The 53,963-nt window shown below is 55.8% G+C and carries 70 protein-coding genes (1 of these 70 running past the window's edge); 49 read left to right on the forward strand and 21 right to left on the reverse strand.

The features are described 5' to 3' along the window. From DU506_RS22925 to DU506_RS00020, 4 genes are all read right to left on the reverse strand, one after another. Positions 1-262 (reverse strand): transposase (locus tag DU506_RS22925; protein ID WP_479715036.1); only part of this gene is annotated, 262 nt, incomplete at its 3' end. 36 nt (positions 263-298) lie between these two features. Continuing rightward, positions 299-610 carry a hypothetical protein gene (locus DU506_RS00010; RefSeq protein ID WP_114484902.1) on the reverse strand — a complete coding sequence of 104 codons (312 nt, stop codon included), beginning with the start codon at positions 608-610 and terminating at the stop codon, positions 299-301. Positions 611-731: 121 nt separating this feature from the next. After that, the gene (locus DU506_RS00015; protein WP_235825394.1) at positions 732-1,694 is read right to left on the reverse strand and encodes a metallophosphoesterase; all 963 of its coding nucleotides are present in this window, start codon (positions 1,692-1,694) and stop codon (positions 732-734) included. 43 nt (positions 1,695-1,737) lie between these two features. Beyond that, positions 1,738-1,953, reverse strand: a complete 216-nt coding sequence (locus DU506_RS00020; RefSeq protein ID WP_114484903.1) for a hypothetical protein — start codon at positions 1,951-1,953, stop codon at positions 1,738-1,740. A gap of 217 nt (positions 1,954-2,170) precedes the next feature. Here DU506_RS00020 and parS point away from each other — a divergent pair, with 217 nt between their 5' ends. From parS to DU506_RS00070, 10 genes are all read left to right on the forward strand, one after another. Next, positions 2,171-2,641, forward strand: coding sequence for a type II RES/Xre toxin-antitoxin system antitoxin (parS, locus tag DU506_RS00025; RefSeq protein WP_114484904.1), 471 nt, complete (start codon positions 2,171-2,173; stop codon positions 2,639-2,641). Next, entirely contained in the window at positions 2,641-3,135 is a 495-nt protein-coding gene (locus DU506_RS00030) for an RES family NAD+ phosphorylase (protein WP_114484905.1), read from the forward strand. The genes parS and DU506_RS00030 overlap by 1 nt, the downstream gene beginning before the upstream one ends. Before the next feature lie 479 nt (positions 3,136-3,614). Continuing rightward, the gene (locus DU506_RS00035; RefSeq protein ID WP_114484906.1) at positions 3,615-4,070 is read left to right on the forward strand and encodes a DUF2170 family protein; all 456 of its coding nucleotides are present in this window, start codon (positions 3,615-3,617) and stop codon (positions 4,068-4,070) included. Between the two features lie 42 nt (positions 4,071-4,112). Further along, positions 4,113-4,820, forward strand: a complete 708-nt coding sequence (locus DU506_RS00040; protein WP_114484907.1) for a PspA/IM30 family protein — start codon at positions 4,113-4,115, stop codon at positions 4,818-4,820. Positions 4,821-4,884: 64 nt separating this feature from the next. After that, entirely contained in the window at positions 4,885-5,964 is a 1,080-nt protein-coding gene (locus tag DU506_RS00045; RefSeq protein ID WP_114484908.1) for an ion channel, read from the forward strand. Between the two features lie 55 nt (positions 5,965-6,019). Further along, positions 6,020-6,751 carry a DUF2491 family protein gene (locus DU506_RS00050; RefSeq protein WP_114484909.1) on the forward strand — a complete coding sequence of 244 codons (732 nt, stop codon included), beginning with the start codon at positions 6,020-6,022 and terminating at the stop codon, positions 6,749-6,751. A 101-nt stretch (positions 6,752-6,852) separates the two neighbouring features. Continuing rightward, a complete protein-coding gene (locus DU506_RS00055) occupies positions 6,853-7,275 on the forward strand; it encodes a DUF350 domain-containing protein (protein ID WP_114484910.1) in 423 nt (140 codons plus the stop codon). 12 nt (positions 7,276-7,287) lie between these two features. Further along, on the forward strand, positions 7,288-7,968 hold the full coding sequence (locus DU506_RS00060) for a DUF1190 domain-containing protein (protein ID WP_114484911.1): 681 nt from the start codon (positions 7,288-7,290) through the stop codon (positions 7,966-7,968). A 98-nt stretch (positions 7,969-8,066) separates the two neighbouring features. Further along, positions 8,067-9,239: a glutathionylspermidine synthase family protein gene (locus DU506_RS00065; protein WP_114484912.1), complete on the forward strand. Its 1,173-nt coding sequence runs from the start codon at positions 8,067-8,069 to the stop codon at positions 9,237-9,239. A gap of 25 nt (positions 9,240-9,264) precedes the next feature. After that, entirely contained in the window at positions 9,265-9,612 is a 348-nt protein-coding gene (locus DU506_RS00070) for a hypothetical protein (RefSeq protein WP_114484913.1), read from the forward strand. A gap of 153 nt (positions 9,613-9,765) precedes the next feature. Here DU506_RS00070 and DU506_RS21395 read toward each other — a convergent pair whose 3' ends face one another. Then, a complete protein-coding gene (locus DU506_RS21395; protein WP_147273691.1) occupies positions 9,766-9,954 on the reverse strand; it encodes a hypothetical protein in 189 nt (62 codons plus the stop codon). 104 nt (positions 9,955-10,058) lie between these two features. Between DU506_RS21395 and DU506_RS00075 the strand changes: the two genes are divergently transcribed. Next, entirely contained in the window at positions 10,059-11,339 is a 1,281-nt protein-coding gene (locus DU506_RS00075; protein WP_114484914.1) for a hypothetical protein, read from the forward strand. Positions 11,340-11,378: 39 nt separating this feature from the next. On the opposite strand, the gene DU506_RS00080 is transcribed toward DU506_RS00075, so the two are convergent. Both DU506_RS00080 and DU506_RS00085 read right to left on the reverse strand, forming a co-directional pair. Then, entirely contained in the window at positions 11,379-11,810 is a 432-nt protein-coding gene (locus tag DU506_RS00080; protein WP_114484915.1) for a hypothetical protein, read from the reverse strand. An 84-nt stretch (positions 11,811-11,894) separates the two neighbouring features. Further along, complete coding sequence (locus DU506_RS00085) at positions 11,895-12,149, reverse strand: hypothetical protein (protein WP_114484916.1); 255 nt, start codon at positions 12,147-12,149, stop codon at positions 11,895-11,897. A 177-nt stretch (positions 12,150-12,326) separates the two neighbouring features. Between DU506_RS00085 and DU506_RS21515 the strand changes: the two genes are divergently transcribed. From DU506_RS21515 to DU506_RS00110, 5 genes are all read left to right on the forward strand, one after another. After that, complete coding sequence (locus DU506_RS21515) at positions 12,327-12,842, forward strand: hypothetical protein (protein WP_181870642.1); 516 nt, start codon at positions 12,327-12,329, stop codon at positions 12,840-12,842. Positions 12,843-12,934: 92 nt separating this feature from the next. Then, positions 12,935-14,053, forward strand: coding sequence for a phosphoribosyltransferase (locus DU506_RS00095; protein WP_147273692.1), 1,119 nt, complete (start codon positions 12,935-12,937; stop codon positions 14,051-14,053). 8 nt (positions 14,054-14,061) lie between these two features. Beyond that, a complete protein-coding gene (locus DU506_RS00100; protein WP_114484918.1) occupies positions 14,062-14,250 on the forward strand; it encodes a hypothetical protein in 189 nt (62 codons plus the stop codon). Beyond that, the gene (locus DU506_RS00105; protein WP_114484919.1) at positions 14,250-14,543 is read left to right on the forward strand and encodes a hypothetical protein; all 294 of its coding nucleotides are present in this window, start codon (positions 14,250-14,252) and stop codon (positions 14,541-14,543) included. The genes DU506_RS00100 and DU506_RS00105 overlap by 1 nt, the downstream gene beginning before the upstream one ends. A gap of 14 nt (positions 14,544-14,557) precedes the next feature. Beyond that, positions 14,558-15,268, forward strand: a complete 711-nt coding sequence (locus tag DU506_RS00110) for a nucleoside/nucleotide kinase family protein (protein WP_114484920.1) — start codon at positions 14,558-14,560, stop codon at positions 15,266-15,268. A 361-nt stretch (positions 15,269-15,629) separates the two neighbouring features. On the opposite strand, the gene DU506_RS21520 is transcribed toward DU506_RS00110, so the two are convergent. After that, complete coding sequence (locus tag DU506_RS21520; protein ID WP_181870643.1) at positions 15,630-17,195, reverse strand: hypothetical protein; 1,566 nt, start codon at positions 17,193-17,195, stop codon at positions 15,630-15,632. Positions 17,196-17,424: 229 nt separating this feature from the next. Between DU506_RS21520 and DU506_RS00120 the strand changes: the two genes are divergently transcribed. From DU506_RS00120 to DU506_RS00160, 9 genes are all read left to right on the forward strand, one after another. Beyond that, positions 17,425-17,628 (forward strand): hypothetical protein, encoded by a 204-nt coding sequence (locus tag DU506_RS00120; protein WP_114484922.1) that lies wholly within the window; start codon positions 17,425-17,427, stop codon positions 17,626-17,628. Positions 17,629-17,640: 12 nt separating this feature from the next. Further along, a complete protein-coding gene (locus tag DU506_RS00125) occupies positions 17,641-17,901 on the forward strand; it encodes a hypothetical protein (RefSeq protein WP_114484923.1) in 261 nt (86 codons plus the stop codon). Between the two features lie 1,035 nt (positions 17,902-18,936). Further along, positions 18,937-19,212, forward strand: coding sequence for a hypothetical protein (locus tag DU506_RS00130; protein WP_114484924.1), 276 nt, complete (start codon positions 18,937-18,939; stop codon positions 19,210-19,212). A 179-nt stretch (positions 19,213-19,391) separates the two neighbouring features. Next, positions 19,392-20,027: a hypothetical protein gene (locus DU506_RS00135; protein ID WP_181870644.1), complete on the forward strand. Its 636-nt coding sequence runs from the start codon at positions 19,392-19,394 to the stop codon at positions 20,025-20,027. A 177-nt stretch (positions 20,028-20,204) separates the two neighbouring features. Further along, positions 20,205-21,269 carry a nucleotide exchange factor GrpE gene (grpE, locus tag DU506_RS00140; RefSeq protein WP_114484926.1) on the forward strand — a complete coding sequence of 355 codons (1,065 nt, stop codon included), beginning with the start codon at positions 20,205-20,207 and terminating at the stop codon, positions 21,267-21,269. Between the two features lie 258 nt (positions 21,270-21,527). Further along, positions 21,528-22,103, forward strand: a complete 576-nt coding sequence (locus tag DU506_RS00145; RefSeq protein ID WP_114484927.1) for a hypothetical protein — start codon at positions 21,528-21,530, stop codon at positions 22,101-22,103. An 83-nt stretch (positions 22,104-22,186) separates the two neighbouring features. After that, on the forward strand, positions 22,187-22,585 hold the full coding sequence (locus DU506_RS00150) for a hypothetical protein (protein WP_114484928.1): 399 nt from the start codon (positions 22,187-22,189) through the stop codon (positions 22,583-22,585). Positions 22,586-22,723: 138 nt separating this feature from the next. After that, positions 22,724-23,329: a tetratricopeptide repeat protein gene (locus DU506_RS00155; protein WP_114484929.1), complete on the forward strand. Its 606-nt coding sequence runs from the start codon at positions 22,724-22,726 to the stop codon at positions 23,327-23,329. A 199-nt stretch (positions 23,330-23,528) separates the two neighbouring features. After that, positions 23,529-24,308 (forward strand): hypothetical protein, encoded by a 780-nt coding sequence (locus DU506_RS00160; protein WP_114484930.1) that lies wholly within the window; start codon positions 23,529-23,531, stop codon positions 24,306-24,308. Positions 24,309-24,421: 113 nt separating this feature from the next. On the opposite strand, the gene DU506_RS00165 is transcribed toward DU506_RS00160, so the two are convergent. Continuing rightward, on the reverse strand, positions 24,422-26,164 hold the full coding sequence (locus DU506_RS00165; RefSeq protein WP_114484931.1) for a methyl-accepting chemotaxis protein: 1,743 nt from the start codon (positions 26,162-26,164) through the stop codon (positions 24,422-24,424). A gap of 218 nt (positions 26,165-26,382) precedes the next feature. On the opposite strand from DU506_RS00165, the gene DU506_RS00170 reads away from it, so the two are divergent. The 16 genes from DU506_RS00170 (at position 26,383) to DU506_RS00245 (ending at position 37,144) form a co-directional block, all read left to right on the forward strand. Then, positions 26,383-27,039, forward strand: a complete 657-nt coding sequence (locus DU506_RS00170; RefSeq protein ID WP_114484932.1) for a hypothetical protein — start codon at positions 26,383-26,385, stop codon at positions 27,037-27,039. Between the two features lie 213 nt (positions 27,040-27,252). Continuing rightward, positions 27,253-27,612, forward strand: coding sequence for a hypothetical protein (locus tag DU506_RS00175; RefSeq protein ID WP_114484933.1), 360 nt, complete (start codon positions 27,253-27,255; stop codon positions 27,610-27,612). A 194-nt stretch (positions 27,613-27,806) separates the two neighbouring features. After that, positions 27,807-28,439, forward strand: coding sequence for a hypothetical protein (locus DU506_RS00180; RefSeq protein WP_114484934.1), 633 nt, complete (start codon positions 27,807-27,809; stop codon positions 28,437-28,439). Between the two features lie 62 nt (positions 28,440-28,501). Next, positions 28,502-29,245, forward strand: coding sequence for an LPP20 family lipoprotein (locus DU506_RS00185; protein WP_114484935.1), 744 nt, complete (start codon positions 28,502-28,504; stop codon positions 29,243-29,245). A gap of 37 nt (positions 29,246-29,282) precedes the next feature. Next, entirely contained in the window at positions 29,283-30,881 is a 1,599-nt protein-coding gene (locus DU506_RS00190) for a hypothetical protein (RefSeq protein WP_114484936.1), read from the forward strand. Positions 30,882-31,010: 129 nt separating this feature from the next. Beyond that, the gene (locus tag DU506_RS00195) at positions 31,011-31,475 is read left to right on the forward strand and encodes a hypothetical protein (protein WP_114484937.1); all 465 of its coding nucleotides are present in this window, start codon (positions 31,011-31,013) and stop codon (positions 31,473-31,475) included. A gap of 94 nt (positions 31,476-31,569) precedes the next feature. Beyond that, the gene (locus DU506_RS00200; RefSeq protein WP_114484938.1) at positions 31,570-32,256 is read left to right on the forward strand and encodes a hypothetical protein; all 687 of its coding nucleotides are present in this window, start codon (positions 31,570-31,572) and stop codon (positions 32,254-32,256) included. Between the two features lie 89 nt (positions 32,257-32,345). Then, the gene (locus DU506_RS00205; RefSeq protein WP_114484939.1) at positions 32,346-32,726 is read left to right on the forward strand and encodes a hypothetical protein; all 381 of its coding nucleotides are present in this window, start codon (positions 32,346-32,348) and stop codon (positions 32,724-32,726) included. An 18-nt stretch (positions 32,727-32,744) separates the two neighbouring features. Next, the gene (locus tag DU506_RS00210; RefSeq protein ID WP_114484940.1) at positions 32,745-33,149 is read left to right on the forward strand and encodes a helix-turn-helix domain-containing protein; all 405 of its coding nucleotides are present in this window, start codon (positions 32,745-32,747) and stop codon (positions 33,147-33,149) included. 81 nt (positions 33,150-33,230) lie between these two features. After that, a complete protein-coding gene (locus tag DU506_RS00215) occupies positions 33,231-33,443 on the forward strand; it encodes a hypothetical protein (protein WP_114484941.1) in 213 nt (70 codons plus the stop codon). 100 nt (positions 33,444-33,543) lie between these two features. Next, positions 33,544-33,861: a hypothetical protein gene (locus tag DU506_RS00220; protein WP_147273694.1), complete on the forward strand. Its 318-nt coding sequence runs from the start codon at positions 33,544-33,546 to the stop codon at positions 33,859-33,861. Next, positions 33,851-34,213 carry a hypothetical protein gene (locus DU506_RS00225; protein WP_114484943.1) on the forward strand — a complete coding sequence of 121 codons (363 nt, stop codon included), beginning with the start codon at positions 33,851-33,853 and terminating at the stop codon, positions 34,211-34,213. The genes DU506_RS00220 and DU506_RS00225 overlap by 11 nt, the downstream gene beginning before the upstream one ends. A 34-nt stretch (positions 34,214-34,247) precedes the next feature. Then, entirely contained in the window at positions 34,248-35,255 is a 1,008-nt protein-coding gene (locus DU506_RS00230) for a helix-hairpin-helix domain-containing protein (protein ID WP_220254258.1), read from the forward strand. Continuing rightward, complete coding sequence (locus tag DU506_RS00235) at positions 35,252-35,779, forward strand: hypothetical protein (RefSeq protein WP_114484945.1); 528 nt, start codon at positions 35,252-35,254, stop codon at positions 35,777-35,779. Before DU506_RS00230 ends, DU506_RS00235 begins: the two co-directional genes overlap by 4 nt. Positions 35,780-35,842: 63 nt before the next feature. Then, positions 35,843-35,989, forward strand: a complete 147-nt coding sequence (gene arfA / locus DU506_RS00240) for an alternative ribosome rescue factor ArfA (protein ID WP_114484946.1) — start codon at positions 35,843-35,845, stop codon at positions 35,987-35,989. Positions 35,990-36,106: 117 nt separating this feature from the next. After that, positions 36,107-37,144 carry a GIY-YIG nuclease family protein gene (locus DU506_RS00245; protein WP_114484947.1) on the forward strand — a complete coding sequence of 346 codons (1,038 nt, stop codon included), beginning with the start codon at positions 36,107-36,109 and terminating at the stop codon, positions 37,142-37,144. A gap of 90 nt (positions 37,145-37,234) precedes the next feature. Here DU506_RS00245 and DU506_RS00250 read toward each other — a convergent pair whose 3' ends face one another. From DU506_RS00250 to DU506_RS00275, 6 genes are all read right to left on the reverse strand, one after another. Continuing rightward, positions 37,235-38,215 (reverse strand): exopolyphosphatase, encoded by a 981-nt coding sequence (locus DU506_RS00250; protein ID WP_114484948.1) that lies wholly within the window; start codon positions 38,213-38,215, stop codon positions 37,235-37,237. A gap of 100 nt (positions 38,216-38,315) precedes the next feature. Continuing rightward, positions 38,316-38,585 (reverse strand): hypothetical protein, encoded by a 270-nt coding sequence (locus DU506_RS00255; RefSeq protein WP_114484949.1) that lies wholly within the window; start codon positions 38,583-38,585, stop codon positions 38,316-38,318. Positions 38,586-38,646: 61 nt separating this feature from the next. Next, positions 38,647-39,456 (reverse strand): phospholipase D family protein, encoded by an 810-nt coding sequence (locus DU506_RS00260; protein ID WP_114484950.1) that lies wholly within the window; start codon positions 39,454-39,456, stop codon positions 38,647-38,649. Next, positions 39,441-39,674, reverse strand: a complete 234-nt coding sequence (locus DU506_RS00265) for a hypothetical protein (RefSeq protein ID WP_114484951.1) — start codon at positions 39,672-39,674, stop codon at positions 39,441-39,443. The genes DU506_RS00260 and DU506_RS00265 overlap by 16 nt, the downstream gene beginning before the upstream one ends. Positions 39,675-39,713: 39 nt before the next feature. Further along, on the reverse strand, positions 39,714-39,941 hold the full coding sequence (locus DU506_RS00270; protein WP_220254259.1) for a TraR/DksA C4-type zinc finger protein: 228 nt from the start codon (positions 39,939-39,941) through the stop codon (positions 39,714-39,716). Between the two features lie 191 nt (positions 39,942-40,132). Beyond that, a complete protein-coding gene (locus DU506_RS00275) occupies positions 40,133-42,028 on the reverse strand; it encodes a hypothetical protein (RefSeq protein ID WP_114484953.1) in 1,896 nt (631 codons plus the stop codon). Between the two features lie 239 nt (positions 42,029-42,267). On the opposite strand from DU506_RS00275, the gene DU506_RS00280 reads away from it, so the two are divergent. Then, the gene (locus tag DU506_RS00280) at positions 42,268-42,591 is read left to right on the forward strand and encodes an ArsR/SmtB family transcription factor (RefSeq protein WP_114484954.1); all 324 of its coding nucleotides are present in this window, start codon (positions 42,268-42,270) and stop codon (positions 42,589-42,591) included. Here DU506_RS00280 and DU506_RS00285 read toward each other — a convergent pair. Continuing rightward, on the reverse strand, positions 42,588-42,896 hold the full coding sequence (locus DU506_RS00285; protein WP_114484955.1) for a hypothetical protein: 309 nt from the start codon (positions 42,894-42,896) through the stop codon (positions 42,588-42,590). The genes DU506_RS00280 and DU506_RS00285 overlap by 4 nt on opposite strands. Before the next feature lie 165 nt (positions 42,897-43,061). Here DU506_RS00285 and DU506_RS00290 point away from each other — a divergent pair, with 165 nt between their 5' ends. From DU506_RS00290 to DU506_RS21870, 4 genes are all read left to right on the forward strand, one after another. Beyond that, positions 43,062-44,174 carry a phosphoadenosine phosphosulfate reductase domain-containing protein gene (locus tag DU506_RS00290; RefSeq protein ID WP_114484956.1) on the forward strand — a complete coding sequence of 371 codons (1,113 nt, stop codon included), beginning with the start codon at positions 43,062-43,064 and terminating at the stop codon, positions 44,172-44,174. Positions 44,175-44,266: 92 nt separating this feature from the next. Beyond that, a complete protein-coding gene (locus DU506_RS00295) occupies positions 44,267-44,464 on the forward strand; it encodes a hypothetical protein (RefSeq protein ID WP_114484957.1) in 198 nt (65 codons plus the stop codon). Positions 44,465-45,048: 584 nt separating this feature from the next. Next, positions 45,049-46,410, forward strand: coding sequence for an IS1380 family transposase (locus DU506_RS00300; RefSeq protein WP_114484958.1), 1,362 nt, complete (start codon positions 45,049-45,051; stop codon positions 46,408-46,410). After that, positions 46,404-46,655, forward strand: coding sequence for a hypothetical protein (locus DU506_RS21870; protein WP_147273695.1), 252 nt, complete (start codon positions 46,404-46,406; stop codon positions 46,653-46,655). The genes DU506_RS00300 and DU506_RS21870 overlap by 7 nt, the downstream gene beginning before the upstream one ends. Before the next feature lie 381 nt (positions 46,656-47,036). On the opposite strand, the gene DU506_RS00310 is transcribed toward DU506_RS21870, so the two are convergent. Together DU506_RS00310 and DU506_RS00315 are read right to left on the reverse strand one after the other, a co-directional pair. Beyond that, positions 47,037-47,405, reverse strand: coding sequence for a hypothetical protein (locus tag DU506_RS00310; RefSeq protein ID WP_114484960.1), 369 nt, complete (start codon positions 47,403-47,405; stop codon positions 47,037-47,039). Positions 47,406-47,605: 200 nt separating this feature from the next. Continuing rightward, complete coding sequence (locus DU506_RS00315) at positions 47,606-48,382, reverse strand: glyoxalase superfamily protein (RefSeq protein ID WP_114484961.1); 777 nt, start codon at positions 48,380-48,382, stop codon at positions 47,606-47,608. A 299-nt stretch (positions 48,383-48,681) separates the two neighbouring features. On the opposite strand from DU506_RS00315, the gene DU506_RS00320 reads away from it, so the two are divergent. Next, the gene (locus DU506_RS00320) at positions 48,682-49,356 is read left to right on the forward strand and encodes a hypothetical protein (RefSeq protein ID WP_114484962.1); all 675 of its coding nucleotides are present in this window, start codon (positions 48,682-48,684) and stop codon (positions 49,354-49,356) included. Between the two features lie 55 nt (positions 49,357-49,411). Further along, positions 49,412-49,942: an NUDIX hydrolase gene (locus tag DU506_RS00325; protein ID WP_181870645.1), complete on the forward strand. Its 531-nt coding sequence runs from the start codon at positions 49,412-49,414 to the stop codon at positions 49,940-49,942. A gap of 88 nt (positions 49,943-50,030) precedes the next feature. Here the strand turns inward: DU506_RS00325 and DU506_RS00330 are convergent, their stop codons facing one another. Then, entirely contained in the window at positions 50,031-50,825 is a 795-nt protein-coding gene (locus DU506_RS00330; protein ID WP_114484964.1) for a hypothetical protein, read from the reverse strand. Between the two features lie 631 nt (positions 50,826-51,456). Here DU506_RS00330 and DU506_RS00340 point away from each other — a divergent pair. After that, a complete protein-coding gene (locus DU506_RS00340; protein WP_114484966.1) occupies positions 51,457-51,792 on the forward strand; it encodes a hypothetical protein in 336 nt (111 codons plus the stop codon). 255 nt (positions 51,793-52,047) lie between these two features. On the opposite strand, the gene DU506_RS00345 is transcribed toward DU506_RS00340, so the two are convergent. Both DU506_RS00345 and DU506_RS00350 read right to left on the reverse strand, forming a co-directional pair. Further along, a complete protein-coding gene (locus DU506_RS00345) occupies positions 52,048-53,133 on the reverse strand; it encodes a hypothetical protein (protein ID WP_147273696.1) in 1,086 nt (361 codons plus the stop codon). A 40-nt stretch (positions 53,134-53,173) separates the two neighbouring features. Then, positions 53,174-53,963 carry the final stretch of a hypothetical protein gene (locus DU506_RS00350; protein WP_114484968.1) on the reverse strand. The gene runs 1,268 nt beyond the window's last position, so the window shows 790 of its 2,058 coding nt (coding positions 1,269-2,058); its start codon lies off the right edge, out of view; its stop codon occupies positions 53,174-53,176.

Raw genomic sequence — 53,963 nt, forward strand, 5'->3', positions numbered from 1 at the left:
GGCAGCGCCTTTGAATGTCACGGGAACTGAACACGCCATGGCTATACGCATAAATGAGCAGAGAGACGATCAGGCGGGGGTGATAGGCCCGCTGGCCAAGATGGCTGTATTGTTGCTCGACCGCGGTGGTGTCGATCTGCTTGAAGAGTTCTTCATAAAGAAAGCAGTCATGGTCGTCGGCCAACAAATCAAAGAGATTGCTGGGAAACAAGAGGTGTTGGTTCGCTTCGATCGGGCTCTCTTTGAACGGAGGGACATTCATGGCGACGTTTTTGACTTTTTTGAAGTTGAGGCACCATTATAGCCGATATCGCACCATTCTCGGACAGCCTCCTAGGGTGCCGTCGCCCTTCATGTCTTTTTCGGTGATGAAGAAGTCGGCACCACCCATGAAGTAGTGCAGGTAGGCAATAGCTTGATCGCCCAGGCCGTCTTGTTCGTAGGTGACCGGCATGCTGGACACGGTATTCGCCAGCTCCTGAATTTGGCGAAGCGTGGCGCTGCGGACATCATTATCGCGCAGGTTCTTGCCCATGCGCCGGATCTGGCTGATGGACAGGAAGGGGATTATGGCGGCGGTCAGTGTCGAAAGAGTGGGGCTATGGTCCATGGTGATGCTCCTGCGGTTGCGTCGTTGATCGGCGGTTGCCGTTGTTAAGCAATATACATTATATACAGGTGCAGCGCAACCCATATACGAAATGACCGGGAACTTATGTCATTCCTGCAGGCTAGGCGCTACCCCCCGCAGGCTTGGTCAGGGCATCGACTACTTCCTGGAGGGGTATCAGGGTCAGGTGGCCATAGGGTGTAAATGCGCCAGTGTCCAGAAAATGCACGTTTCCGTACCAGGTCGGGGTGTCAACGATGGTATGCCCAACGACAACCGCGTCGATGCCCTCGACCGGGGTGGTATCGCCCCGCGTGTGGCGGGTACGCCCCCAGGTGAGACGGTCGATGTACGCCTCGGGATTATCTCGCACCCACTGCCAGTTCGCCGGCGGCTCTGCGTGGCAGAAGCCAATGCGCCGATCCCCAATCGTGATTTCCCGAGCCAGAGGCAGGTGGCGCAAAGCCTCGCCAAGGATACTCTTCACTTCCAGAGCGCCTTCCAGGTACACCCAGCTTCCTCCGTTCGCCTGCCAGTGATCCCAGGCATTGCCGGGACCGGGGCCATCTTTCAGCGCGTCCCAAGCGAGCCTTTCATGGTTACCGAGTATAAAACGGCTCCATGGTTCAAAGGCGAGAGACAAGCATTTGAAGGAATCCGCACCCCGATCGACAAGATCCCCGGTACAGTAGAGCAGGTCGCGTTGGCGATCAAAGCCGACCCGCGCCAGCTCCGCCTGCAGCGCATCGTACTGGCCGTGGATGTCACCACAGACGTAGACGGTCCCGGTAGTGTGTTCGGGGTCACTCACGAACAAGGGGATGTCACCCTGGCAGGGTGCGCGGTACTGCCGCTCGATTTGACGAAGCATGTCGCTGAAGGTCTGGGCCGGAATAGAGTCGGGGCGGGCACGATCAATCGCGTCGGCCACCTCGAGCAGCTGATGAACGCCCGGGGAAAGCTTGGGCGCGAGAACGTCAACTGTGGCCTCGATGTCAGCGAAGTCGTCGTCTGCTACCTCCAGATTGCCGGTTGCGACGACCTCAAACGTCCCGCCGGCCCTTACGTGAATTTCGATTGGCATGATGGTTTCTCCCCAAGAAAGGCGGGTGGTAAACAAGATGAAGTTAAGCGGACATTCGCTGAACGTTCATGTGCGCCTGAAAATCACAACGCGCCCCGGCAGCGGCACTCTCGGGGCTTGGGTAGCCGTTCGTGACCACTCCGTCGAAGCTGATCCAGCCGTAGGTGGTGCGCTCGGCATCGTCGGAAAACGAGCGAAGACGATAGCCGGAAGGCATGGGGCAGCGAGTCTTGACGTTATGGTTGGTGATGGTGCTCATGGGTAGCTCCTGAAAATATGGGCCAGCGGTTGCCGGCGAGCAATCTAAACTAATATTATTCAATATATGGGATTAAAGCAACCCATATTTGAGTTGGCCGCCTTAAAGATTCGACTCTGCCTGCATCGGCCGCGTTAACCGCTACGACAGATTATTCGACCGCGTTGCCATTTGGCACTATGCTGGTGCCAGTTGGCATAAATGGGAGGAAATGTTCATGACCGTCGCCGAACGACCCGTAGAGCAAGAGCGCAGCATTCAGGACAGGACGCTGAAACGGCTGACAGGTGATATGGAAATCACGTCGAAGTCTGCCTTTGAAATTCACGAGCTGATCGAAAAGGGTCTTGATTATCAAGGTATCGCTAAGTTTGTAAGCTCCTTCCATGACGACTACAACAAGGAACTCGTATCCAAGATGATGGGCATGTCTGAGCGAACACTGTATCGCCGGGCGAAAAATCCAGCTCCTCTCACCCCAGAGCAGGGAAGTCGAGCCTGGCGCTTTGCAGAGATTTTGGTGAAGGCTGAAGACATATTTATCGATCCCGAGGAGGCCGAACGCTGGATGCGCACGCCGGCAATGGGGCTGGAGGGACGCAAGCCGATTGACTTGATCACGACGCAAGTGGGCTATGAGCTGGTCGATGATTTCCTCACGCGTCTCGATTACGGGGTTTACACTTGATGCGGGATTGGAGAGGCAGCCGTGATGTCTTTCTGTGGCGCCTGGAGCGTAAGCGCCATGTCGAAACCTGGTCCAGCGGTATCGGTGCAGAATTAAGCGGAGGCCGCTGGAACTCCAAGGGGCGCGCTGCCGTCTACGGCTCACTTGACCCTTCGACGGCCATTCTCGAGGTTGCCGCTCACAAAGGGTTCAAGGTGCTGGATGTGGATGAGCACTACCTCTTGGGTGTCAGGATTCTTGACCCAAGCAGGGTACATGAAGTTTCTCCAGACTCACTTCCCAACCCAAACTGGCTTGTTCCTGGATCGCCAGGGCAGGGCCAGCAGTCTCATGGAGACAAGCTTCTTGCGGTGCATCCCTTCATCGTCGTGCCTTCTACTATTTCTCAGCACAGCTGGAACATCGTGCTGAATCCCGTGAGCGCCCAGGGGCTCTTTGATCTGGTCGTTGAGGAGCGCTTCGCCCTCGATACGCGGCTTAATCCGCCTCTGTAGACAGCGTTCACGGCAAGCTGGCAGTAATTGGCAAAGAATTCTTCACATGATGTGATGAGGGCGTCTTTGTCCTACTTCGGCGGCTAATGCCCGCTGGAGCATGTCGAGCAATCGCCATGCAGCCTTGTATATGGATTGACCCCAACCAGTATTATAGATAGTATTGGCAGACTCCTCAGGCAGAGCAGCATTCTTATATCAAGTATTCTCTAATCTAAAGCCTAGTAAATTCGATTCGTGAGACAATTATCTGGTGTCTACACCATAGCAAATGATTCTAGCTCGCTAGAATGTTTGGCCTAAAGCCTGCTGTAAATGGCGTATTCGTAAGCAGGGCGGTAAGCGCCATTTGCGTGGGTGGTAAAGGCTGGGGCCGATAGATTCTCTTAACCTGCAGTAGATCTAAGTAGTCGGCTTTTAGGGGCTAACAACGCGCCCCGTCACGGCGAAGACGCCAAACGTAAGAGGAAATATTGAATATGAGCGATAGCACCACTCAGGTACTCACCCCAGACGAGCTGAAGAACCGGCTCGTTGCAGTTTTCGACTCGGTAGTGAATGTCCAGCACGAATGGCCAGAGTGTGGCATCTGGCTTGACTTGGAGAACGCCTCGGTGGCACTCCAGATGCACGATTACGGTGATCTGTCAGTGACCGTCACGCTCTCTGATAGCGGCTGGCTGGTGATGACCGAAGTAGCGCCGGTTTCAGCGGTTCATAACACCGCAGAGCTTAACGAAACGCTTCTGCGCCTGGGCATGATGCTGCCACTGGTATCGATCGGGATTGCCGATATTGCCGGGGAATCGCATTACGTCATCTACGGCCAGTTGTTCCCCGACTGCAAGCTGGAAGCATTGAGCGCCGAAGTGCAAGCCTGCGCCGATGCCGCGCTGGACGTAGCGGGATTGCTTCAAGAACAGCAGGCCGCCTAACCCGCCGCCCGCATTTGTCCGACTCAATACAAGGAATTTTCAATGCTATTACGCAAGATGTTTACCGCTCTGCGTGGCAAGGCCACGGAAACGGGTGAAGCCATCGTTGACTCCCAGAGCATTCGGATCATGGAACAGGAACTGCGCGATGCCCAGAAAGCGCTGGATGGGGCCAACACCGAACTGACGTCGATCATGGCGCAGCGCAACCGGGCAGTGCGTGAAGCTGAAGAAATTCAGAGCAAGATCACTGAATACGAAGTCAGCGCCCTTGCGGCGCTCGACAAGGGTGATGAAGGGCTGGCCGGCGAAGTTGCCGAGCGTATTTCCCAGCTTGAAAGCGACAAGTCGGTGGCCGACGCCAACGCTCAGCAGTACGACCAGACCGTGGCATCACTCAAGTCGACAATTGCAAAGTCCAAGCAAAGCATCCGCCACGTTGAACAGCAGAAATCCCACGTCAAGGCCACGGCGGCGGCACAGAAGGCCCAAGCCGCTGTTGCGTCAAAGCATGCCGGCCAGAACGCCAGCATGAGCAGCGCCATGGCGTCACTGGATCGCATCAAGGAAAAGCAGGCTCAGAACGCCGAGCAGATGAAAGTGGCACAAGAACTGGAAGATCAGGAATCCGGTGCCGACCTGGACAAGCGCTTGGCCCAAGCCGGTATCAACGGTAACGGTTCGACAAGCTCGAATGATGTCCTGGCGCGACTCAAGGCGAAACGGCAGGGCACGGCAAGCGACGCCTAACCCTTAGGCTTTTCCACGACACAGCCGGTAGCGCTACCGGCTGTGTCTGGCGCAAGAGATCAACATGCCAATATTCCAACAACTTCTCAAGGCACTAAAAGCCTCCACGATAAACGTGAGCTGGTCATTTCTTTTCATGCTCGCCATCGCACACATGACCACTTCCTGGGCGCTCATGGCTCTCTCGGGTGAGGTCATGGCCGAGTCGTTCACGCTTTGGGTTTACTACTACATCGTCAGCGCCAGCACGGTCGGCTATGGCGATATGAGCCCGGTCAGTGCGGCGGGGCAATGGGGGGTGGCGCTCTACGTGATACCCGGTGGTATCTCGCTATTCGCCGCGCTAATCGGCAAGGCCACGGTGTCGGTCAGCACCTTTTGGAGGAATCAAATGCAAGGCAAAGGCAATTACACCGCCCTGCGCGGGCATACCGTGGTGATCGGCTGGCATGGCGAAGCGACGGAAAAGATCATCGACATCTTGAAAGCCGACAGCCAGTTACCCGATGAAATCGTGCTGTGCGTGGTGAAGGACATCAACAACCCGCGTCCCGCCGATGTGAAATTCGTCAAGGGCGCCAGCTTCTCCGACGCCGATTTCCTCAAGCGCGCCGGTATCGAAGGCGCCAGCCGCGTGATTATTTACGACCAGTGCGATGAGCGCGTGGCCACGGTTGCCTTGTCGGCTTATCACCTGAAGGGGGCAGGGTGCCATCTAGTAGCGCACTGCGATAACCCGGCCACAGCGACGATGCTGCGGCGCACGCTCCCAGGGATTGAGTGTACCGAAGCGCTGGCGCTGGAAATGCTGGTGCGTTCGGCAACCGATGCTGGCATCAGCCGGGTGGTCAATGAACTGCTTGCAGTGGATCACGGGGCGACGCAATTCCAGACCCGTCTTGAGCAAGTGCCGGAGGGGGCGGTGTTCGGGACGCTGTTTTCAAACGCCAAGGCGCAGCACAACGTGACCGTGCTGGGAGTGTCTTCCTGCAGCCACGACAGCGACATGCTGAATCCTCCAGCGGATCGCCCCATCCAGTCTGGTGATCTTGTGTATTACATGGCGTCCCAGCGCCTGACGCCCGAACAGTTTGGGTCGCTCCTGGTTGCACACACCGAGTCACCTGCAGCTGTTTCGGCCTAGCGTCACGGCACCCAAAAGCAAGGCGAACGCCATCTAACCATCAAGAGGGAACCGTATGTTGTCAGCACTCAAATCGCTGTTGCGCGCCGGATCGAAAAAAGAACAGGCCGAGCATGACCGCCATGTGGCCAAGATCGCCGATGGCTTGCCGGATGGCATGACCCCGGCTGATTTCGAGGGGATGCGGCTCGATGGCATGGTTTCGCTCGACATGCTGGCGTTGAAAGCTCATGACGCCTTTCGTTTCGATCCAAGCTGGAGCGGTGAAGCCCATCAGATCAAGGCCATTGGCGTGGTCGAACTTGGCAAAGGCGAGAAACTGACCCGCTTCTACCTGGAAAACGACACCTGGATTCAAGCGGCCATCGAGGGTGATCGAGTTTTTGAATACAAGGTCTTCGATTTCCACGCGGCCCAGGATGTTTCGGACGTTGAGTTTGACGCCATTATCAACAACACCGATCCCGCTGATAAAAACGGTGTCGGCGCCAGCTGCTACGTGTTGCCCAGCCAAGAGGGCGACGGCACGACGTACAAGCGAGTTTGGGGCGCTGAAGACAGCGCCTGGTCACCGCCCGTGATTCTCGAAGAAACCGTGACCCTCGCGGAGGGAGGCATTCCGTCCCAAGTACGCCACCACTGCATGCTTTACGAGCGGCACCTGCCTGAAGCCGATCGCTTTGAGTACGTGATTATCAGTGCCGAAGAGGACGCCGGGGATGGAAGCTACCAGCTGGTGACCAATCTCGGGGTGGATATCCGCGCCCTGGTGATCGACGCCAACTAACGCTGCTCACCGTGATGGACGTAACCCCTCGGCCGAATTTTTAGCCCTTTCCTGGGGCATCACCGGGCATTTGCCCGCTTCAACGAGAAGGAAATTAGTAAATGGGAAACCTTGGTCTGTACCTTTCCGGCCTGCCGGCATTCTTTGCCTACCTGGCCACTGCCGCGATCATGCTGGTGTTGTTCATGATGGCCTACAGCAAGATCACCCCGCACAAGGAATGGGCGCTGATCCGCGAAGGCAATGCGGCGGCGGCAACCGCCTTTGCCGGGGCGATTCTCGGCTTCACGATCCCGCTCTACAGCGCCATGGCCAACAGCGTGGGATTTATCGACTTCATCCTGTGGGGCATCGTGGCGTTCTTCGTGCAGTTGGTGACCTTCTTTGCGATCAAGGGCGTGCTACGCCGGCAGGGTGAAAGCCTGTCCACGCATATCGCTGACAATCACATCGCTTACGGCATCTTGTCCGGCGCCATCGCAGTGGCTATCGGCCTGCTCAACGCCGCCTCCATGGTTTGGTAAAGGGAGATCACGATGTCGAAGAAACATTCACCGAATTTGTCACGCCGCAAGCGTAGCGTTCGCTTAACGCTGGCCCTGATGGGCGCCGGCGCTGCCGTCACGCTGGCGGGTTGCGCAGACGACAATAGTTACGAGAGTTACGAGGCGCCACACGTTACGGGGGTGGCGTTTTCAGACCCCAATCCCTACCGCGATGTTGAGGAGTGCGTCGAAGCGAAGGTCTATACCCGGCAAACCTGTGAAACGAGCTATGCAGACTCGCTCAAGGCCGCCCCACGCTTTGATAGCCTGGAGGCCTGCGAGCAAGCTCACGGCGAGGGGGCCTGCGCCCCGCCAACCCAAGAGCACCTTCAGGCATCGGGCGGGTCGCAAAATAGCGGTGGGGGTTGGTTCGCCCCGGCGCTGATGGGTTACATGGTGGGCAACATGATGTCGGCCAGCAGTAATGGCTCCAAGCTGCACAGTGCCTACCACGAGCCGGTATACCGTAACCGAGAGAATCGGGGTAACTGGAATGCGGCGACGGCGGCGACGACGACCCGCTTGGCCCAGCGCCATAATGAGGTTAGCAAAAGTGTCGCCGCGACAGGCCGCAGCATCACCAAGCAGCGTGCGGCAACGGCCAAGTCGATGGGTACCCAGCGTAGTGGGTTTGGCTCACGTTCTTCAGCACGCGGGGGCTTCGGCTCCTAACTCACCCCCGCTGGTGCTTGCCATCGAGCGGGCGCCAGCGGAATACGATGCACCAGGGAAGAGGAGCTGGCCTTGGCACAAACGAGGGGAAGAAGAACATGCTACGAGTCGCGGTTAATCAACGTCCCAACTGGAAAGAACTGGCGGCGAATCTGGGCTTTCACTTTCACACCATCGAGGGTGAGCCCTACTGGACGGAAGATGCCTACTACCAGTTCACGATGGAGCAGGTCGAAAAAGACATCGAAGACCCGACGGAAGCCCTGCATGAGCTATGTCTGGATGCGGTGGATAGGATCTGTGACTCAGATGCGCTGTTGAGTCGCCTGGCGATACCTGAATTCATGTGGGGCAGCATTCGTGAGTCCTGGCGATCGGGGCAACCGCACCTCTACGGTCGTATGGATTTTGCCTATAGCGGCACAGGTCCTGCGAAGCTGCTGGAATTGAACTATGACACTCCCACGTCTATCTACGAGGCGGGGTTCTTTCAGTGGGTGTGGCTGGAACAGGTCATTGAGCAGAATGGGTTGCCGCGCCACGCCGATCAATTCAACTCTATTCAAGAGCGCCTGATTGCCGCCCTGGCCCACATCGGCCAGCGACTGGAAGGCGGAGAACTTTATTTCTCAAGCATCAAGGATCAGATCGAGGATCGGGCCACGGTTGAATACCTGCAGGACTGCGCGGTGCAAGCCGGCCTGGCCGCGCCATTCATTTACATGGAGGATATCGGGCACCGTCCCGGTAGCGAGCATGGCTGCTTTGTGGACTTGGACAACCAGCCGATTCGGGCCTTGTTCAAGCTCTACCCTTGGGAAGAGATGAATACCGAGGCTTTCGGAAGATTGGTGCCGAAGCTGGCCACGCATTGGTTCGAGCCCCCCTGGAAAGCGATTCTCAGCAACAAGGCGATATTGCCGCTGCTTTGGGAGCTTAACGAGGGTCATCCCAACTTGTTGCCTGCGTTCTACGATCCAGAGCCTAACAAGACGCTGCCGGCGGGCTGGGTACGCAAGCCATTTTTCTCCCGGGAGGGCAGCAATATCGAGCTGGTAACACCAGGCGGGGAGCGGGAATTTGTCAGTGGCCCCTACACGGACAGTCCGCACATTATCCAGGCCTATCATCCGATGCCGCGGTTCGGTGATCGGCACGCGCTGATTGGAAGCTGGGTCGTGGGTGACAAAGCCTGCGGCATCGGGATTCGAGAGGATGTGGGGCGTATCACGAAAGATACTAGCTGCTTTGTCCCACACGCCATTCTTTAGGAACTAAAAGAACGAGGTACGTTGCGTGACATATTCGGCACAAGATTATTACGACGCAGACAATGCCATGGACCAGGCTCTTGAGAACTGGGAAGCGGGTATCGAGCCTTATGAGAAGGTTGAACAGGCCGAATCTGCATTATCGTCAGTCATCACCTACCTTCGTGCCAATGGCACGATGCCGAAAACACGCCACGAGATGTTGGAAGATACCCTAGATCTACTTTATCCCGAGGCGGCTTCAAGAGAAATTGTAACCTATGAAGGTGAGAGATATCAGCGAAGATTCCGGCCGCTGAAAAGAGGAAAAGGAGGCGGCGTCGTAAAATGGGAAAAATCCTGGTCGTTGGTTTTAAAGATGAGCTATGAATAGCGAAAGTTTTTTGATGGCCGTGGGCTGCCGATAGCAACTGACAAAACGAATAAGGGCCTGGCTATCCAGCGGCCTGTTTTGAATGAATCGTCGGAGGGTTCAATATTAGCGCCGTGAGCTTGGGTCCGGCGACTAGGCGTAAGCCGTGATGCATTAGCCGTTAATAGCTGCCGCTAGGTCTTTCCCATAATGCCTGGATAACACATCCAGCAAGTCTTCCGCTTTAAGCGGCTTGCCGTCGCAGTAAACGCGCTCCCCATTGACCTCTAAAGCACCGTAGTAAATGCGTGCATTGATCAGGGTGTCAGCATTCTCGGAGCGTTTTTTGCCTGTCGGTGTCACCTGACCCCTATACTGAGTTATTGAACATAAAAGTGCTTTTACCTCGGCATCCGAAATATTGAAGGGTATGCCCAGGTGAAGCGGCTGACTTACAGGAGATGCCGATGCCCACGTCACAACCGGAAGCCCCTCTGGAGCTCTACGCAAACCTCCAAGAGAAAGCCTTGATCATGAATCGCCTGCTGGAGCGGCGACCGTTGGAGCAGCAGTGCCTGCTTGACGCCATTACCTCGCCTGAGACATTCCCTCAGAAAGACGGCCGGGAAGGCAGCGGCCTGGCGGAGTACAAATTGCGCACCCTGGCCGGGCAGCAGCTGCCAAGACTCGAGGATCACTATCCCGCTACCCGCGACTCCCTGGCGATGGAACGCGCCCTCTATGACATGAGCGATGAATCCCGGCTGATGACTCAACACTATGCCGCCGCCCTCGAAGCCCTGGGTCAGGATGAGATCATGGATTGCCTGGCGCTCAACCGGCAGTACGAGAGTGTTTTCGGGCAGATCGGCAAGACATCGATCGCTGAACGACTCAAGACGCTGGGATTGAGGCAGGACACCCAGCCGGGCGATACCAACCTTTTGGCGGCAGCGCTCACCGATACAGAGGCGGCCTATGCGCCTAACGCCCGTCCAGAGCAGCTGAGTCAGCGAGTACGCGACAAGTTGCTCCCGACGCTTGCCAGAACTGCCGAACGCTGGCTCGAACGTGCGGGGGAGGTGATGGCCGACGCCGGCGAGTTCACCCGCAACGAGCTATCCCAGGCAGCCTCAAAGCTCAACAGCTGGGCAAGTGGCATGACGGGAAGTCGAGTTAAGACATTTGCCAGCTATGCCGCTATCGCCGCGGTGAGTATCGTGGTGGGGGTAGCGAGTCCTGATGTTGCTCATGCCGAGCCGGACCAGGCATACGAGGAGCAGGCGCGGGCGTTCTATGAAAGGCAGAAGGTAGCCTCTTGGAAGCGGGGCTTAACCCCGGAAGGGAGCGGGTACTTTTCCTTGAGCAATGAGCCGGAGGCTATGCGGGGAGCGATTCCCTACAACACGATCAATGCCGAGTGGCTCAGGGCGGCCCTTGAAAAATCCAACATGGTCGAGCAAGTGGAACGCATGGACAAAATCGTGGGAAGCCAGCGGTATGTCGATCATCAGGACTTTCTCGACATCCTGAACGTATCTTCATACGGCGAATATCATGAGGCGACGCGTTTCATAAACTATCAAGACGCAAGGCAGCTTAACTATTTCATGGAAACACATAGCTTCTCAACGGCGGAGGCCGGCGAAGCCGTCTTTCCGTCAAGCTCCCAGGCGCCAGAGGCCAACAACAAAGCTTCTCAGCCGGCTGTGGTAATCAGGACAGCGCAGGGTCCCGGCATGGGGTGAAACACCCCGTGCATCGCAAGAATATGCAAGGTTCTCCGCTCAGAACATCCAGGTGCGGGGATTTTTGATGGGTAAATTCCTGGCGGCTTGCACGATCCCCACGAGCATTCGTGCGTAGTACCAGACGGTAAGGCCCTGGACGATGCTTCTCACCGGCCAGGCAAGGCCAACATCGTTGCCACTGATGAAAAGACTCAGCGTCAGCAAATAGAGAACAGAGCCCGCGATACCCACCAGAAAGGTCAGCCAGAAGGTGCGAATCTGGAAGTGATAATGGGTAAAGGCCAAATTGCCGCTACCCTTGCGGTTCACATAGCCAATGATCAGAGCCACAAAGGGTGCAAACCAGATAAAGGGACTGGCCAGGTAGAGGACGTAGGTTGCCAGCAATAGCCAGTTGCGCTTGATATTAGTTTTGTCTGGCGCCTGTATCTCTACAGGCGCTTCGCTGGACGGTGTTTTGGGTAACATGTGGGACACTTCCGTTCTGAAATCTTGGGGAAACGCAGGTATTCTGATGCTAGGTATATATTACCTGAATTTGCCGGCGCCTAGTCAGCCTGGGAGGCGGTAAAGCTCGTGTGGGTAGGCTTCGAGGCTGCCGCCGGACACGTTGAGAAGCGAAATCACGCTGTCACAGTAGGTGTCTTCGTCAAGCTCAGCTGCGCAGATTGATGGCACCCAGGTCACGGTGTAGAGGCCATTAGACAGACCCTGGCACGGATCAACGAAGAAGACGGTTTCGCCTAGCTTGAGCGGCTTCTGGAAAGTGATTTTCTGGGCGCCAGTAGGGAGGTCAGTAGCAGTCATGTAAGTTCCTTGGTTCGGTTGAATCGATCGGTTGGCCGCGGTTGCGGCAGGCTGTTGTGCATTCAAATAATAATATATACTTCGGTTGACGACAACCGATATATAAAATAATATTGTTAGCACCGTTGGCAACCGCCATCCATGAAGACGTAACCACGACCCACCCGGAGCTCCGCCATGACTACCGCCCCCGCCAAGACCATTACCCTGACCGAAACCCAATACGCTCTGATGCCGCAGGATTACCGCGGTGAATGGACGACTGAGCGCACGGACATTCCCAATTGGGAAGAGCGCCGTATCCAGTACATGGGCAAGCGTACCTTGCTGACCGCCCATAGCCGGCTTGTGATCGAGGGCATGGGGCTTGAGATCGTGCCGGACGTCCATTCGCACGAGGTGCTGATGCGCATCGCACGGGTGCTTGAGGCCGCGTGCAATCGGGCGTATCTGATGCTCGATACCGTCCAGATCTCCGCCAAGGATCGTCGCCAGGCGCGCAGTCTGGCTCAGGTCATGGCCACCATTGATCTTGCCCGAGGAACGGAAGTGGTGGTCAAGCTTCATGACGGTGTTGAGGGGTATGCCACGCTGACCTTCGATATGAGCACGGGACGTTGGGTAAGCTTTATCGCAAGCACGGAGCTGCAAGCCTGTCTTGCCGCCTTGCAGTCGGAACAGTCCGGGGACTGATCGGCTGGCGGGCGGAACGCTTCGGTGTTTCGCCCGTATGCTCGGCTTGACCCCTATAGAAGGGGTATAGCATCCACATGCAGGGCTGGAAAATGACTGGACAAGCAGAGCGCGCCCCCTGGGGCCGGGGATTTCCCTCCGTGATGAGAAACGGCGAAAACGGCACCCTCAAGGCTCACCCGCGTTATGCCGAGGCCAAAGGTGGCAGTCCTGAGGCCGCGTTGGACGTGGTGACTTCGCTGCTCTCCCCGCAGCTGCTTGAGCAAGTAAGGGCACTGGCCGACGCCCATGGTAGTCAGCCAACCCTGGTGCCGGTGATTGCCGAGGAAGCCACGGGGCGCAACTGGTTGCCGATGGCGCTGGCCAAGCACGTGGAGCGTGCTTTGGGCTTTCCGCTAACCACCGCTATCGTGCAGGCCAGCAAGGTCGCCCGCACAGACAAGGGGGCGGATTATCGGCTGGTGCACAACCCATGCTTTGCGGGCGCGGTCGACCCTGGCCGGACGTACCTGATCCTGGATGACACGATAGGCATGGGCGGCACCCTTGCAAGTCTGCGCGGCTACATTGAGAACCGTGGCGGCGAGGTTATCGGGGCTAGCGTGATGACCGCTCATCCTGGCGCGCTGGAGCTTCCGATCACGCACAAGATGCTCCACAAGATCGACGCCAAACATGGTCCGGGAATGAATGTGCTCTGCGAAGACATCCTTGGGCATGGGCTGGACAGGCTAACCCAGGGCGAGGCAGGGCACTTTGCGGCGGCGAAGAGTGTCGAAGCAATGCGCGAGCGGCTGGAGGCGCAACTTGCTGCGCCAGCCACCGGTGCCTTTCTGGCGGAAGTGGAGCTTTTTTTCGAGGCATTGCGCGGGTACGAGGCGCACCTCTCGACGCTCTGTCGTGAAGGGGCCGCTGGGCGCAGGGCGCTGGGCCGCCGTGATGGCCCCGCTCTGGTGGAACACTTGGATGTTGTCACCCGGGCACTTGAGGGAGTGCGGATTCCCCCTTTGCTGAAACAGCAGATGGCCCATGCTCAGGCACAGCTTGTGCGCGAGGTCATGCCGTCAACGCCTGATGCCAGCGTAGGACAGCCGTCGAGTACCAGTCCGCCGGTCGAGAGGAATATCGGATTTGCCGCAGGTCACCCGTCACGCTCGCCGAGGCAGTCCGGGAAGTCACTCGAGCCGGGCTATGATTCTTTCAAACAATGAGGTGCTGTATGACACATCAGAATTCAGCGGTGGCCAAAGGTCAGGGTCGCGCAGATCAGGACTCTCAGGGCGTTCCACGGGAACTCTCGGCGGCTGAGGTTGCCGAGCTTCGCCAAAGCGCCGAGGACGCCTCCAAACAGATGGACGACTGTCTGGATGCGTGCGAACACTCGTTGCCGATCAAAGGGCAGCGCTAGTGGGGTGGCTGCTTTCTGTTCGTGATCGAGGTGGCGACTATCGCGACAGTACCTTTTTGCTCGATTCACTGGCATGCGCGGTATTTCTCGCGGATAGCGGGCTGGAGATTCTTGACCAACGCGTTGCCATCGCCAGGCAAGCGCTGAGCAAGGGCGATGCCGAGCATATCGGGCGTTCTGTCGAGGGGGTCATTGCCTGTCTGGATTTATCGCAGCTGTCTACCTGCATGGTCAACCAGGTCGCTGCAGCCCAAAGAGAAGTGAAAGCGTGCCAGGCCAGAGCTGCACGTTAGGGGAGATCTTCTTCATGCTGATGACGCTTACCGGCCCTACCGGCTCGGGAAAATCGACTCTCGCCCAGGCATTGTGCGATGCCGGTGTTCTGTTGATACCAAGCTGGACGACGCGAGCCCTTCGCCCGGGTGAAGCCGAGCGTGGGGATATGGTTCAGGTTACTGCGGAGCAGATGGCGCAAAGCGCGATGCTCGAAATCGCTGATTACGATGGTCACCGCTACGGGACCCCCGTCACCGATACGGTGACGGCCGCCCTTGCCGGGGAGTGCGACGCCTTGAAGATCGTTGAGCCGGAGGGCCTTCGCTCGATTCGCCAGACCTTGACCAGGCGCGGCAGCTGGCATCAGCTGGCGCATGTCTATGTTGATGTGGACGAGAATACCGCCGTGCGCCGCCTGCTGTCCCGCTGCCATGGTCACCCCGCGAGCGCCGATCGCCGACGCATCGAGCGGGCCGCCAGAGAATGCCGAGACTGGCCCCTGGCCTGTGACTGGCTCCATGTGGTGGACAACACACGGGAGAATGCCACGCTTGGGCACCTCGCTGATGAAGTGATGGCGTCTGTGCGACGGTTCGAGGATCGCATCAAGCTTTTGTCACCAGGGAGCGAGACACATGGCGAGTTAGGCTTGCTCCTGGAGGGGCTGACCGCTCATGCTGATAACGGTCTGCGCGATCGAGTCACACAGGCCCGGGAAGCGCTTGCTGGCCCAGCAGTATGACCGCGTGAAAGCTTTGATGGGACCATTTCCAAAAACGGGGTTATCGTCAGCGCAGAAGGTGGTTGCGCAGCCCTTGTCAGTGCCTGCAGCCCCGACACGAGGAATGCTCTAGGGCGAGCATGGCGGACAATAGGGAGCCTCAACATGCCGAGCTGCCACATCACAAACACAACCGGCACCTTTCATGTCAGGGGGGGTGATCTCGGACCACATTGCGCGGATTGCGCCGACCTGGGTGCCTTCTTGTGCGATTACCCCATCGGTTCCGGGCTGACCTGTACGCCAGCGAGGCCCCCGCCAAGTTTCCGTGAAAGGAAGAGAAAAGGAGTGCCTGTGAAGCGACAGTTGATACATCCTCCGCCTACGAATCAGGATAGTGCTGGTCAACCTCAACCGTGTGGTCTGTCTCGTCCTCTGCCAATTCCTCTAGTGTCTCTACGCAAAACGCGCCGTAGTAGATGTGATCATACATTGACGCTGGGCCTAACATCTTTCCCGCGTAGAGGTGGGGCATGAGGTGAATCGTATACTCTGTTGGCTCTTCTTGCTCTTGGAGCATGCCCATCTTGTCGCAAAAGAAAGCGTGGCCGACAGTGTTGATTAACGCGTAGGCGACATCATGACCTCGGTGGCTGGGGATCACGTAAAGCCACCCTGCTCTCAGCGTTATTTCGCATGCCCCTGGCACTTCGGCAATAGTGCCGTCCATCGACATAAGGCCTACCAGCTGCGTGCCATCCCAAATTTCAAAGACGTCATTTTCTCTCAAAGCAATGACCATCATATCGAGGGCTTGGATTAGCTCGGGTTCCACGTACCCCTCAGTGCGTTTGATAAGGTCCCGCACTTCCTTACTCGATGCCTCCAATAACGGCAGTTTCTGATCAGGGGTAGCCATTCCCCGCGACACGCCAAACGCATCACTGATCGCGTTAACGTCAACCTCGCCGGGATACCCATTCTCCTCGAACCACTCGATCTCCTGGGGCTTCCATAGCGGCTCAACCACCGCACCAGGCATGTCCTTGAGCAGTTGCCTGTCTTCCAGGTTGGCGATGAAGTGTTTTAGCAGATGTTCTATGTCGCCATCATCATCGTCCTCGTCCTCGTCCTCGGCGTGGCCATGCAGGAGCTCTGGTAATTCCGCGACAATCCTCTCGACAAGTCCGGGCGGTACATCAAAAAGCTCGCTCATGGCCTCGATCATCTGATCCGGGTTTGGTGCGCTCCCCGAGTCCTGCAGATCGGCCGTGAAATACAGCGGCACCTGCTCGGCGATTGTCGGGATAAGGGACAGTACGCGCTCCTTGCTGATGTTGTGCTCAAGCTCCGGATCAATGACGACCGCATACAGGTCTTTCCCAAAGACGCGGCCAATTTGGTGATGCTGGTGCGTGAGGTCTTCCGTAATGAGCTTGGCCATGGTGGACCCAATGCCAGTGCCTCGCCGGTCTGGCCTAACCTCCACTCCGCGAATCGAAAGTATGCGTCCGCGCTTAAACGCAAGGTCTGAGGCCTCGGTCAGCTTGATCAGATTCCAGGACATTTCGTGTATTTCGGAATTGTGCTGGTCGGTCATATCAAGAAAGGCGGCGGGTGAGGGCGGAGCCTTGGAAAAGCGGTAAGCAACCATCCAGGCGCCAGCAACGACCTTGTTATCTTCATCGAACGCGAGATAGAGAAGACCTTTTAAGCTGAGCCCCGACGCTCTTTGCTGGTCCTCATCAATATGAATGTCTTCAATTTCCGCGAGGTGGTAATGGATTCCGCCTATCTCTCCTAGCTTCCTTCCGCCTGGCAACTCTCCATTAGGCAGCGTCTGCCTGGGCAGCATCCCTTGATCCTTATCATTGAAGATGCTGAAGATTTCCCAACTTTGCGAATGCTCCTTAGAGGAACGAGGGGAGGGTCCGGTGTTGTTGCGCATGTAGCACCTGCTGAGTTTGGGAAAGGTGAGATATCCTGCAATTATACCAAAAGAAGAAAATCATTATTGCAGAAGCCCCTGCCCTGCAATGCCCCATCCCATGTTCCAGCTAGCTAGCTTGAAACGGCATTCCGCCCTGAACTGGGCGGAAAGGCCCATGGCTGGTGCCAGGGGCTTTTGATAGCCGATCAGAGACGGTCGGCTGCCAAAGCAACCAAACAAGGAAAACATGCGGGAGACAGCGGCCAAGCTCGACCGTATGGCCACCGACCTGGAAGAGAATAACGACTGGGATGCCGCCAGCGGCGCTCTGAACGCCGTGCCTAACCTGCGGCTTGACCTGCTGGCAGCGCGCCCCATTCGTGAGTTCCAGTATCAAGTGGCGGAACTGGAGAATCGGTTGTCCGCATCCAGCGACGCCGAGAGCCAATAAAGGGGAACCATTATGGCGCTGCACCTGGAGCAATTCGTCGCGGAGGTGAAAACAGATATTGACGCCTTCGCCGCCGACTATAAGGCCCAGCACGCGGCGAATCCCGAGCACTACCCGCTTGAGCTAAACGATGACAATGCCGGTCTGTGGACGGAGTTCTTCATGGATTTCATCGTTTTGCGCGGGAAACCCGGCTGCTTTAGCACCGGGAGGGATAGCGCGTCGTGCGCAGCACGACTCGGTGTTCCCTGTCCGCGCCTTCTTTTTAGTTAAGGGTGCGTGTCAAGTGATGGGCGTCGCCATCACCGTGCTGGATTAGGGTGCAGGCTTTCCACCTGCTGGGCTGTTAGGCTCTGCCCGTAAAGGCCTAGTAACGCGGGGCTTGCGCCCCATCTCCCCTCGGGAATGTCTGCAACCGGCTCCTGCGTTTCCGCAGCGATCAGAACCTTCGGCGCTTTACCTTTCGCCAGCATGATCCTGACCTTTCAGAGCAACGGACTGAGCGAAGCATCCGCTGGTGAGTCTTTGCGACCTGTTGCAAACGTAGCGGGTTGGCTACCGCTTTCCCTGGTCAACCAGGCTTGTTGTTACAAGCCTGCCCTTTAGGGCGAGGTAGTTGACGAATCGAGACAGACAGCCTGACCAATGAAGGCTGACGCCTCGCACTAACCGCCGAAAGGTCACGTGCGAGGCTCATTGCGTGATTAATCGACGCGGGTAACCTGACCGTTTTGCACGTAGACGCGCATGCTGTAGTTGCACTTACGACACTGCATACTGCCGCTGCCGTGGCTGGTACCAAGGGTACCCACAACAGGGCTGACACATTTAGGGCAAGTGACACTGTACGTAAAAGCCATTTTTAACCTCGGGTAGATAGTTGCCGGAATTTGTGAATTAGTAATAGATCACTTACCAAATTCTTAATCAATATCTCACTTAAATTAATGCTGTTCAAGCTGTCAAATCCGGCAATGACGATAGAATAGCGACGAACACAACAGGCCAGGAAAAGCCACCCTCAAACCTGTGAAGTAGGAGTGATGTAGGATAATATTTTGCAGCCCGCTCATATGAATTCCCTTTTGGAGCTATAAATAGGTACTGTGCGCATAGTACCATAAAAGAGGATATTCTTTGAAAATGGCTCAGGTGAATAAAGCCAATACAGAGCTAGACAAATTCTCGCTTGAGCAACCTAACGTTCGTGACGAATCATTGGCCGAGAAATGATCCTTACGGCTTCAGAGCCCCAGTCGTGAGCTGGATCATCTGAGTAGTTCAGAAATTTAAAACTGGAGAAAAATTATGGAATTTTGGGAAGTGGCCGAAGAAGCACGCGCACAGCGGGATCTACTGGATAAGCAGGTTCAGGTGAAGGAGGGGCATATTGTCCTTAACGCCACTCCGGAAAATGAGATGGCAGACTACAACATTGCCCTGAGTCGCTGTGACACCCCGGCAAAGCTACTTGGCTGGATACGGCACCTGACGGAAAAAACTTGGCTCACCTTGGACATGGTGGACCGTTTCATCAGTGAGGCGTGCCGTGAGAACAATATCGATATCCAACATGACGTGTAGGGATTCACGTTGCTGGGCCGAGGATATTGACCTGATCAGCAAAAAGCCGTGAGGATCGGGCGGGAGCCTAAAACTCCCGAGAGAAGCCCTCTCGACGGCCGGAAATCGGATATAGGCCTTTTTTGTCTAATCATGGAACCCCCTGGCGGCGGGGGGTTCACTTGCCGCCGGAGAGAATGTTGAAAAAGTCCAAAAGAAATAATGAATATAACGCAGAGCTTGACGAACTGTTAAAAAAATACAACAAGCGTTCACGGCGGGCAGAAGGTATTTTTAATGCAGCCAGCATTTTATGGGTAGTCTGTTTAACGGCCATAGCGTCTATATCTTTCTTTGCAATGTCAGTGCCCGGCCATTATTTTGAAAAAAACGTAGGCATTGATAAGAGGGGGCAAGTTCCAAATATATATGAATGCAAAGGCATTGAGGACTCAGCAAGCCTAAGTAAGGTAGCTTGCATAATGGAGCTAACTTCGTCGCTTGAAAACTTTCATGAGCATGCCATGGCTATGAATGTTGTTTATGACGTTCTTAAAATTTCTAGGGTAGGGGAGCCAGCCTATAAAGCTTCTTGCACTGCCTATATGACTCTTTACAACAGGACCTTGTTATCCTTGATGAACATGGATGACATTAAAAATGTCATAGCTTCAGAGAAGGCTGCCAATACTATTAATGGAGTATTCGGTAAGCCTGAAAGTCAATTAATGAATGACTATTTATTTGATTGGTTTGTCCTGACGAAGAGGGCGCAAAATATCACGGATCGAGCGATGTTCTGCGATGGAAGTGGCAGTGGTTTAAACATTGCGTGAGGATGTTACTCGATCCACTCGGCCTTTAATTGATAATTAAGATCGTTGCAGAAGCGACGGTTATTGCCTTTTCGGAGAAAGCTAGAGTTTCAAAGCAGTGCATCGTATTTTATTTGCAAGCCAAAAATACTGTGGCATAATTAAAATAATTTAATAAAGCCTTCAAGGAGGAAGTAAATGACGGAAAAGACAAGCGGCTACGATATTGAATTAAAAGTAGACGTAACGCTAGAAACTCTTGTTAATGAATGTCCAAAAAAAGGCATTGAGATAAGCTATGATCGTGACATGAAATGCCGCGTTTGTAGTGAGTATGAGAAATCACCGATCCGTATAAAAAACTGCAAAGCATGCCATAACACCCATGTCGAAAGTGTAAGGCATACCGCCAAATTTAAGACAACACCAGGAAATATTGACAACCAAGGAATGAGTCTTGTATACAAAGAACACGGCCATTATTGCCCCGCTACGAATAAGTATGGTCGTCTTTTTGTCACGTATAACATAAAAAAAGAAAGCAATATATATTTTGACGGGAAAGACATAATTAAAGAGCTATGGATAACTCCTCTTCAATTAAGAGTTGGATTGAAATTTTCGATTTGGGAAAAACATTACATTTATAAGAAGCCCGGGGAGTTTTCAGACTACAGTCGTTTTTATGCCCTCGGTTATGGAGGATATGAACTAGACGACCGAGAGCGAGGCACTCTAAATTTTGTTATCAGAGTAAAAGATGAAAGCCAACATAGACCTAGCGAATTTGAGCTAGCTGTCATGAAACGGATTGACGTTCTTGAAGACCAGTTGAAAATATCACAAAAGAAAATATCACAGACGTCATGCCAAAGTGCTGACCCAAATGGAAAGTTCCCGTTCGGGAAGGAAGCTGCGGAGATGTCATCTGAACGAGCGCGAGGTGTCAAAGCGTTCATCGAAGACCTGCTCCCGTCTATCGATAGCTTGGAGAAAGCGCTTGAGAATATGCGCGCCCCTAGCGATCAAGCCCATCGAGAGGGTATCAGTCTTATTCTTGACCTCCAGCAAAAGGCGCTAGCCAAGTATGACGTTTATAAAATCCCAGCTAAAGGCCGTAAATTTGACCCCTACCAACACGAAGCGGTGGCGGTTAATTCTGAAACAACCATGCCAAAGAACCTTGTTACCGACGTACTACAGGAAGGCTATACCCATGCCGGTCGCTTGATCCGTCCTGCCATGGTAAGGGTTAGCTCCTGACACCCCGATCGTAGGTAATGGGCTTTGACCCTGAAATAAGCGGGCTTACTTGCTCAAAAAACCACAGTGATGGAGAAAAACATAATGCTGAAAGTCTTTGTTCGGTTGGTACCAAGCTGGAAGACGCGAGCACTTCGCCCAGGTGAAGCCGATTGCTGAGATCTGAGGCACCTTTTGTGCTGTTGCCACTTGCCCGGCCAAAAAACAGTGATACGTTAAGACGTGGATCAATGCCATCAAACCGCAAGAGGTAATGCCATGCTGAACCAACGTCACGACCAGACTATCGCGAATGCCAAGGCATCCCTGGACGCCGAGCGCCAGTTGCAATCGCTCGCCAACGACATCGATGCCACGCTGCTGAATGTGTTTCCCGATAGCGCCACCTTCACGCGCAAGACCAATTTCGTTTACGAGATTGCGGCGCTGTTTACCGTGGTGGGCATACCGTTTCATCTGTACCGCGGCGAGGCATGGTCTGCAGAGCGGGGCAAGCTTGATCTTGAGGGCGCGGAAGGACACGAATGGCTGGAAGTGCCGACGCGGTTCGGGCGTGTCATTGTCGACCCGACCCTGCGTTGCAAGCTGATGGATGTCTGGGAGGACGGGATCGACTTCGATATCCCGACAGTCCTTACGCCCAAACAGGCGGCGGGCATCGGTCGCGCCTTTTGTGGTGAACGCCAGCCACTTGATGATTACTTCTTCTCGACAAACACCAATGAGGCCGAAAACGCCTTGGGCGACGTTAGGCTGCTTGCCGAAAACCATGCTCGTTTTTTCGGGAGCGTAGCTGCTGAGCGCCGCGAACCAGCAGTGCTAGAAACTGATTAGGGAAGAAAATGGCCTGGCCGGGGCCATTCATTAGCCCGCTGAGGCCCGGCTAAAAAAGCCAACAACAACCAAGGTAGTGACAGATGAATAATGAGTCTCTTCGCAGTTTACTCCTAAATCGTGAAATTCCTATTTATAGCGAAAATCATGCCGAAAATGTTGTATACAAGCGACTTTACAAAGCCTCTATTGAGGTTGCTGACAAACTACTCACTGCTGGTGTAGGAGCAATAGCGCCTATTTATACTGTATGTGCCACGTTATTTCTTGCGGAATACAAAGGCAAGCTGGAAGTGTGCGAATACCCTGATTGTCCAATTAATGGGCAGGTTGGAGCTGAAAATTGCTTCCCTTTGTCTATACTCCAACAAAATGATTTAAACGATTTGCACGATTTTTGGAGCGCTATAGAAAGTTGGTTAGAAGAGCCCGAAATAGAAATTGTTAACCCAGATTTTCTGCCGGCAACCGCGACGAATTAAAGGTAATGGAAGAAGCTATAAAAAACTAGGCAAAGGGAGGCATGCTTGGCACACTGAGTAACCTCTATTGTAGAGAAACAAGGCCGTACCGCATTTAGACTTAATAGTTAAGCGTAAAACAAATAAAAGGTGATTGTGATGTTTGTTTCGATTCGAGTAATGCTGTCAATAGTAATGATGATATTTTCAACGTTAACATACAGTGATACCTTGCTTGATGCAGAGCGGGCTTTTGAAAGCAAGGATTATGAAAAAGCATATAGAATGTACAGTACACTTGGTGAGCAGGGAAACCCGCTAGCTCAGGCCTATCTTGGTTATATGTATGAGAATGGACTCGGCGTTAGGGAATACTTAAAAGATGCTTACTTCTGGTACGAGAAGTCCGCCGAACAAGGAAATGGTTATGCGCAATTTAAGCTTTCCCAAGCATACCGTCCTGGCTCGTTATATAGAATAGCGGATGAAGAAAAAGCGTTGAATCTTCTATTTTCTGCCGCTGAGGATGGCCATGCTCGGGCGCTTAACAATCTGAGTGTTGTGTATGCTGACGCGACTCTTGGGGTTTCCGAAAATCTGGTTCTGGCATATATGTATGCCAAACTAGCAGCAGACAGGGGGGATCTTGTAGCTAAAAATAAGCTAGCCAGTAACAACCTGCCTCGACAAATGTCTGCTTCTGAAATTAGCGCTGCAATAGAATTAGCAAACAGTTGGAATGTTGGCCATAGATTGCCGCGGTGATAGTGAGATAATAGCAGTCAGTTTCTTCGGCAACTTCTAGTCGATTGTCGGGTGCCTGCACAGGACTCTCTGTGGGTACCCTTTGGATTTTTTCCGCAGATTGTATATATGGGTTGCAGTATTCCGTATATAGGCGTATTATTCAGTTGTGACGCGGCAACCGCTGCGACAGTCAGTATCACCAACAGGAGATATCATCATGGCACAGGGCATATTCAGTACCGAGCGCGTTACCACCCGCGAGAAACTTCCCCCAGGCTATTCCATGCTGCATTCGGAGTTTGGCGGTTACTTCTGCTCATTCGGCGACTGGGCTTCCGACGATTTCCGTACCCAGAAACAGGCTGGCATGGCCGCTCGACGGCACTACGGTCAAGTTCGTAGAGAGCAGAAGGCTCGCGAGCATGCGATGAAGCGGGGGGATGCCCCAGGCAGTGCCGAGGCTCAAGCGGTCAAGTTGGAGGCGATTCGTGCACGCTTGCAAGGGGAGTGGGACAACCCGGCGCTGATGGCCTTTGGCCCGCTGCTGCCCGATGCGGCCGAGGACGTAGCCCGCTTGTCCGACACTGCGCTTGTCCTGCCGATCACTTGGACCGCAGTGCAGGCGGCGAAGGAGAAAGACGATACAACCTTCGTCAAGGAGAAAGACGATACGCCCTTCATGGTCTTGGCTGCGAAGTATGAGTATGCAGACGTGGAGGCGAATGAGGCTCCCAGCGATGCCGTATTCGAGGGGATCATGGCGCGGGCAACCCCGGCAGGTAACTTTCCGAAGGGTGCCACCTTCCAGGAACAGGTCGCCATGCTGACCCGGCCCTACCTGACGATTTCCAAGGCCCAATACCTTCTGCTTATTTTCTCACAGGAATGGGTTGCCGATATCTTCGAAATCGACGGTACCTATTTCACCTATGGGGATGCAGATAACGGCTATGCCCTAATGCCCCTGAACGAGGAAGGGGTAAAAAAGATTTCCTGATCGATTAGTCCAAGCCATAGGCGCGCTTGCTGCCATTGAACCCGGCAGGGCGCGCCTTTTGCTATCGGGAGTTGGGAGGCTGATCGCGCCAGCCTCCCGAAGAGGCGTTTCGATCAGAAGGTTTCCCAGTCTTCAGGTTCCGGCTGATGACGTACCGAAGCGAGATCACGGTTGGCGCCGTGGTTTGGAGGCGCAATGCCCACCGGTGCGCCAGCCGATAAGGTGAAGCCTGCGAGAAGGGCCGTGAGGTGTTCGGCTTGGCGACGCATATCGGCGGCGGCGTGGGTGGTCTCCTGCACCATGGAAGCGTTCTGTTGGGTGACACCATCCAGTTCACCAACCGCTGTATTTACCTGGCTGATGCCGATGGATTGCTCGCTGGCCCCTTCGGAGATCTCGTTGACTACCCCACTAACACGCTCGATACGTGCCACGATATCGCGCATGGTCTGGGCTGACGCCTGAACGACCTGCTCGCCCCCCTGAATATGCACATTGGATGCTTCGATCAGCGTGCGAATCTGCCCGGAGGCGTCGGCACTGCGTTGAGCCAGGTTGCGGACCTCCTGGGCCACCACGGCAAAGCCGCGTCCGTGTTCGCCTGCACGTGCGGCTTCCACCGAGGCGTTCAAGGCCAGAATATTGGTCTGGAAGGCGATGCTGTCGATCATTTGAATGATGTCACTGATCTGGCGACTCGACTCGCGTATTTCCCCCATGGTGGCTTCCACCCGCGTCATGGAGGACTCGCCTTGCTTGGTGACGTTCGCAGCGTCGTGAGCTAGTTGCCTCGCCTGATCGGCGTTTTGGCTGCTGTGGTGAACCGTGGCGGTGATTTGCTCCATGGCCGATGAGGTTTGCTGCAGGCTCGCCGCGGACTGATCGGTGCGACTGGCCAGATCGTCGTTAATCCGGGCGACCGTTTCGGAGGCCTGCTCCACAGCAAAGGCGGTGTTTCGCACTTGCCCAAGGATATGCTCGATCTGCGCCAGCAAATCATTGGTCTGGCTGGCCATTAGCGCGATTTCATCTTTCCCCTTGACCGGCACACGGCGGGAGAGGTCCCCCTGGCCTTCAGCGAAGTCGGCCGCAATGGCTTGCAGGGCGGTGACCGTGGAGGTGATTCGGCCGCTCATGCGCCGCGTGACAAAGCCAGCCCCCAGGGCAGAGATCACCAGCAACAAGAGACCGGCAATCGCGTAGCGGATGGAGACCGCGACCAGACCGGCCTTGGACGCCGCTTCGATCTCAGTCATCGCCTGATCGATATCGGTGGTGTAGGCGCCAGCGCCCACCAGCCAGTCGAGTTCAGGAATGATCGTCACATAGGAGTGCTTGGTGGCATTTTCACCGGTGTCGGGATGCGCCCAGAGGTATTCGTAGACGCCACCGCCGTTGCGTCCCACCTCAAGCATCTCGCGGATGAAGGGGCGCCCTGCGGCGTCTTTGGCGTCGAGCATATCCCGGCCCTCGGTCTCGGGTACCGCCGACTGAACCCGCATGACGCCACCGGTATCGACCACGAAGACATAGTTGCTGCCCTCGAAGCGGATGCTGCGCAAGATCTCGGCGGCTTGCTCACGTACCTCTGGGGTAATCGTGGCGTGACGGTCCAGCAGGGGGGCAAGGGCAGTGGTGGCGGCTTGCACCACGTCGCTGACGCCTTGCTGGCGCATCTCAACCATCATGGCCCGCTGTTGTTCGAGAGAGGCGCGGTTTTCCTTGGCCTGTTCAATCACCCCGCCGGTCGAGACGATGATCGTCACGGCTGACAGGGGGACAAGCACCAGGGCGGCAATCCGGGTGGAGAGGCGCCGGTGGAAGGGTAAGGATCTGGACGTGGAGGTATTAGGCATTGTTGTATCCCTGGCAAGGGCTTTAAATATTGTGTACTGACTACGATACCAGTTTTTAAAGCGCCAGCGTGAAGATAGGTGGACTGCCACAGACCTGCGCGGGCAAAAGATGGTCTATTTCTTGTATATGGGTTGATATGTACTCATATATGAATTATGATGGTTTTACCGGGTAGCAACCGCCGCCCATGACAGGCAACCGCCAAAGGAGAGTCGCAATGTCTCGTTACGATTGGGAAGCTGGCACGATCAAGATTCCGACCCGCGCATGGGTACCGCTCAAAAAGGTGTTGCGTGAGACACATAACGCTCAGCGCGAGCGCGTTCATAAACTGGCCGAGCAGGTTCAGCCGCGCCTGGCCGCTGAGTTCAAGGGCAAGCGTGACACCCATGAAAGCGCTGTGCGTTTCTTCACCTTCGACCTGGCCGAGAAGCTGTGCCGAGAAGAGTCCGTAGCCGATCTTGCGGCGGAACTGGTACTTGAGTCGCTGAAGGAGGGCAGTGCATGGCAGACCCGCAAGATCACCCAGGCCATGCTCGATACCTGCGTTGGCCCCAAGGCCACCAACAAGACGCTCCACTACAGCGGCGGCGAGTGGGATATCTCATTGGACGATACGGCTCGCACTGTGCATTGGGATGTGCATGAGAACAACCGAGCAGTGGAGGCGGCACGGGAATCACTGATGGGTCATACCCTATTCAAGGAGCTTAACCGTATCGACTACGGCAAGCAGAAGGCGATGGGTGGGGTGATTGTCGGCAACGACGAATACAATCAGGATGATTGCGGGTTGGGTGGCGGGGGTAACTACGAGACCGCCAGTTTCGGCAAGGCCGGAGAACGAGAAGGGCGCTGGCACTACCTGACCTGATCGCATTGTGCCGGGGCCTGGACCCCGGCACCGCTTTCAAAAACGGCGAAATCATCGCTGATGGGGCAGGCGCGGCTTTGGTGCCTGTGACCGACTTCACGACCGGCCATGCGTCCTAACATATTGGTTGCGCCATACCCATATACAAAGCTATAATACTTACTTGGGCTAGCAACCGCCGCCCACTACCGGCAACCGCCAATGGAGATACCCATGTTGAATGATATGACTGACCGCGAGTTCGATACCATTTTGGCTGCGCTGCGTTTGTTTCAGGCAACGCCAACCGAAAATATGCCGGATGCCATTCTTGCCATTGCTCAGGATAGTGGCGCCAGCATGCTCGATGATGACGAGATTGACGCCCTTTGTGAGCGTCTGAATACCGAAGACACCAGTTCTCTGCCACCCGAAGTCCGCGCCACGGCAGCCTTGGGTCTGATTCACGCCATCCTCGACGGCAGCCCCGACGAGGAACCCGTTGAGTGGGACAGCGAGACCCTCTCCGAGGTGGCCAATGTCGTGACCGACCACGGCTATGTCATTCGTCAGCCGGGCGACGAGGAGGAGTAAGGATTGACGCATGCCGTCACGACTGGCGGCATGCTACCCCCATTTCCCCCCTGCCTATCTCTGGTGGGGGCAAGCACCGGGCGACGGCCTCCAAGCGCCAGCCATTCACCCGAAATCTGCAAATTCGGATATACTGAGTAGTACATTATTCTTATAGTAATACTCATAAAACAAGTTTAGCAGGAGGCGGCGTTGTGACTACCTGGATAGTGGCGAAAAGTCGGCAAGGGAAGCATGTACCTCAGTGGCAGGCCAGTCGGCGCGGCGATGATTACCCTCTTTGCGAATGGGAGGTGTACGAAGTGGCCTCGGGCTGCGCCAAGACCGCGATCACGAAAGCCCAGCAGTTGCGTATTCAGCAACGCTGCTTGACCGATGAGCAAACCGCTTTGGTCATGGGCTTGCTGGCCGACGCTCGCCGTCGACCGGACTACCAGTGCGCCTACCCCATACCCGCAGGCTCTGCCAAAGGGATGCCCAGCAAGAAACACACCGCGTTACGTCGACTGGCGATGCTTGGGTTGGTGGCGTTGGATGAGGCGAGCGGCAGGGCATCGCTTTCGATCTCCGCCTGGAACTTGGTTGTCTCGCCACCGGCGGTCGTGTTGAGCGCACGACCACGCCATGAGGGCGTGACGATGCGCCCCATGACCCTTGCCGAGAAGGCTGATCGCGCCAAGGCTCTGGCTCCGCCTAGCAAGTCCAAGAATCCCCCAAAAGAAAAGCCGCTTTTTCAGGTGGTTCGCAATTCGCTTGAGGTGCGTCATGAAATTGCCGCACAGGCACTCGCCGCCAAGCAAAACCAGTTCGCCGCTCGGCACTGGTGATTTACCCTCGGGACTGCCGACAGGTCGGCGCTCTCTCGACATACCCGTACAAGGACTTTCCCATGCTATCCAATGCCTTTCGTCGCACGCTCCCACACGCCCTGCTGATTGTCTCTCTAGGCGGCCTGCTCGCCGGGTGCAGCACCCCCTCGGCCACGGAGAAGGCGCTGGCGCGTGAAGCCGCCCTCCATGAGCGAGATATGAAACGAGACGCCCAGGCATCCAAGGCTCGCCTGGCTGCCGCTACTCAGCAGATCGAGCGGCTTCCGGACTGGATGATCGTTAAACCGGCCCCGGACAGCACCGGCATGTACGGGGTGGGCATCGGTGAGAGTGAAACCCTGATGCTGGCGCTGCGTAAGGCCAATCTGGAAGCCCGTTTCGACGTGGCCAAGGAGATCAATCAGGTGCTTTCCGCCGAAGAGACCAGCATCGGCGGCGGGGATGAGCAGTACAAGAGCATCGTGAATACCTTTGTCGACTCGGTGAACCTCTCGGGAGTGGCGGACGTTGATCGCAGCGTACAGGCCAGTCCCGCGGGTTACCGGGTCTATACCCTGGTCAAGCTGCCGTTTCCGGAGTTCAACAAGGCCATGCAGGCGTTTAATGATGACGGCTTTGCCCGCGCCGCCCAAAACGAGATGGCCAGTGCCTACGAGCAGTTGATGACGCGAGTGAACGACAGCCCGGCCTACGAGCCTACCGAGGTCGAAGTGGACCGTAATGCCGTCAGTCTGATCGGTGACCCCGAAGCCACGCCGGACGCGGCGCTGGTCAAAGCCTTGCAGCAGGCCCAGGCGCGCTAATCGCCCTGCACCGCTCTCTATCATCACGGAGGATGCCATGTTTCGATACCTTTCCCGCCCGCCGGTTGTCGCCTCACTGGTGCTGGCGCTGGGCAGCCTGACAGGCTGTGCTGGCAGTCCTGATGCGGCTCTCAGTCAGCCCGGATTGACCGCGGCGACACCCCTCAAGGCGCTCACAGACAAGGAGCAGTTTGCCGGGCAGGCGGTATCACAGTTGGCCGATGCCAGTGGCAAGGTGGATGAAACAGGCGGCTGGGAGCGCCAGACCGGGACGCTTTATCGCAGCGAGATTGATCGTTTCGAGGGCGGTTTCGCCCAGGCGCCGGGACTTGGCTTTTCAGGGGTCATCTCCCGGCAATATACCTTGGGGGACCGTGACACCCTGGCGGATGCCCGCCGCCATCTGCAGGAGGAGATCCTGCAGGAAGGGATACGCCAGGCGGGGGCCTACGTCAGCCGCCAGGAGGTCCTCGATCATACCGGCATGCTTGAAGAGACGCTGACGGTACTGACCGCTGCCAACCTTGAGCGGGAAACTTTGAATGAGGAGGTCACTACCTCGGTGGGCGGGCGCCCCGTTCTCACGCTCCGGGTACGCGTATCCACCGATGGCGAGGCCCTGGCAGCGCGGGTGGCGTCCCTCCATCAGGACCGCCGCGCCCAGGAGGCCTTGGTGCGAGTGGGTATGGAGAATGACCGCTTGCGCCGCCAGCTGCAGCACCGCACCTTGGCCGATCTGAAGCAAACACCTAACGGCAAACTCAATGCCGACTTGCCGGTGGTGGAATCCCCGGTTTTGCCCAAGGTTTCTTCAGGGCAGGGCCAGGCCGAGCTGCCGGTTGCCGGACGCCCGCCTGGGGGCTTTAGCAAGACGCTGGTTCCTTCCCAGGCATTCATCCCCGAACATTCCGGGATGCGTTTGCTGCCCGAAAGCCAGCAGCCGCTTTATCAACTTGGGGTAGTGGAGGACTTCAACGAGTGGTGGCGGCGCCAGCGAGTCAACAGTGAGATGGCGGATAAGTTGCTCAGCAGCTTTAAGCGCCAGCTGGACTTTGAAATTGACAAGGCAACGAATCCCGGCGAGCGGCATGCGTCCTACCGGGTTCGCGTTCAAGGGCTGGATATCAATCGGCTGCAAGGGCTGGTCAGCCAGGCATGGGGCTTTCCCTTTGCCGGCAAGCGTTGGGTCGCCCAGGACGACATCGAGCGCATGACCCCGGCGGAGGAGGTCAATTTCTGGACGGCGTGGTGGGCCTATGCCTCGACCCCGCTGGGGCTGGATGTGACGCTTGATTCGCGGCGCAAGGGGGGTGTGAGTGGCTTTAACGAGACGGTCGGCCACTACCTGGTGGCACCGGTGCGGCTGGCGCAGGGGGCAGACGGCAATCCAGTGATCGCGGCGATCATAGAAATGGATGACCTGGCACCTGACAATATTCGCAAAAGTGGGCGATTGCCCGAGGGTGTGGCGCTGGCGGTGATCGACTTTGCCGTGAACGAGCGCGTGACCATGAGTTCGCAAGGCGACCTGCATATCACCTTTCGCAGCCGCGACGCGAGGGTGGTGCCGGCCCGTATCGTGCCGCGCCTGACGACGCGTAACCCCCGTGGCTCGCGCAACGTGCGCCTGCTGTGACCGGTCAGCGGATCGGGTAGAAATATCTTTATATATGGGTTGCATCAGTTCTGTATATGGGCTAAAGTGTCGTTATGGAAGCGGCAACCGCTGCTTCATTCAAGGCAATCGCCTAGCAAGGAGAGTCACATGGCAAATTTCTACGGTGTTGAGCGCAGCAATTACGTTCGTTTCCAGCCCGAAGCGATGGAAGTCGTCGCGGCGTATTGCGATCTGTTCGAGATTGCGCTGGCGGAGAGCGATGGTCGTCACTGCTTGCTCCCTTCCGAGCAAAGCGAGGACGGCTGTTTTGGGTCCCAGGGTTTTGTGGCGCGGGATTCGCTTCTTTGTGGCGCTCTTGAAGGTCTCGATTTCCAGGAGGGCGATGAAGCAGAGGTGGACATTGATCTCAGTGAGGTGGCGAAACACATGCAGCCTGGGGAAGTGCTGGTTGTCGAGAAGGCGGGGGCTGAAAAACTGCGTTACGTGACGGGCTTTGCCGAGGCTTACAACCATCTGGGAGAGTGCGTGACCCTGAATATCAGTGAGATCTACCAAAGAGCCGCTGATGCCTTCGGTGTTGATAGAAACACGATCACACACGCCAGCTATTGAACCATCCCAGCAATGGGCGGGCCATCACAGGCCCGCCTTGTACGAAGGCGGCAACCGCCGCTGATTGAGACTGCAACCGCCACAGGAGAACGACATGATTCCCGCCATGAATATCACCCACGCAAACGCCAATCCCGCTGCAGAAAAGGGCCTTCTCTACAAAGGGAACGTCAAGGACTGGTACGTTGATGCCCAGCTGCTTGAGGCTTCCAACGCTCAGGAGCGCGAGCAGATCGAGGCGGGTGATGACGCCCTGCCTTACGACATCCAGGTTCACAAACTCGGCGAGCAGCTTTTCATTACCATGACGCGCTTCGGCCTTGAAGTGGCGTGTCTCTCGGTGGAGGTAGATAAGGGCGTTCCGACAGTCCACCTGGGCGACCGATACGATATGGGCGCTCACCTTCACTTCGCTCATGGGGGCATCGTGATTACCCCGGATTCGAAGGATGAAGCCCTGGAGCCGGCTCCCAAAGATCGCTATAGCTACGAAGATGCTAATGCGCGACTTCTTCCCATGCACGGTAACGCCTCCCTGGAGGTGCAACGTCGCCAAGTGTTCGATGAGCTTTTCGAGAACTATGACTTTGGCTGGGAGATCGAGGCCTCGGGTGCCGCGTTCCACACTGAAAACGAATGGTGCATGCGCGTCGTCGCAGTGACCGATGCCGATAAAGCCACCCTGACGTTCAAGGTGAGGTTCGTCGAAGGCACCACCATTCCGTGCATGGTCGATGCTCTGGATATGGCGGACGGTACCCAGGTGGGTAACCCCGGCTGACAAGGGAACGGCACCCCGGCCTTGCTGGGGTGCCACTCACCGCGGTTTGACGATTTCAAGGCACACACAAACAACAAAGGGACATCCCAATGCGGGCAATCATCCTGAATTCACGCAACTGGCGCATTTGGTCGGTTCAGCTGCAGGGTCGCAACGACAAGGAGCGTGAGGCGGAAATCCGCCGCTACTTGGCCCCGGTCGCCGTCGAGGCACTGCCGGTCGACTGGTACGGTCACCGTGTCTTTATCGATAGTCAGGCGTGGCTGAACGAGGCGACATCATTGACTCAGCCGTTCACCGAGCTTGAGGGGCTTGAGGACCAGCCGCTGCTGGGTCTGGTCATGCTGACCGGACGGCATTCAATTTCCGGGGCTATGGCACCCGCCACACTGACGTTCGAAGCCCTACGGCGCAGCGTTTCATTTCAACGCAATCCAGACAGATTGCGTCAACAGATCAAGGTCGGCTAACTGCCAGGAGGATTACACATGACCATAAAATCACGTTCCCCGCTGGGTAAGCGCATCGTTTTGATTATGACGGCTCGGGGTATGTCGCCAAAGGATCTTTCCAGAGTATCGGGAATTCCGCCATCCACGCTAAGCCGGGTGATGGCCTGCAGAAGTGCCAATCCCCGCCTGGACACCCTGGAGCGAATCGCTTCTGCGCTAGGGGTGCCAATTGCGGAGCTGTTTGCCTGCGAAGCCGCCGATGCGGAAAACGATAAGGCGGAAGATAAGCTGAAAGGGGAGGTCGATATTCTGATGGAAGAAATTCACCTTGGCCTTAGCTCAGGGCAGCTGGTAAAAGAGGATATCGCGCTGTTACGTCACGTGACCCGTCACAATGCCACCTCACGTTGCGCTCCAGAGCAGTGCCAGGCGGCGGGATAGAAATACACCCCGAGAGAGGCTGCTGCAGCTGGCGCTGGGGATGCCGATCAAGCGAGACATTGACGAAGGATTCGAAACGTTATGACCCTGGCAGAGCGATATATCCAAAAAGCCCGTGATCTGATGCCTCACCAGGACGCTCTATACGAGATTGATCCAGGTATCGATTGCCCGCAGGCGATTGATGAAATCATCTTTAGTCGGAGCGAATACCTGGGCGGCATGGCTGCGGTGATTCTTGAGATCGTAAAACGGGAGTCCAACCCTGAAATGTCTGACGCCGAGAGGGCATGATCGAAAAGAGTCGATGCCCTTGGCGAGCAGGGGCCTTTTGACAGTTGATCTGTTTGGGCCGGCTGCCGAAAGCAACTAACAATGGGAATTGGTGAGCAGAGTGAAAATAGAGACAACACTTTTAAGCGATGACATGCTGGATATGGCGGTGACCCGTGCTGCCGGGGGTATATCCCTATGCTCACGTGCGGAGGATGGCTCGCCCCGATATGAGGCCTATAGCGCCGAGCAACCAGGTGTCGACCCGACCACGCGCTATCGCGCTCGGCTTGGCTGGATTGGCTCAATCCCGCCTGAGTGTCAGGAGTTGGGCGACACAGATCTGTGGCGTCCTTCGCGGGACTTTGCCCAGGGGGAATCGCTAATGGTGGGGCGGAGGCTCCATCTTGAAGGTAAGGAAACCGATAATGAGCCATAACCCAGCTCCATTCCAGCTTGTGCGTGTTCAGATGACATATCGTGAGGATGAGAAGGATTCCTTTCAGATCATGGTTCCTGTTGATCAAGATGGAAGGATCTGCGTAGATGAGTTCTATGGTCACTTCATAGATGAAGGCGAGATGTACCCAGTGCTCATTGCTGAGGATGGCGAAGGTGATACGGTGCTTCGCTACCTTGTCGATTGGGGCTGGGGAGAGAAATCCTGCACCCATATTGAGATACTTTCGCGCCCCTTGGCGATCAATCAGGAGGTGTGGCGGGAAGACGTATCCAGCAATGGCAGGGATCGCTATTGCTACGAGATACGGTCCATTACCCCGCTGCTTTAACGTAGGAAATAATATGCGACTTGCGCTCTGGCTCATGCCAAACAAACCGAGTGTGGCCCGTGTCTATATCAACGACATCGCCTGCCTGGCCAGCGGTGCCAAGGCCTATGTGGCGCCCAAGGGGAAGGGAGTGGTGCTTACGGTGTCCGACCCCAGCATCGCCGGTGAAGTGCAGGCCGCCCTGGTCGAGGCGGGCATCATGAAGGCGACCGACACCCTGGCAAAAGTACCGTTTGCGCGTTTCGAGTCCAGGGTCCAGGTGCCAGGCAAGCCAGGGGGCAATACCGCCAAGCCACGAGCAGCGGCCCGTTCCATGCCCGGCACCCGTGACGGGGAAGCCTCCGCTCTTGATCTGTCGAGCATTCCGGTACCCGATCCCGTGGTGCTGAGGATCGACCATCGCGAACCCGAGGCGCTCTTTGCTGCCTTCAAGGGCCTGACAAATGTCACGGTCGAGCGGGTTGAGCTTCCGTTGGGTGACATCGAGATCAACGGCAAATACATCATCGAGCGCAAATGCTGCACAGAGACCACGGGACGTACCGATTTCGAAGCCTCGGTGGTGGATGAGAGCAAGCGACTGTTCTTTCAGAGCGAGAAGCTGCGCCTGGAAGAGGGGATCGTGCCGATCATCCTGCTCGAAGGGAATGCCCACGAGAACTCCTGCGGCATGCTGGTGCAGGCCGTTGACGGGATGCTCTCTTACCTGCTGACAATTCAGAAGATGAACGTCCTTACCACCTACAATTTGAGCCACACGGTTTACTTTTTGCTCAAGCTTGCCGCTCACGACCGCTCGGGACTGGGTTACGAGCCACCACTGCGGGGCAAGAAGCCTCGCCAGCAGCAGGATCAGCTAATCTTTGTCCTGGAGGGCCTTCCTGGGGTGAGCGCGGGAACGGCGCGCAAGCTTGCGGTACGCTTTGGCTCTCTGGCCGGGCTGGTCGCGGCAAGTGAAGAAGAGCTTTTGCTGATTCCGGGCATGGGACCCAAGCGGGTGGCTCAGGTCAGGGCGGTACTGTTCGGTGAGGGTTCTTCATGAAGATCATGCCGGAAACGTGGGAGTCGAAGCCTGAGCGGATCGATCCCGCATCGCCTTTGGGCAAGGTCGATGCCATGCTCCAGGCGTTAGTGGCGCGAGAGAGTGCATGTCTGGAGGCTATGGAGATGCACGAGCATTCTGGGGGGCGTTCAGTTGAAGCAAAAGGCGTTCGCCTTTTCGGAGCCGTCACGCTCAATTTTTCGTATTCCGACGAAGATGGCATGGCCAGTTTGAAGCTTCACGTGATTAAGGTAGATGAAGACAAGCGCAGGCAGGGGTACGGCAACCTTGGCTTGAAAGCCTTTCTCGCCGCCGCGGACGCACTCGATTTGCCAGTATGCCTTTTTGCTGAACGATGGGGACTGGTTGGTCCCGGCAGGAACATCCTTTCTAAGTGGTATCGGGGCCACGGCTTTGTAGACGTGCCGGATTGGCTTCGCCGGCCTTCTCCCGGCGAGCTAAAGGCAGTGGCGCCAGAGCACGACCGACCGAGGGCTTCGTTTGGGCCAAGTCCTTTGCTGTAGGCAACAAACGCCGCCCCAGGCGGTCAAACCACGCGAACTTCACAAGACACAAGGAGAACCCTCATGGCGAACAAGCGAAAGACAGGCCGTATCGACAACGCCCTACAGGCGCAGCTGAGAACCCCGCTGTTTCGTCAGCGCGTGGTAAAGCCGAAGCGGGGCAAAGGCAGCTACTCTCGCAAAGGGAGGGGGCAATCCCAAGCGGCCTGATGGCGCCTTGGGATTGCCTCTTTTTTGGCTCACCTCGCAAATAAAATGCATTTGTCGCTGGGCGTCAGCCCGCCTCCCTGAACTTGACCAGGATAGGCCTTCACATGGACGCAATTGATGTCATTAGCACCTGATACGCCAGAGGGTCACGTTTACTACATTCGCTTAACCACGCATAAAGGCATTTTCTACAAAATAGGATTCACCAAGTCCAATGATGTTATTAAGCGATTTTCCTACCGGGGGTCGCAGAACTATAAACTCATCGACAAGGTGCTTCTATTCAAATACTCCCCGTTTGCCTATGAGATTGAGCAGATGTGCCACAGTCACCTTAGACCCCATAAATCCTACAAGGGCGACGGACTCAGGTACCTGTTTGCTGATATGAGCAAGCATCCATTCTTCAGAGATGGACAATCAGAACTCTACACGCAGGATGTATTAGGGTTAGATCCAGAATATAAGCCTATCAAAAGCTTCTTGGGCTTTGGTAAAGCGAAGCCGCACGACCTTGTATTTGGCCATGGGCTTGATTTCGGCTTCTACCATGAGAGCTTCGTCCAAGAATCAAAAGATTATGTGTACAAGACTCTGATAAATTTCTTTTCTGGACCCCTCAAATATGACCGCCCCGACTTCATTTCTGACAATGGCGATTGGGTAGTCAAACTCAATAAATGGTCCTGGCTGAACGCTGCCGCCTCATTGAGCGATAGAACCATTCATTGCGCTCCCCCAATGCCAACGACGCGTGAGGGGTGGCTGAATCTAAGAACCTTTAATCCTGTATGGGCTTGGATAAACAACCCCCCAAGCGAACTTGGATATCTGGAAAATCTTGAGACGATCGATTTGCATTCCGGAGAGATAAACGCGCTCCCGGACAGTATTTATTACCTTACAAACCTAAAGGTTATTAAGTTTATCGGTTCCATTGAGTCGATATCACCGAAGATCGAAAATCTAACCGGTCTCGAAGTGCTGAGCATGGAGAACTATGATAATTCTCTGATTACTTTCCCAGCCGAAGTATTCACACTTCCCAACTTAACAATTTATACAAACGAAGCCACAGCAGCAGTCCTGAGGGAAATGGCTCCCGACGATACCAGTGTGGTCATAAGTACAGATTATCCTATGGTAGGCGGCTAGCAAGCTCCAGAGTGTTAGATGAAGACCAGACAAAGCCCCCGCTCGCAGACCGAGACGGGGGCTTTTTTCGTCATGCGACAGAGATTGTCGTTACGCTGTGGTTGCGCCAGCGGGTACTGATGATGCTGCCTGTTCGGCGGTGATGTCGCCGATGATTTCCCGCAAGGTCTCTTGAGCAGTGGCGTTGGCCACCTGGCAAGTACCGGCATTGAGGTGACCGCCGCCGCCGTGAGCCAGGCAAAGCGCGCCGACATTGGTCGCGCATGAGCGATCCAGGATCGACTTGCCGATGGCAAAGACGGTGTTCTGTTGCTTCAGGCCCCAGAGCACATGGATGGAAATGTTGCACTGAGGAAAAAGGGCGTAGATCACAAAGCGGTTGGTGGCGTAGATAATATCTTCGTCGCGCAGATCCAAGACCACCAGGTTGCCATGCACCGTGGCACAGCGCTCGATCTGTGCCTTGGCCTGGGCGTCATGGTGACGGAACAGCTCGACCCGCTCGCGCACGTCGGGCAGCGCCAGGATATCCTCGATGCCGTTGGTCCGGCAGTAGTCGATCAGTTTCATCATCAGCTGGTAGTTGGAAATGCGAAACTCGCGGAAGCGTCCCAGACCGGTGCGCGCATCCATGATGAAGTTGAGCAGTACCCAGTCCTGGGGATCGAGGATTTCGTCCTTGCTGAACTGGGCGGAATCGCCCTTGTCCACGGCCTCCATCATGTCATCCCAGCGTGCCGGGAAAGCCTCGTGGCCCCCGTAATACTCCCAGACCACACGGGCGGCAGAGGGTGCATCGGAATTAATCATGTGGTTGTCGAGGTCGCCTTCGTTGCGCAGGGTTTCGCTCAGGTGGTGATCGAAGGCCAGATGGCAGCCAGCGACATAGGGCAGGTTGGTGGTGATGTCGCGCCCGGTGATCTCGATCTTGCCGTCCTGCATGTCCTTGGGGTGAACGAACAGAATGTCATCTATGAGATCGAGGTGCTTGAGCAGGGCGCCGCACACAAGACCGTCGAAATCGCTACGGGTGACAAGGCGATATTGAAGAGGCTTCGGATGGGCCGGCATGAAGATCCTTTTAGTAATAGAAGTGGTGGGGATTGCCTTGGTCAAGTCCGGGCGAGCGTGTGAAGCCGACGCCTCTTGGCTGCCAGTCCCTGCTGGGTTGCTAGTCGCTACGCTCGATGCGGGAGGAAGTCGCGGGGCTGGCTGGTAGCCGCTTGTGCATCGATGTCGCTATGCCCAAGGCAGCGGTGATGACGCCGAGGCAAAACAGTGCCAGTGGCGCCCAGGATAACTCCTCTAACTGGCGCAAGGTGCTGGGCGGCAGCGAGCGGTGGGCGAGCCAGGACAAGGCAATGCCGATGCCTACAAGCGCGGCGTAGGCCAGTCGGTCCAGAAGATGAATGCTGCCATGTGAATCGTTGGATTTTGGCATAAGTCGCCTTCTCCTGCCTTGGTTCTAATGGCTGCTTGGGTTTGCTTCTTTCGGGCGGAGGTCATGCGAGGCTGATATCCGCAGGCCAGATAATATAGTTTCCATAACGACCCTTTTTGGGCTCGCCTCCAATGGCAAGTCCAGCATCCGTTATTTCTTGTTTCCCATTTTGAATTGAAATCCAGCCCTTATTAACTAAAGCCTTCTCGAGATTAGATTTGGATATATTCATCTGCTTGGCAAGACGCCCTACGGTGAGCTTCTCGTATCTCACATCACTAGAAGATTGTTCGTTATTATCACTCACGGAATTGTTTTCGGGGGGCTTGGCTGTAGCATCTTGGCCATTTGGAGCAGCGTCAGGCGTAGAGTCGTTGGTTTTGGCTGGTACAGCCTTGGCAGATACTTTTTTATCAGAATGGAAGTCTGGGGATGATATAGGCGCGTCTTCGTCACTGATGCGAAGAATGCGCTGGGCTTCCTCATAAGCATCGCGATAGAGTTCTGGGTCAGCGTCCTTTTCCATAACGACACCCATTTCATTATTGTTGACCTGCGAGAATTCATAGAGATTTAGGCTGGTGATGATGCAGGCATATTCGCTCAAGTAGCACTTGGCATGGAGATTCTTGCAGAAACTGGTGCGGACATATTTCAACTCTGAAAGCCACTCTGCCTCGGCTGGACGGAGAACGCTCTTCCCATAGACAAGGCGAATATCAAGTTTGAGGCGGTTCTTGTCCTCGAGTAGCTCTTTGAGTCTATCGTTGAGCTTCAGATACGGTGAGATTAGAACAAGTCGCTCCCTTGAGTTCTTCACCATTTCTTCAAGGTAGAAGTTTGTTGCCGTAGTGTTTAGAAATTTGGCCATTTCTTGTCCTCAACAGAATGTCGGCTATCAACAATGCCGTTTGAAAGCACCAGCAGGCGTGTTGGCGCCCAGGATAACTCCTCTAGCCAGCGCAAGGTGCTGGGCGGCAGCGAGCGGTGGGCGAGCCAGGACAAGGCAATGCCGATGCCCACAAGCGCGGCGTAGGCCAGCCGGTCCAGAAGATGAATGCTGCCATGTGAATCGTTGTGTTTTGGCATAAGACGCCTTCTCCTGCCTTGGTGGGCGTAGGGATTAGCCTAGTAGGCAACTCTGCGGTGCTTGCCCCGTTGTTCACGAATGCTTTGGCATTCGGTGCAGGTCTCGGCCCAGGGGGCTATTTCCCGCCGTTGCTGGGGAATCTCAAGACCACAGTCCTCGCATTCAGGCTTGTTCGCTTGCTTGCTGAGCAGCTTGGCATTCTGTGCGATGCTCTCGGCCACGGTTCTATCGGCCAATATGTTTGCGATTTCCCCTTCATCCGCCATCCGATAATCTCCCTTGTTTGAGGTTGCAGGCTTCAGGCACATTGCCTGGCATGACCATAATAATACAACAAAACGGTACTGTAGTGTGTTTGCAAGAATTTGCGAAGTGACCAATTCGTCGTCGCACGCCCAGGGCGAGTCGGGCCGACGCCGGACGAGAATTCCTCGGGAGGGTGACGCAGGCTGGGCGGCTATTGCTGGTGAAGCCGGTTACGCCTGGCGCGGCTCATGGGCAGCTGCTGGCGCAGCTCTTCAACGGAGGTTCCCTCAAGGGCCTTGGCGTTTGCCTCTAGCCGCTCTCGGGTGCTGGTGTGACCGGAGGCAGTCGTGGCGGTTTTTTTCGCCGGGGCCATCAGACAACGCTTATCGCGGTGGGCGGGGGTCATCTCCAGCAGGGTGTGCCGGTGAATGCCGAAATGGGGGTGAGGGTTGTCCTTGAGGTCATCGAAGGTATCTTCCGAGGGATTGGCGACTCGCGGCCACTGGTGAGCGTCGAGATGCGCCAGCACAACGTCCGGCACCGCAGCGGCAAACTGGGTGCGCGAGAGGGCCGTGTAAAGGCGGTGGATTGCACGGCGCCAGCTGCCCTTGATCGCCCATTGCTGAAAGAGGTGCGGCGGGGCCAAGTCCGGGTCGATCATCACCCGGGGAAACTCATGGCCTTTGGCGCGTATTACGGTGGTCAGGGTAATGTCACGCGCCGGTGGCGCTGACCAGTGCTTGAGCATGGCTTGCTGGCGCTGGTGATCGTCGCTGATCCAGCCCTGGATAATGTCGGGCAAGGTGGGCGTCAGGTGGTTGGCCACCAGATTGCACAGCGACATCCCCAGGGCGTCGTTGCGTTGCGAGGCATATTGATGAGCGGCGTCCAGGCTGGCGCACTGGCGCACCCAGGGCGTCTGTATCGGTGGTGGCTGCTGGTGCATGGCATTTTGTTTAGGCGGCGCCCCCAGGCGTGCCAAATCCAGCAATAGCTGCACCGGGTAGCTCGATATCCCATCCACCCAGGCGATGCGTTTGTCCCAGCGGGTGGCTTCCAGGGCGGCCAGGAACAGCGAGGCGGGCTGATCGGCAATGTGGGTGTAGTGCAGGCCCTTTTCGAGCCAGGTGAAGCGTTGCTCGGCCCCGTGCAAGGAAGAGGTTCCAAGGCCTGTGATCCGGTTTTTATGCTGACTGCCGGCCTTGTGCGTAAGGGCATTGAGCACCCCGGCGACCGCGGGGCCGAAACGATAACTCTCGCCCATGAAAATGGTATCGGCGCGTTGATGCAGCGGGTGGCGCAACTGCTGGATGGCCAGATTGCCGGGGCGTAATGCCTGGAAGGGGTCGCCGAAGGTGATGATGCTCACCCGCTGGCGGGCGATGAAGTCCAGCAGGGCCTCGCTCGAATCCTGGGCTTCCTCCAGGATCACGATGTCATGCTTCCCCAGGGGCGAGAGGGTTATGCGTCGGTCGATCTTGTCGATGGTCACCGTTTCCGCCGTAGAGAGTGTCCAAAGCTTTATGATCGCGTCGAAAGTCAGCGGAAGGCTTTCCGGGTCACGGCTGGCCTGTGAGAACCAGATGTCTCTAGCCACGCTCACGGCCTGCTTGCGGTCCATCTCGTGGTTGCGCCAGTCGGGATGCTGGGGGTCGGGATCGGGAAGGTGCATGGGTTCCGGGAAGCTGCCCTTGGTCTGGTAGAAGCGCGTCAGGATACCCAGGGCGCGTTCTATCTCAACCGAGGTGACGTGAGGGAAGCGCGCCTTGATCTGCTGGCGCGGAATCCCCCCGAGAACCGCCGGCGTCTTGAGCTTGTCCTTATGCGTCAGGCGCACATGTCGGACGGCCATCTCGTAAACCGTGCGGGCGGTGACGTTGGACGGCAGGGTCCCGCGAGCGCGGTCAACCACGTTGCGCGATTGCGCCAGAAACAGAATGTCAGCCTGGCCGGCTCGACGCCCGAACTCCACGATCACCAGGCTCTTGCCGCTGCCGGCTACCGCCGGGACGTTCACCAGGTGGCCCCCTTGCACGGCGCGCTCACCGTCGCCAAGTGGGCGGGTGATGTGCTCGATGATGGCTTTTTGTTCCGTGCTTAGTTTCATGGCGACCTTTTTAAAGCGGGCTGCGGATGCGATGCCTGGCTTTCTTTCCTGTGGGTAGCTGCAGGATACCGACAAGGGATGAATCACCGAAGCTTTCGTCACTTCATCTGCGCGATATATCCCAATGTTGAAGATGTTAATACAAGCGCTTCTGCATATTCTGATGCTATAGTGACCCTATAGCTTTTGGCAACTTTACTGGCTGATGACCAAGCCATTCAAGAACAACAGGGGTGATCATGAATAACAACGAAATACGCTATGCGACGGATATGGCAAGCGCCACGATGCGGGCGATTGGCAACGAAAAACGCCTATTGGTGATGATGGCCCTGGCCAGCCAGGGTGAACGCTATGTTGGCCAGCTGCAGGCATTTTTGGCAAAGGTCGGGGAGCCGCTGAGTCAGTCGGCGCTGTCCCAGCATCTCGCCATTCTCAGGGATGCCGAGGTGGTCAAGGTGCGCCGTGAATCCCAGGCGATCTTCTACAGTATCAATGAGAAGAGCGATGTGCGGGCCGTGCTGGAAGCCCTGGGCGTGCTTGGTTTGGCAAAGGACGTTTAGACTGGCTTGCGCCAGACAATGCGAGCAGCCCGGTAGAGCTTGTGATGCATAAAGGTCAAGGGGGGATGGTGGCGCTGGTTATGGCGGGTAAGCCACACATCGACCAACACCAGCGCCCCGATGAACGAGAAGGGCGCCATCAACCAGCCGGAAGGCCCCAGGGAATTGCCAAGATGGAAGGCGGTGCCAATGACCGCCGCAATCAGCAACGGGCGGTAGACTGCGACCGGCAGGTGGCGGTATCCCAGGGCTGTTACCAGCATGACGCCCCCCAGGTAGAGCGGGTAAAGCGATGCGGCAGTCATGGTGCGCTCCTGGTCCATATCATGTACCCCCAAGCATAGCGATTTCGCGGGTGGGGCGCCAAAGAGCGTTGCATCGATAGCGGAATATACCCCATATATAGATTGAATGTTACCCATATATAAAGTATCCTGTGTTTATCGCTCAACGACACACAGGTTCTCGCCATGACTGTTTCCTCACACGCTTTCGATGACGCTTTCGTGATCCCCGCCTTGCGCCAGCAGCTCGACATGCTGGGTGGGTTCGAGGCTAGCAACGACGAACAGAATGGCGTGTATTTCTCCGCGCCTGAGATCGACCTGAGCATCTATGACCGCATCGTTTTGGCATTTAGTGGCGGTAAAGACTCGATAGCTTGCCTGCTGCATCTAAAAGACCTCGGGGTGGACATTAGCCGTATCGAAATGTGGCACCACGACGTCGACGGTCGCGAAGGTAGCCAGTTGATGGACTGGACATTCATGGCCGACTACAACCGCAAGCTCGCTGATGCCTTCGGTATCCCGCTGTATTTTTCCTGGCTCCAGGGTGGCCTGGAGGGTGAGATGCTCAAGCAGAACGACTACAGCCAGCCGCACAAGGTCGAAACCCCTGAGGGGCTGATCACGCTGGAGCGCGACACCAGCCGCACCAAGCCCAGCACCCGCCGACGCTTCCCCCAGCAGGCTGCATCCTTGGCCACCCGCTGGTGTTCGAGCGCTCTGAAAATTGACGTGGGCCGCCGTGCCCTGACCAACCAGAGCCGCTTCAACAATGGCAATACCCTTTTCATTACCGGTGAGCGTCGCGAGGAAAGCTCTGGCCGCGCCAAATACATGCAGTTCGAGCCGCATGCCTGTGATCGCCGTGGTGGTCGGCTGGCTCGCCGCGTCGACACTTGGCGGCCGGTTCTCCACTGGAATGAGGAGCGTGTTTGGGACGCCCTGCGCCGCCACGGTGTGATCGCACCGGTGCCATACCGCCTGAGCTGGTCACGCTCAAGTTGCATGACGTGCATCTTCAACAGCCCGCGTATATGGGCCACCATCAACCAGTATTTCCCCGAGCGCACGCGCATGATCGCCGATTACGAGCGCGAGTTCGACAGCACCATCAGCCGCAACCGGATCAATGTCGTGGATCTGGCCAGCCAGGCGCAGCCCATGGAGATAGACGACCTTGAGGCGCTGGAGCAGGCGGGGCGCAGCGAGTACAGCTTGCCGGTGCTACTGGAAGAAGGGCAACGCTGGGTAATGCCGGCCGGTGCCTTTGGCAAAGAGGGCTGCGGGGCGGTGTAGGCCGCCCAGGGGCGGGGCGCGAGCCCCGTCACCCCAGGTAACTCCGATGAGCGAAACCAAACCAGCAAGATTTAATCAGCGAGGCAACGACCATGACGACAGCAAAAAAAATCCACGCGCAGGGCGGCTACGAATTCTTTGCACGCTTTGATCAGGAAGCCGAGGTCTACGAGATTTTCACCGAAGAGGAATGCGAGGGGTATATCGGCGTGGCCGATGGCCTGGCGGATGCCAAGGAAGTGGCCAAGGCGCACGCCGCTGAAATGGCTGGGATAGACGGCAGGGAGTGACCCCAGAAGCCAGAGAAGTACCCAGGGCGGCCAAGCTGCCCTGCTCCCACCCAACCCCCAGATTGATGCCGCTTAGCCCCAGGAGGGCGTCTGTAGGGGGTTTCACACCGGCTGGGTTGTGGAGGCCGGCGCCATCAATGTCGAAACTGTCAAGATTAACCCTGTCTGGCGCATTGCCGGTTAAGCCATGACTGTCGATGTGGCCAGCAAAGGGCAATTGAAAAAAGGTATTATGATAGAGGGATCGAATGTATTTAGGTTCTTTGAGTTTCTATCCGATCAAACTACTCGGACGGCGGCCACGCCATGAAAATCTCTTTGTTAGTTTTTCTGTAGCAGCCACCACGATAGCTACCTATTTTTCCGGTCTCAGACAAGGGCGAACTCGATCAAGACACTCTCCGGGAAGGGTTAAAGGAGTGGGTAGATAAATTCAATGAAAGATGGTCAACAATGCTATTCGCCTGGGCAGGGTTGAAATGTTGACAGATACCTGAATCCGTGAGACTGACCCCCTGCAGTACTTCTAACCCCCTGATCTTCATGGCAAGATAGCGGGCATCGCCATTCACCCAGACAGTTCCATGCCCAACATCAAGTTCCGCACCAGTCGCCGCACCCTCACCAGTCACGCCGGGCTATCCATCATCGGGCAGTGCGTCGAGATCGCGGGTGTCGACAGTATCGACAGCCGCTTCCCCACCACGCTGGGCATGCGCACCAGCGACGTGGTCAAGAGCTACCTGGGCCTGTTGTGTCTGGGCATGAGCGACTATGACGCCATCGAAAACGTCCGCCGCGACAAGCCCTTCCAACAACTGCTGACCCTGCAGAAGGTGCCGAGCACGGCGACGCTGCGACAGCGGCTGGACAAACTCGCCGCCAACGACCTGCAGACGCACACCGCCAACTGGTCCACGACGCTGCTGTCATTGGCGGAGGCACCGATCACCGCCGAGACGACGCATGTCTGCCTGGACATCGACACCTTCGTCATGGACAACAGCAACTCAAAGAAGGAAGGCGTTTCGCGGACCTACAAGAAGGTCGACGGCTACACCCCGATCGCCGCCTATCTGGGTAATGAAGGGTGGTGTCTGGGCCTGGAGCTGCGTCCCGGCAAGCAGCACACCATGAAGGAGAGCAACGCTTTCCTGGAGCGGGTGCTGCCCCGCGCCCAAGGCCTGACCGATCAGCCCATCCTGCTGCGTGAAGACAGCGGCTTCGACAGCCAGGCACATCTGGCGCTTCTCGAACAGCAGCGCCAGGCCTTTGCCGACGAGGGGCGCAGGCTCGACTATGTCGTCAAATGGAACCCGCGCGGCTCGGCCACGGCCGATCAGGACACCTGGCGGGCAGTGGCGGCGGACTATTGGGAAGAGCTGCGCCCTGGCAAACGCCAGGCGCTGTGGGCACAGACTGTCTCAGTCCGTGACGACAACAAGGTCGAATACATCGTCAAGCGCATGATGCGCCTGGTGGAGCGTACCGCCGATCGCGATGGCCAGCTGCTGCTCGAACCGGCGTATGAGCTGGAAGGCTGGTGGACCAGCCTGGATGAGTCGCCGGAGGCGGTGATCAAGCGCTATCAGGCGCATGCCACCCACGAGCAGTTCCATAGCGAGATCAAGACCGATCTTGACCTGGAGCGGCTACCGTCGGGCAAGTTCTCCACCAACGATCTGATCCTGCATCTTGCCCAGCTGGCCTACAACATCCTGCGATTGATGGGACAGCTGGGCATGACCGGCGAGCTAAGCCCGGTCCGCCATCCCGCCAAGCGGCGCCGGCTACGGACGGTGTTGCAGGAGTTGGTGCATCGTGCGGCTCTCGTGATTCACAAGGCGCGACAGATCATCCTCGACTTCGGGCAGGACATTGGGCGCATGACGGTGTTGAAAACCCTGCGACGTCGCCTGCGCTATCCGCGAGGAACGCCATGCTGATCGCCTGTCGGATAAAGCCACCCAGCAGAGGGCTGATGGTCACCAGCGGCCAGCATCACCGAGCCCGGCGGATAGAAATGCCTGACAAAATGGGGCATCGCCGCCGGCCGACGCAGCAAGGGTCGGCCATGGCCAACATGCATTCGGCGATTGAGGCGGGATCGGAGGTCAAAAAATGCTCGCTGGCGGTGATAGGGAAAGTGTCGGCGCCGGCTTCACGGATTCAGGAGATAGGCACATCCTGACCCACTACACCATTACGGCTTATCTCGAAACCGTGTTGGATAGGGATCTGATCATGCTCGATTTAAAAGCCGTGGTGAGGAAGGAAATATGCTCCAGCAAAGGGATTGATTACCTTCGGCGCTGGATCACGTATACCGCCTCCTATTCGGGCTCGGCTGACGTTCAAATAGGACAGTCTGATGTCACTAATGCTAGCTGCCAGCAAGCTGAGGCAGCTGAGAGTTAATCTAAACATGTTGTGACATGGCGTATTGCTATCGGTACTGGTGGGGGGTGACCCTATCGGAATCGAGATAACCTCCTTCAGAAGCAGCCGTCCCTAAACAGATTACGACTTGAAGATGGCTGCTGGGATGTGTGTCTCGTTATTTTGGGACGAGTTAAGTTTCTGACAGATCACTGCTATTAGAGTCCTTTTGGAAGTCAAGGGCACCTGCACGCTGTTGGGCTTTGAGCAGGTTGATGGTTTCGTTGCCGTTTGTCTTTGAAATGAAGATTAAGTCGCAAGAATTGATGTAGATAGAATTCAAGATACCGAAGAATATACCTATCAAGAGAAGGGTTGCGATCGCCATGGAGGCACTTCCCCATATCGGGAAGTGGGGAGTGATGCCGAAACTGGAAGGTATTGCTGCGGAGGCTTGCCAAGCAAAGATAATGACAGCTCCAGACAGGAAGACTATCGCTACCCATATTTTGAAAATCCAGGCTTCCCATTTTTCACGGTTAGGGCATAAAAAATTATTCACGACCGGCCTCCATGCGAATATAAAATAGTATCTTTACTATGATACTACAATATATAGAAAGGATGTTTCGTAAGCAAAGCTAAAGGCCAATCTGTAGTGCTTGGAAACTAGCCATATGATTGCTCCTTCTTTGCGGGTGTGACTCCATCGGAATCGAGAGGGCCTGCGTCAGCAGCAGGCCTCAGTCTGCCGAGTGCTCTCTACCGCGTGTGCTTCAAGGTCATCGCGAGATAGCCAAGCTGGGTATCGACCCTGTAACGCGCCAGCAAGGCCTCGGCTGACTCGAATGACTCTTCTTGCTTGCCGATGACCGCCTTCAATCCGGCAACGGTATCCATCAGGGCGTTGAGTTTGGCTTGCAGCGAGGAAGAAAACTGTTCGCGCTGCGGCCAGAACCGCTCGAGAAATGCCAGATCCACACAGGCCCAGTCGTCGGGTAACGGCTCCCCGGTTTCCGTGCAAACGTCTTCGATCGCGCTCTTGAGCACGCTCGCGTTCCTTCCCCACTGAGAGAGTGCCAGGGCTTGTGCCTGGGACTCGAGAGTTGCACGTGACGCGGCAAGGTAGGCCACTTGTGTCAAGGCCTCGGCATGGGGGTCCCTCGAGCTATCCGGGGGTGCGGGCTGGGCTGGCGCGGGTGCATTGCCCTGGGCCGCGACGTCCGCCTGGGCTTTGGCGACGTTCCAGCACTTGTGTCCGTCCTCCCGGGCGACAAGCTCCAGGCATTGGGTATGCGACAAGTCGGCGCTATGGAGATCCACCAAAGCATGACGCAAATGCTTGGCTCGCGCCTTGAGGTGACCGACCCCGGCTGGGCCGTTGGCGTCAGTCCCGCCACTGGGGGCATCCTCAAGGGTGACAAGCTCTATGCATTGGGGGAAGGAGAGCGCCAGGTGGTGCCGCTCCGCTAAGGCGAAGCGTAAGTGCTGGGCGCGGGGGTTGGTGCGATCGACGCGAGTGGCGTATTCAGCAGTCATGAAAACCTCGTTTTGGCTTGTGAAGTCACGTTGCTCCCGTTGACGCGCTCGGCCACGAAGTTAGTAGCGAGGTTGCTGAGATCACATTTGCCGTGCGGGAAGTGCCGCTGGGAGCTGCCGGTTGTGATCGACCAACGCCAGCCTAAAAGCAAACGACGGGGGTGGCAAGCGATAAACAGATTGTTCAGGGATACCTACGCACGTTCTAAAAAAGGTACAATGGTGTAGGTATCGGAAAGAGTGCCTAATACTAAAACCATTCGATCGGCAGGGCTGGTCGTGCAAGAGGAACCGTTGAGATGAAGAAGACGTTGATTGCCGCGAGCGTAGCTGCCGCACTGATGCTGGTCGCCACTGGCGCTCAGGCGTTCGAGGACAAGGTGTCTGTCGGCGCTGTTGGCGGCACTACCGGGGTGGGTGCGGACGTTAGCTGGCGCTTTCACAAGAATTTCGGGGTGACCGCTCGCTATACGGGTGGGTTCTCCTTCGATACCGACTACGACACCGATGAAGCCGTTTACGATGCGGATCTGGATATCAGTGTCGGCAGCCTGCATTTCAACTTGCATCCCTTCGGCGGCGGCTTCTACCTGGCGGCAGGGGCGGCTTTTCCGGATATCGAGTCTAACGCAACGGGGACTCCCAAGGCCGGCGCCGAGTATGATTTCAACGGCCAGCGGTATTCTGCTGCGGATGTCGGCAGCCTGAATGGCCAGATCACGATCGCCGATGGCGTTCAGCCATACTTCGGGATGGGCTGGCGCTCCACCCATACCAACGGCTTCGAGCTGTTCTCCGAGGTGGGCGTGTTCCCGACCAGCATCGACGTGGCACTGTCGACTTCCAATAATTACGAAGGCCAGAATGCCGAGTTCTACGAGGATCTGCGCCAGGAAGAACGTAACCTGAAAGACGATGCGGATGCCTTCTCGGTTTACCCCGTCTGGATGATCGGGGTTTCCTACACGTTTTAATCACCGCTAGGCCGCTTCTGTATTAAGCGGCCTTTTTTGGATGGAAGTAGTGCTTATGGTCGTGTACGAGAATCCTTGGTTTCGGGTGATGCGCGAAGACGGCTTTCACTTTGTGGATGAGCCCACATCAAAGCAGGGGGCGGCGGTCTTGCCGCTGGTGGGGAATAGCCTCTGGTTGCTGCAGATGCACCGTCCCGCCCAGAAGATGGCGATGACCCTTGAGGTACCCAGGGGCTATGCCCATGAGGGGGAGACCTCACGACGCTGCGCGGCAAGAGAGCTTCAAGAGGAGATGGGGCTTTCGATAGACCCCCGGTCGCTGCAGTACCTGGGCAAGGTGAGGCCCAACACCGCAATCATGACCGCCTGCATCGACCTGTACGTGGCGCGCTTTCACGGTGATGTAGTGGTCGGGCAGCGAGACAGAGAGGCGTCTGGGCTTGCATCGATTCCTCTGGAGAGATTGCCTATCTGGCTGGGGGAGGGCCATGTGCAGGATGGTTTCACCCTGGCGGCCTTGAGCTACTACTTCGCTGCACAGCGGATCACAGCCGCCGCCTCGCAGGTGACAACGCCGGTCGCCTAGCTGGTGGCCTTGCGGCCAACTCGCTATCCGCTCAAGTCGGGTGTGAGTTCCAAGGAAAAGCGCCAGCCACGCTGGCGCCGTATCCATTTTAATTCAGCGGCTTGCTGGCCATCAGATCTTCCATCGCAGTTCTGAAGCGGCGAACATACTCGGCGAAGGTCATCAGACCATCCGGCCCGCACAGATAGTCCAGATAGTGATCAGTCAAATCCTCGCCTGCCTGCCTCTCCATTCCCGCTTCGACAATTGCCTGAGTGAGTATTTCGTCCAGCTTGAGTTCCGCGGTCCTTGAGCCGGTGACGAGATGGCAGCCTCCATGGCCGTCATTTTTGGCGTGTAGTGTCATGCCGTCAAAGGTGATGGTGCAGACAAAGGCAATGGTTTCCTCGGACATTTCCTTGAATGTCTTGAGTTTGCTAATCACTTGGCCGAGCGCTTCGCAGTCCTCGACCCGCGTTGATGGCGAGATATGACTGAGGGGGAGGCTGGACTCCGCTTCCGTATCTTCGATAAAGAACAGGAAGGTGGGTTTTGCGCCACCCTTTAGGCAGCGCAACCGGCTGCCCTCCGGCAGGGTTTCACCGTCTGAGAAGGTATACGGCTTGGTCATGATGGCGAAATCACCCTTACGGTACTGGGTGGCCCCACTGATGCCCAGTTCGCGCTTCAATGCCTCAGTTTCGGCGGGGCTTGCTGGCTCAAGAAAGCGGCCAAGGGCGACTGGGCTGCCGGTGACGCCGCCCTGTGATCCTTCGAGGGTGGGCTTCTTGCCACCCTTGGAACAGATGACCACTTCGCCCTTGTGGATCTGTACGGAGCTACCCACTTTGATGTCGCTAATGGCACGGTAGGCGGTGTTTTTCGTGAATGTGATTGTCATCATGGCGGTTGCCTCTATCTGATTGCGGTTGCAGGTTATGTGCTGGCACTTGCGTGGCCATGAGTTAATCATTACACATATATGGGTGCAGCGCAACCCATATATAAAGAGACGGAAAGCCTCGCCCGTGATGCGTCAGCGCTTAGGGAGAGGATCATCCATGGCAATTTACTTGAAGCAAGCGGAGCCTGCTATTGCGGTTTGGCTGTTAGGCGCTTCAGCGCTTCCGCGCAATCCATCACGTCGCCAGCATTGAACAACATTTCCGTTTGCCTAATACCCGTTCGCTGGAAGGGAAGCGGTGGCGCGACGCCCCTGAGTAGTTTCTCTTGGTGAATAGCGTCTTTGAGCTCTGTCACTCGAACGTTCAGGAGGCGAGCAGCGTTGGTGATGCCTAGCCGGGTCTTTCGAAAATCGTCCATAAATTGTCCTAGTTGGTAGTGGTGTCATTGTACCAAAACCGACTGATCTTCTGTGCTTATATCCTTGCTGGCGGGCACTGTGGTTTGCCGTGAGAGTCCAGGTTAATTGCTGTTACTGGAATAAGGGTTGCCCCATAGTGTCCGCACCCAATGCAGGCGGTCCGCAGGGGATGCTAGAGTGCCAAATCCAACGAACAAAGAGTTAAGCCAGCATGGATGATCACCAAAGAAGCGAACAAATAGCCGAGATTCACCGCTGCTTTTCGCTGAGTCGTGCCAACTTGAGAGAAATGCGAAAGACACCCTATATTGCGGGTGTGTTTTCTTTGATTCTTTTGGGTACGTCGCTACTTTTAAGTATGAAGGCTATACCGGTGAGTGCGGGGCTTGCGATTGTTATTGGGGCTATCCTCCCCATGGGGATCGTGTTCACAAACTTCTTCACCAGGTCTCGACAGTGCCGAAAAGCACACAAGAGAGCGCTTTTGATCACCGAAGAGCTTGGTATTGATCAAGGCGCGGAAGACAGCCGCGCGGGTCGTGATTAAGGAGCGAAAGTTGCCAAAAGTTTCGGATCGCTACACCTATCGGGTCACCTGGTCGCAGGACGACCAGGAGCATGTTGGGCTATGTGAAGAGTTTCCAGGCCTCAGCTGGTTGGACGCGAGTCCGGCGCTGGCCTTGCAAGGTATCCGGGATACCGTCCGATCGTGCGTTGAGGACCTACGGCAAAGCAGTGAGCCTGTTCCCGAGCCTGTTGCGCCTTAGCAAAAAGCCGAGTAACCCGCCGTCTGGCGGGGGTGTCAGAGACTTCTTTTGGTGACTTTTTGGTACATGTCTACCGCCTTCCGGAACTTTTCAGGCTGAAGCACACGATATGCAGAAGCATCCATGGTGTCCGCGATGTGGCCTATGATCAAGTCATCTAAAAATCCAATATCTGAACGCTGCTTGACGCTATTGAGCGTGGCTTCAGCAAATTCACCTGAGGATCTGTGTTTATAGTATTTCAGATTTTGAATTCCTTCTCGCATATGGATCTGAGTCAGATAATGAAGGTAACCACGACGACTAGTCACATTCCTATTAAAAAAATGCTGATTCATCAATGGAGTAAAAAACGCTGGTTGCTGACTACTAAGCTTATGTAGTGCATACAAATCGGCAAAGGATTCCAGTATATAATGATTATAGAGACTATGATCCTGACGTCTGTTAATTAACATCTCAAGTGATTCTTGATCGTAAACATCGATAACAAGGGAAATTCTTTCAATTATGTCACTATCTTTTACCTTCCATTTCCAGCTTGGCATTGCTCCCTGAATGCAGTGACCGATTTCATGATTAAGAAAAAATTGCGCACGATAAGAAGGTTTTTGATCAATATCTCCTTCTTCGTACAAATCAATAAAGTCCTTGTATGAATTCATGTCTTGCCCCCATATGAAGCATATATGAGATGAAAGTAATCGACTGGTCAGTCGGACATTTTTTCCCGTGCCAAACTCGATACTTTTAATTTTTTTATAATAATTAAGTCCCTGAGATGTAAACACCTCTCCCATTGCCTGCTCATCGCCATGCCAGGCGGGTAGTATGGTCATGGTTTTGCCATACTCAGCCGACAAACTGTAACTAAGCTCTTGGAAATAGACGCTTTCGGGAGTATCCCCTGTAAAAAGAGACGCTGTTCGAAACCACTGCTTGTATGACCAGAAACCAGCGATCGCCAGGGTCAGCGCAATGCCCCCTACGACAAAGAGGTTGATAGGTTTCTTTTGTTGTCGGCGCGAAGGCTTTTTTTCTGGTCGCCCAGAGGCAAATTCCGCTGAACCACCACATGACATGGCCACGTACTTCATTTGCTCTTCTCTTTTCTTATCCATATTCTTCCCAACGGTGCTTGGCTGACTAAAGAAAGACGGCTTACTTAGCAATATCCGGATACATGGCGTGATGGACAATCTCAAGATTGTTGAGACCAGTCATCTCCAGCATCCCCTGCCCAACACCGTATAGGACGGGCTCAACCACATACAGCCAATGCTGAATGAGTGCCAGTACGGATGACTTTTCATCTAGTGCCATAATGTCAAGGCGCAGGTTGACCGGCATGTCGTCCAAAGGAAATAGGATAAAAGGAACCAATATTACAGTCGCAATACCAAGGACAAGTATCCATGAAGCCACAGATCGATAGTCATGCTTCCCCTTTGAGTAGCAATAGATTAGCTCGTTAATCAGTAGAGGAAGTTTTAACAAAGCGACCAAGGAAAAGAACATGCTCATCATCAAAGCAATCGGTGGAATAATCGCCATGCGATAGGCACTTAATCCATCCTCGATTCCCTGAGGTGTGTTGACATAATCTTGGGGTTTCCGCGAGTAGCGAGCATATAGTATGTCGAATTGAGTCTGTGCGACATCCGCCATCACCTTTCTGTAAAAGGTGTTCACATCCATATCAATCTCTAATTTGCTGGAGTAAAATCCGCCTGTAATCTCACGAATATTGTCCGCAATGCCTTTGACCTGGATGAAGTCACTAAAACTCATATTGGGTACTAACGTATCAAGCGCGCTAACGGAGGTTCCAGCTACCTTAGAGAACTCTTGACGCCATGCATACAGGCTCTTTTTCTTGATGGCGTCGTCGATATAGCGACGGGCCATGATAGAACTTCCGCCAAATGTCGTGTCAAACGATCTATCCAGT

The sequence above is a fragment of the Vreelandella rituensis genome (assembly GCF_003336665.1).
Taxonomy (GTDB): Bacteria; Pseudomonadota; Gammaproteobacteria; order Pseudomonadales; family Halomonadaceae; genus Vreelandella; species Vreelandella rituensis.

Coding starts and splice junctions, on each gene's coding strand:
- DU506_RS00265 (WP_114484951.1), bottom strand. CDS start 39,674: ATGCCAAAACACAACGATTCACATGGCAGCATTCATCTTCTGGACCGG.
- DU506_RS00130 (WP_114484924.1), top strand. CDS start 18,937: ATGGAATTTTGGGAAGTGGCCGAAGAAGCACGCGCACAGCGGGATCTA.
- DU506_RS00190 (WP_114484936.1), top strand. CDS start 29,283: ATGTTTCGATACCTTTCCCGCCCGCCGGTTGTCGCCTCACTGGTGCTG.
- DU506_RS00080 (WP_114484915.1), bottom strand. CDS start 11,810: ATGTTACCCAAAACACCGTCCAGCGAAGCGCCTGTAGAGATACAGGCG.
- DU506_RS00320 (WP_114484962.1), top strand. CDS start 48,682: ATGAAGAAGACGTTGATTGCCGCGAGCGTAGCTGCCGCACTGATGCTG.
- DU506_RS00200 (WP_114484938.1), top strand. CDS start 31,570: ATGATTCCCGCCATGAATATCACCCACGCAAACGCCAATCCCGCTGCA.
- DU506_RS00185 (WP_114484935.1), top strand. CDS start 28,502: ATGCTATCCAATGCCTTTCGTCGCACGCTCCCACACGCCCTGCTGATT.
- DU506_RS00300 (WP_114484958.1), top strand. CDS start 45,049: ATGCCCAACATCAAGTTCCGCACCAGTCGCCGCACCCTCACCAGTCAC.
- DU506_RS21515 (WP_181870642.1), top strand. CDS start 12,327: ATGACTACCGCCCCCGCCAAGACCATTACCCTGACCGAAACCCAATAC.
- DU506_RS00065 (WP_114484912.1), top strand. CDS start 8,067: ATGCTACGAGTCGCGGTTAATCAACGTCCCAACTGGAAAGAACTGGCG.
- DU506_RS00330 (WP_114484964.1), bottom strand. CDS start 50,825: ATGATGACAATCACATTCACGAAAAACACCGCCTACCGTGCCATTAGC.
- DU506_RS00050 (WP_114484909.1), top strand. CDS start 6,020: ATGTTGTCAGCACTCAAATCGCTGTTGCGCGCCGGATCGAAAAAAGAA.
- DU506_RS00215 (WP_114484941.1), top strand. CDS start 33,231: ATGACCCTGGCAGAGCGATATATCCAAAAAGCCCGTGATCTGATGCCT.
- DU506_RS00100 (WP_114484918.1), top strand. CDS start 14,062: ATGACACATCAGAATTCAGCGGTGGCCAAAGGTCAGGGTCGCGCAGAT.
- DU506_RS00250 (WP_114484948.1), bottom strand. CDS start 38,215: ATGCCGGCCCATCCGAAGCCTCTTCAATATCGCCTTGTCACCCGTAGC.
- DU506_RS00205 (WP_114484939.1), top strand. CDS start 32,346: ATGCGGGCAATCATCCTGAATTCACGCAACTGGCGCATTTGGTCGGTT.
- DU506_RS00015 (WP_235825394.1), bottom strand. CDS start 1,694: ATGCCAATCGAAATTCACGTAAGGGCCGGCGGGACGTTTGAGGTCGTC.
- DU506_RS00095 (WP_147273692.1), top strand. CDS start 12,935: ATGACTGGACAAGCAGAGCGCGCCCCCTGGGGCCGGGGATTTCCCTCC.
- DU506_RS00290 (WP_114484956.1), top strand. CDS start 43,062: ATGACTGTTTCCTCACACGCTTTCGATGACGCTTTCGTGATCCCCGCC.
- arfA (WP_114484946.1), top strand. CDS start 35,843: ATGGCGAACAAGCGAAAGACAGGCCGTATCGACAACGCCCTACAGGCG.
- DU506_RS00040 (WP_114484907.1), top strand. CDS start 4,113: ATGCTATTACGCAAGATGTTTACCGCTCTGCGTGGCAAGGCCACGGAA.
- DU506_RS00325 (WP_181870645.1), top strand. CDS start 49,412: ATGGTCGTGTACGAGAATCCTTGGTTTCGGGTGATGCGCGAAGACGGC.
- DU506_RS00085 (WP_114484916.1), bottom strand. CDS start 12,149: ATGACTGCTACTGACCTCCCTACTGGCGCCCAGAAAATCACTTTCCAG.
- DU506_RS00340 (WP_114484966.1), top strand. CDS start 51,457: ATGGATGATCACCAAAGAAGCGAACAAATAGCCGAGATTCACCGCTGC.
- parS (WP_114484904.1), top strand. CDS start 2,171: ATGACCGTCGCCGAACGACCCGTAGAGCAAGAGCGCAGCATTCAGGAC.
- DU506_RS00280 (WP_114484954.1), top strand. CDS start 42,268: ATGAATAACAACGAAATACGCTATGCGACGGATATGGCAAGCGCCACG.
- DU506_RS00010 (WP_114484902.1), bottom strand. CDS start 610: ATGGACCATAGCCCCACTCTTTCGACACTGACCGCCGCCATAATCCCC.
- DU506_RS00315 (WP_114484961.1), bottom strand. CDS start 48,382: ATGACTGCTGAATACGCCACTCGCGTCGATCGCACCAACCCCCGCGCC.
- DU506_RS00345 (WP_147273696.1), bottom strand. CDS start 53,133: ATGGATAAGAAAAGAGAAGAGCAAATGAAGTACGTGGCCATGTCATGT.
- DU506_RS00255 (WP_114484949.1), bottom strand. CDS start 38,585: ATGCCAAAATCCAACGATTCACATGGCAGCATTCATCTTCTGGACCGA.
- DU506_RS00125 (WP_114484923.1), top strand. CDS start 17,641: ATGGCGCTGCACCTGGAGCAATTCGTCGCGGAGGTGAAAACAGATATT.
- DU506_RS00060 (WP_114484911.1), top strand. CDS start 7,288: ATGTCGAAGAAACATTCACCGAATTTGTCACGCCGCAAGCGTAGCGTT.
- DU506_RS00145 (WP_114484927.1), top strand. CDS start 21,528: ATGCTGAACCAACGTCACGACCAGACTATCGCGAATGCCAAGGCATCC.
- DU506_RS00295 (WP_114484957.1), top strand. CDS start 44,267: ATGACGACAGCAAAAAAAATCCACGCGCAGGGCGGCTACGAATTCTTT.
- grpE (WP_114484926.1), top strand. CDS start 20,205: ATGACGGAAAAGACAAGCGGCTACGATATTGAATTAAAAGTAGACGTA.
- DU506_RS00030 (WP_114484905.1), top strand. CDS start 2,641: ATGCGGGATTGGAGAGGCAGCCGTGATGTCTTTCTGTGGCGCCTGGAG.
- DU506_RS00075 (WP_114484914.1), top strand. CDS start 10,059: ATGCCCACGTCACAACCGGAAGCCCCTCTGGAGCTCTACGCAAACCTC.
- DU506_RS00020 (WP_114484903.1), bottom strand. CDS start 1,953: ATGAGCACCATCACCAACCATAACGTCAAGACTCGCTGCCCCATGCCT.
- DU506_RS00160 (WP_114484930.1), top strand. CDS start 23,529: ATGGCACAGGGCATATTCAGTACCGAGCGCGTTACCACCCGCGAGAAA.
- DU506_RS00225 (WP_114484943.1), top strand. CDS start 33,851: ATGAGCCATAACCCAGCTCCATTCCAGCTTGTGCGTGTTCAGATGACA.
- DU506_RS00210 (WP_114484940.1), top strand. CDS start 32,745: ATGACCATAAAATCACGTTCCCCGCTGGGTAAGCGCATCGTTTTGATT.
- DU506_RS21870 (WP_147273695.1), top strand. CDS start 46,404: ATGCTGATCGCCTGTCGGATAAAGCCACCCAGCAGAGGGCTGATGGTC.
- DU506_RS00270 (WP_220254259.1), bottom strand. CDS start 39,941: ATGGCGGATGAAGGGGAAATCGCAAACATATTGGCCGATAGAACCGTG.
- DU506_RS00285 (WP_114484955.1), bottom strand. CDS start 42,896: ATGACTGCCGCATCGCTTTACCCGCTCTACCTGGGGGGCGTCATGCTG.
- DU506_RS00175 (WP_114484933.1), top strand. CDS start 27,253: ATGTTGAATGATATGACTGACCGCGAGTTCGATACCATTTTGGCTGCG.
- DU506_RS21520 (WP_181870643.1), bottom strand. CDS start 17,195: ATGCGCAACAACACCGGACCCTCCCCTCGTTCCTCTAAGGAGCATTCG.
- DU506_RS00155 (WP_114484929.1), top strand. CDS start 22,724: ATGTTTGTTTCGATTCGAGTAATGCTGTCAATAGTAATGATGATATTT.
- DU506_RS00150 (WP_114484928.1), top strand. CDS start 22,187: ATGAATAATGAGTCTCTTCGCAGTTTACTCCTAAATCGTGAAATTCCT.
- DU506_RS00165 (WP_114484931.1), bottom strand. CDS start 26,164: ATGCCTAATACCTCCACGTCCAGATCCTTACCCTTCCACCGGCGCCTC.
- DU506_RS00035 (WP_114484906.1), top strand. CDS start 3,615: ATGAGCGATAGCACCACTCAGGTACTCACCCCAGACGAGCTGAAGAAC.
- DU506_RS00235 (WP_114484945.1), top strand. CDS start 35,252: ATGAAGATCATGCCGGAAACGTGGGAGTCGAAGCCTGAGCGGATCGAT.
- DU506_RS00170 (WP_114484932.1), top strand. CDS start 26,383: ATGTCTCGTTACGATTGGGAAGCTGGCACGATCAAGATTCCGACCCGC.
- DU506_RS00260 (WP_114484950.1), bottom strand. CDS start 39,456: ATGGCCAAATTTCTAAACACTACGGCAACAAACTTCTACCTTGAAGAA.
- DU506_RS00230 (WP_220254258.1), top strand. CDS start 34,248: ATGCCAAACAAACCGAGTGTGGCCCGTGTCTATATCAACGACATCGCC.
- DU506_RS00195 (WP_114484937.1), top strand. CDS start 31,011: ATGGCAAATTTCTACGGTGTTGAGCGCAGCAATTACGTTCGTTTCCAG.
- DU506_RS00045 (WP_114484908.1), top strand. CDS start 4,885: ATGCCAATATTCCAACAACTTCTCAAGGCACTAAAAGCCTCCACGATA.
- DU506_RS00245 (WP_114484947.1), top strand. CDS start 36,107: ATGTCATTAGCACCTGATACGCCAGAGGGTCACGTTTACTACATTCGC.
- DU506_RS00120 (WP_114484922.1), top strand. CDS start 17,425: ATGCGGGAGACAGCGGCCAAGCTCGACCGTATGGCCACCGACCTGGAA.
- DU506_RS00275 (WP_114484953.1), bottom strand. CDS start 42,028: ATGAAACTAAGCACGGAACAAAAAGCCATCATCGAGCACATCACCCGC.
- DU506_RS00055 (WP_114484910.1), top strand. CDS start 6,853: ATGGGAAACCTTGGTCTGTACCTTTCCGGCCTGCCGGCATTCTTTGCC.
- DU506_RS00110 (WP_114484920.1), top strand. CDS start 14,558: ATGCTGATGACGCTTACCGGCCCTACCGGCTCGGGAAAATCGACTCTC.